Annotated in this window: 42 protein-coding genes (2 of these 42 running past the window's edge); 27 read left to right on the forward strand and 15 right to left on the reverse strand. The window is 68.2% G+C overall.

Features of this window, described 5'->3' with window-relative positions; all coding sequences use genetic code 11:
* Positions 1-1,338 carry the end of an ATP-binding sensor histidine kinase gene (locus QHF85_RS05740; RefSeq protein WP_281326040.1) on the forward strand. Its footprint begins 4,398 nt before the window's first position, so the window shows 1,338 of its 5,736 coding nt (coding positions 4,399-5,736); the start codon falls outside the window, past its left edge; its stop codon occupies positions 1,336-1,338.
* A 107-nt stretch (positions 1,339-1,445) separates the two neighbouring features.
* On the forward strand, positions 1,446-2,639 hold the full coding sequence (locus tag QHF85_RS05745; RefSeq protein ID WP_281326041.1) for a sialidase family protein: 1,194 nt from the start codon (positions 1,446-1,448) through the stop codon (positions 2,637-2,639).
* 17 nt (positions 2,640-2,656) lie between these two features.
* Here QHF85_RS05745 and QHF85_RS05750 read toward each other — a convergent pair whose 3' ends face one another.
* From QHF85_RS05750 to QHF85_RS05765, 4 genes are all read right to left on the reverse strand, one after another.
* Positions 2,657-4,450, reverse strand: a complete 1,794-nt coding sequence (locus QHF85_RS05750; protein WP_281326042.1) for an ATP-binding protein — start codon at positions 4,448-4,450, stop codon at positions 2,657-2,659.
* Positions 4,447-5,415, reverse strand: coding sequence for a PhnD/SsuA/transferrin family substrate-binding protein (locus QHF85_RS05755; RefSeq protein ID WP_281326043.1), 969 nt, complete (start codon positions 5,413-5,415; stop codon positions 4,447-4,449). Before QHF85_RS05755 ends, QHF85_RS05750 begins: the two co-directional genes overlap by 4 nt.
* 21 nt (positions 5,416-5,436) lie before the next feature.
* On the reverse strand, positions 5,437-6,606 hold the full coding sequence (locus QHF85_RS05760) for a response regulator (RefSeq protein ID WP_281326044.1): 1,170 nt from the start codon (positions 6,604-6,606) through the stop codon (positions 5,437-5,439).
* A 314-nt stretch (positions 6,607-6,920) separates the two neighbouring features.
* Positions 6,921-7,460, reverse strand: coding sequence for a dihydrofolate reductase family protein (locus QHF85_RS05765; RefSeq protein WP_281326045.1), 540 nt, complete (start codon positions 7,458-7,460; stop codon positions 6,921-6,923).
* Between the two features lie 63 nt (positions 7,461-7,523).
* Between QHF85_RS05765 and QHF85_RS05770 the strand changes: the two genes are divergently transcribed.
* The 4 genes from QHF85_RS05770 to QHF85_RS05785 are packed head-to-tail and all read left to right on the forward strand — an operon-like array spanning position 7,524 to position 10,197.
* The gene (locus QHF85_RS05770; RefSeq protein WP_281326046.1) at positions 7,524-8,519 is read left to right on the forward strand and encodes a WYL domain-containing protein; all 996 of its coding nucleotides are present in this window, start codon (positions 7,524-7,526) and stop codon (positions 8,517-8,519) included.
* On the forward strand, positions 8,516-9,256 hold the full coding sequence (locus tag QHF85_RS05775) for a hypothetical protein (RefSeq protein WP_281326047.1): 741 nt from the start codon (positions 8,516-8,518) through the stop codon (positions 9,254-9,256). Before QHF85_RS05770 ends, QHF85_RS05775 begins: the two co-directional genes overlap by 4 nt.
* 42 nt (positions 9,257-9,298) lie before the next feature.
* Positions 9,299-9,916 (forward strand): FMN-binding negative transcriptional regulator, encoded by a 618-nt coding sequence (locus QHF85_RS05780; RefSeq protein WP_281326048.1) that lies wholly within the window; start codon positions 9,299-9,301, stop codon positions 9,914-9,916.
* On the forward strand, positions 9,913-10,197 hold the full coding sequence (locus tag QHF85_RS05785; RefSeq protein ID WP_281326049.1) for a hypothetical protein: 285 nt from the start codon (positions 9,913-9,915) through the stop codon (positions 10,195-10,197). The genes QHF85_RS05780 and QHF85_RS05785 overlap by 4 nt, the downstream gene beginning before the upstream one ends.
* A gap of 12 nt (positions 10,198-10,209) precedes the next feature.
* On the opposite strand, the gene QHF85_RS05790 is transcribed toward QHF85_RS05785, so the two are convergent.
* On the reverse strand, positions 10,210-11,016 hold the full coding sequence (locus QHF85_RS05790; protein ID WP_281326050.1) for an arylamine N-acetyltransferase: 807 nt from the start codon (positions 11,014-11,016) through the stop codon (positions 10,210-10,212).
* Between the two features lie 192 nt (positions 11,017-11,208).
* Here QHF85_RS05790 and QHF85_RS05795 point away from each other — a divergent pair, with 192 nt between their 5' ends.
* From QHF85_RS05795 to QHF85_RS05830, 8 genes are all read left to right on the forward strand, one after another.
* Positions 11,209-12,276 (forward strand): polyprenyl synthetase family protein, encoded by a 1,068-nt coding sequence (locus QHF85_RS05795; protein WP_281326051.1) that lies wholly within the window; start codon positions 11,209-11,211, stop codon positions 12,274-12,276.
* A 14-nt stretch (positions 12,277-12,290) separates the two neighbouring features.
* The gene (locus QHF85_RS05800; protein ID WP_281326052.1) at positions 12,291-13,007 is read left to right on the forward strand and encodes a hypothetical protein; all 717 of its coding nucleotides are present in this window, start codon (positions 12,291-12,293) and stop codon (positions 13,005-13,007) included.
* Positions 13,004-13,399 carry a hypothetical protein gene (locus QHF85_RS05805; RefSeq protein ID WP_281326053.1) on the forward strand — a complete coding sequence of 132 codons (396 nt, stop codon included), beginning with the start codon at positions 13,004-13,006 and terminating at the stop codon, positions 13,397-13,399. The genes QHF85_RS05800 and QHF85_RS05805 overlap by 4 nt, the downstream gene beginning before the upstream one ends.
* Complete coding sequence (locus QHF85_RS05810; RefSeq protein WP_281326054.1) at positions 13,368-13,661, forward strand: hypothetical protein; 294 nt, start codon at positions 13,368-13,370, stop codon at positions 13,659-13,661. The genes QHF85_RS05805 and QHF85_RS05810 overlap by 32 nt, the downstream gene beginning before the upstream one ends.
* Positions 13,662-13,663: 2 nt before the next feature.
* Positions 13,664-14,680 (forward strand): hypothetical protein, encoded by a 1,017-nt coding sequence (locus QHF85_RS05815; protein ID WP_281326055.1) that lies wholly within the window; start codon positions 13,664-13,666, stop codon positions 14,678-14,680.
* Positions 14,652-15,098, forward strand: coding sequence for a hypothetical protein (locus QHF85_RS05820; RefSeq protein WP_281326056.1), 447 nt, complete (start codon positions 14,652-14,654; stop codon positions 15,096-15,098). The genes QHF85_RS05815 and QHF85_RS05820 overlap by 29 nt, the downstream gene beginning before the upstream one ends.
* Positions 15,099-15,115: 17 nt before the next feature.
* A complete protein-coding gene (locus QHF85_RS05825; RefSeq protein WP_281326057.1) occupies positions 15,116-17,515 on the forward strand; it encodes an NAD(P)-binding protein in 2,400 nt (799 codons plus the stop codon).
* A 232-nt stretch (positions 17,516-17,747) separates the two neighbouring features.
* A complete protein-coding gene (locus tag QHF85_RS05830) occupies positions 17,748-21,533 on the forward strand; it encodes a serine/threonine-protein kinase (protein WP_281326058.1) in 3,786 nt (1,261 codons plus the stop codon).
* 9 nt (positions 21,534-21,542) lie between these two features.
* On the opposite strand, the gene QHF85_RS05835 is transcribed toward QHF85_RS05830, so the two are convergent.
* From QHF85_RS05835 to QHF85_RS05845, 3 genes are all read right to left on the reverse strand, one after another.
* Entirely contained in the window at positions 21,543-22,010 is a 468-nt protein-coding gene (locus tag QHF85_RS05835; RefSeq protein ID WP_281326059.1) for a hypothetical protein, read from the reverse strand.
* A gap of 420 nt (positions 22,011-22,430) precedes the next feature.
* Positions 22,431-24,065, reverse strand: coding sequence for a lipase maturation factor family protein (locus QHF85_RS05840; RefSeq protein ID WP_281326060.1), 1,635 nt, complete (start codon positions 24,063-24,065; stop codon positions 22,431-22,433).
* A gap of 152 nt (positions 24,066-24,217) precedes the next feature.
* A complete protein-coding gene (locus tag QHF85_RS05845) occupies positions 24,218-25,240 on the reverse strand; it encodes a hypothetical protein (RefSeq protein WP_281326061.1) in 1,023 nt (340 codons plus the stop codon).
* A gap of 267 nt (positions 25,241-25,507) precedes the next feature.
* On the opposite strand from QHF85_RS05845, the gene QHF85_RS05850 reads away from it, so the two are divergent.
* The 4 genes from QHF85_RS05850 (at position 25,508) to QHF85_RS05865 (ending at position 32,447) form a co-directional block, all read left to right on the forward strand.
* Positions 25,508-26,362 carry a sterol desaturase family protein gene (locus QHF85_RS05850; RefSeq protein WP_281326062.1) on the forward strand — a complete coding sequence of 285 codons (855 nt, stop codon included), beginning with the start codon at positions 25,508-25,510 and terminating at the stop codon, positions 26,360-26,362.
* 439 nt (positions 26,363-26,801) lie between these two features.
* Entirely contained in the window at positions 26,802-28,073 is a 1,272-nt protein-coding gene (locus QHF85_RS05855) for a TolC family protein (protein WP_281326063.1), read from the forward strand.
* A complete protein-coding gene (locus QHF85_RS05860) occupies positions 28,070-29,320 on the forward strand; it encodes an efflux RND transporter periplasmic adaptor subunit (protein WP_281326064.1) in 1,251 nt (416 codons plus the stop codon). Before QHF85_RS05855 ends, QHF85_RS05860 begins: the two co-directional genes overlap by 4 nt.
* Before the next feature lie 4 nt (positions 29,321-29,324).
* Positions 29,325-32,447, forward strand: coding sequence for a CusA/CzcA family heavy metal efflux RND transporter (locus QHF85_RS05865; protein WP_281326065.1), 3,123 nt, complete (start codon positions 29,325-29,327; stop codon positions 32,445-32,447).
* 25 nt (positions 32,448-32,472) lie between these two features.
* Here the strand turns inward: QHF85_RS05865 and QHF85_RS05870 are convergent, their stop codons facing one another.
* A complete protein-coding gene (locus QHF85_RS05870; RefSeq protein ID WP_281326066.1) occupies positions 32,473-33,660 on the reverse strand; it encodes a hypothetical protein in 1,188 nt (395 codons plus the stop codon).
* 115 nt (positions 33,661-33,775) lie between these two features.
* Here QHF85_RS05870 and QHF85_RS05875 point away from each other — a divergent pair, with 115 nt between their 5' ends.
* The 5 genes from QHF85_RS05875 (at position 33,776) to QHF85_RS05895 (ending at position 41,268) form a co-directional block, all read left to right on the forward strand.
* On the forward strand, positions 33,776-34,687 hold the full coding sequence (locus QHF85_RS05875; RefSeq protein ID WP_281326067.1) for a fibro-slime domain-containing protein: 912 nt from the start codon (positions 33,776-33,778) through the stop codon (positions 34,685-34,687).
* A gap of 149 nt (positions 34,688-34,836) precedes the next feature.
* Positions 34,837-36,210 carry a serine protease gene (locus QHF85_RS05880; RefSeq protein WP_281326068.1) on the forward strand — a complete coding sequence of 458 codons (1,374 nt, stop codon included), beginning with the start codon at positions 34,837-34,839 and terminating at the stop codon, positions 36,208-36,210.
* 105 nt (positions 36,211-36,315) lie between these two features.
* A complete protein-coding gene (locus QHF85_RS05885) occupies positions 36,316-39,171 on the forward strand; it encodes an AAA family ATPase (RefSeq protein WP_281326069.1) in 2,856 nt (951 codons plus the stop codon).
* Positions 39,172-39,398: 227 nt separating this feature from the next.
* The gene (locus QHF85_RS05890) at positions 39,399-40,031 is read left to right on the forward strand and encodes a hypothetical protein (protein ID WP_281326070.1); all 633 of its coding nucleotides are present in this window, start codon (positions 39,399-39,401) and stop codon (positions 40,029-40,031) included.
* Positions 40,032-40,425: 394 nt separating this feature from the next.
* On the forward strand, positions 40,426-41,268 hold the full coding sequence (locus QHF85_RS05895; RefSeq protein ID WP_281326071.1) for a hypothetical protein: 843 nt from the start codon (positions 40,426-40,428) through the stop codon (positions 41,266-41,268).
* A gap of 13 nt (positions 41,269-41,281) precedes the next feature.
* On the opposite strand, the gene htpX is transcribed toward QHF85_RS05895, so the two are convergent.
* The 5 genes from htpX to QHF85_RS05920 form a co-directional block, all read right to left on the reverse strand.
* Entirely contained in the window at positions 41,282-42,241 is a 960-nt protein-coding gene (htpX, locus tag QHF85_RS05900; RefSeq protein WP_281326072.1) for a protease HtpX, read from the reverse strand.
* 168 nt (positions 42,242-42,409) lie between these two features.
* Entirely contained in the window at positions 42,410-43,249 is an 840-nt protein-coding gene (locus tag QHF85_RS05905) for a CBS domain-containing protein (RefSeq protein WP_281326073.1), read from the reverse strand.
* Positions 43,250-43,381: 132 nt separating this feature from the next.
* Positions 43,382-45,760 (reverse strand): nitric-oxide reductase large subunit, encoded by a 2,379-nt coding sequence (locus QHF85_RS05910; protein ID WP_281326074.1) that lies wholly within the window; start codon positions 45,758-45,760, stop codon positions 43,382-43,384.
* Between the two features lie 273 nt (positions 45,761-46,033).
* Positions 46,034-46,834: a hypothetical protein gene (locus QHF85_RS05915; RefSeq protein ID WP_281326075.1), complete on the reverse strand. Its 801-nt coding sequence runs from the start codon at positions 46,832-46,834 to the stop codon at positions 46,034-46,036.
* Between the two features lie 173 nt (positions 46,835-47,007).
* Positions 47,008-48,102: a LuxR C-terminal-related transcriptional regulator gene (locus QHF85_RS05920; protein ID WP_281326076.1), complete on the reverse strand. Its 1,095-nt coding sequence runs from the start codon at positions 48,100-48,102 to the stop codon at positions 47,008-47,010.
* 281 nt (positions 48,103-48,383) lie between these two features.
* On the opposite strand from QHF85_RS05920, the gene QHF85_RS05925 reads away from it, so the two are divergent.
* Positions 48,384-50,786 carry a hypothetical protein gene (locus QHF85_RS05925; protein ID WP_281326077.1) on the forward strand — a complete coding sequence of 801 codons (2,403 nt, stop codon included), beginning with the start codon at positions 48,384-48,386 and terminating at the stop codon, positions 50,784-50,786.
* Between the two features lie 118 nt (positions 50,787-50,904).
* Here the strand turns inward: QHF85_RS05925 and QHF85_RS05930 are convergent, their stop codons facing one another.
* A complete protein-coding gene (locus QHF85_RS05930; RefSeq protein WP_281326078.1) occupies positions 50,905-51,447 on the reverse strand; it encodes a hypothetical protein in 543 nt (180 codons plus the stop codon).
* Positions 51,448-51,576: 129 nt separating this feature from the next.
* Between QHF85_RS05930 and tssI (QHF85_RS05935) the strand changes: the two genes are divergently transcribed.
* The 3 genes in view from tssI (QHF85_RS05935) to tssI (QHF85_RS05945) are tightly spaced (at most 6 nt apart) and all read left to right on the forward strand, a layout consistent with a single transcriptional unit that may run on beyond the window.
* Positions 51,577-53,784, forward strand: a complete 2,208-nt coding sequence (gene tssI / locus QHF85_RS05935) for a type VI secretion system tip protein TssI/VgrG (protein WP_281326079.1) — start codon at positions 51,577-51,579, stop codon at positions 53,782-53,784.
* A 6-nt stretch (positions 53,785-53,790) separates the two neighbouring features.
* The gene (gene tssI, locus QHF85_RS05940; RefSeq protein WP_281326080.1) at positions 53,791-56,025 is read left to right on the forward strand and encodes a type VI secretion system tip protein TssI/VgrG; all 2,235 of its coding nucleotides are present in this window, start codon (positions 53,791-53,793) and stop codon (positions 56,023-56,025) included.
* 3 nt (positions 56,026-56,028) lie between these two features.
* Positions 56,029-57,671 carry the 5' portion of a type VI secretion system tip protein TssI/VgrG gene (gene tssI / locus QHF85_RS05945; protein ID WP_281326081.1) on the forward strand. Its footprint extends 1,057 nt past the window's final position, so 1,643 of the gene's 2,700 nt are visible here — the first part of the coding sequence; it begins with the start codon at positions 56,029-56,031; its stop codon lies beyond the right edge, outside the window.

A 57,671-nucleotide genomic window follows, 5' to 3' on the forward strand; every position in this document is an offset into this window, starting at 1 on the left:
GCGGTCCAGGCTGCCATCTCCCTGCAAAATGCGCGGCTCCTGTCCGACGAGCAGGCAGCGCGGGCCGCGGCCGAGGAGGCGGAGCGACGCTCGGCGTTCGTAGCCGAGGCCGGGGAGCTGCTCTCGGAGTCGCTCGATTACGAGGATACGCTCGAACGCCTGGGTCGATTGTGCGTGCGATCCTTGGCCGACTGGTGCGTGATCGACACCGTGGAGGGGGACGAGCTCCGGCGCATCGCCGTGGTGCACAGAGACCCTGCGAAAACGCCGCTGCTCGACGAGCTTCAGCGGCGATATCCGCCCCGCAAGGATTCGTCCCACCCGGCCGCCAGGGCCCTCGCCACGGGGGAGCCGATCCTGCTGTCCGAGCTTTCCGACGAACGCCTCCAGAGCTATACCGAGGACGAGACACACGCGAGGATCATTCGAGCGCTCGGGCTCAAATCCATCCTCGCCGTGCCGCTCATTTCGCGTGGACAAACGCTCGGGGTGCTCTCCCTCGTCTTGTGCGCGCCGGGCCGCAGCTATGGAAGCGCCGACCTCGAGCTGGCGAAGGAAGTGGCGCGCCGGGCCGCGAGCGCGATCGACAATGCGCGGCTCTATCGGGCGACCCAGGAGGCCATCTGCGCGCGCGACGAGTTCCTGTCCATGGCGTCGCACGAGCTCAACACGCCGCTCACGTCGTTGATGCTCTCATTGCAATCGATGAGCCGAGCCAGCCAGTCGGGGCCCTCGAGCGACCCGCAGGTCATGACCAAGCTGACCGAGCGTGCCTTGCGTCAAGGCGCGCGCCTGCGCCGACTCAACGATGATCTCCTGAGCATCGCGCGGGTCCACACGGGTCAGCTCCCGCTCGAGCTCGCCGCCGTCGATCTCACGGCCCTCGTCCAGGACGTGGTCGAGCAATTCAGATTGCAGCTCTCGCAGGCCCGGTGCTCGGTGTCGATCCACGACTCCGTTCGGGTCGTGGGCCACTGGGATCCCGCCCGGATCGAGCAGATCGTCGTCAACCTGCTGTCGAACGCGACCAAATTCGGGGCCGGCAAACCCATCGAGATCTTCATCGACCGGGAGAACGGGATCGCGCGGCTCGCGATGAAGGATCACGGAATCGGCATCGACCCCGCGCAGCAGAGCCGCATTTTCGAACGCTTCGTGCGCGCCGTGCCAAGCAAGTCTTACGGCGGGCTGGGGCTCGGTCTTTACCTCAGCCGCAAGCTCGCCGAGGCGCATGGCGGCTCGATTCGCGTGCAGAGCGAGCCTTCCGCCGGAGCGACGTTCATCGTCGAGTTGCCTGTCGCCGGGCCACCCATCGCCACCGGCCGAGGCGAGGCGTAGGGCGAGCGAGAAGCGAAGGCATGCCCGTTGCACGGGTCCACGCTGGATGCGGCTTGCATATCGCTCGCGCATGAAGCGAGTGCGGCCCCACCCATGAGGACATGACCATGCTTGCAAAGACGAACCTTTTTCTTCTCTGCGCTTTTGCCACGGCAGGCGCGCTCTTGCTCGGCTGCGGAACCAGCGACCCTCCTCGAATCGATGGCACCGGTGGGAGCGGCGCAGGCGGCGCGGGCGGCGCGGGTGGCGCGGGTGGCGCGGGTGGCACAGGTGGCACAGGGGGAACGGGCGGCTCCACGCCCGGCTGGGTGCTCCCTGCATGCGAATCGGTGAGCGGGACATCCGCCGTGACCTTCACGCACGATGAAGGTGCAACCCTCGCAAACACCCCGGGAGAGCTCCAGGGAATCGGATACACCTACGGGCTCGCGGCGCTCGATACGCCGAACACGCTGCTCGCCGAGCACAAGGGCAAGGTCTTGCGCTCCGAGGACGCCGGCTGCACCTGGAAGGAAGTGGGCACGGTGGCGGGTAGCAATTACAGGATCACGGCCGCGAAGGGAGGGCTCGCGTATGCGTGGGCCGAGAACGGGCCCGGGTTCTATCGAATCGATGAGACGGGGCCTCACGCCTTTTCGACGCCCGCGCCGAACATCATCGGCCTCGGCGTCGATGCGGCCGACGGCAAACACCTGCGCATCGGCGACGCGAGCGGCAGCCTGCACGAATCGCACGACGGCGGTGAGACGTGGTCCAAGCAGGGCACCCCTCCCGCCACGGGCAGCGTCATCGGTTATCGTTTCGCCTTCGATCCCGCAAACCTCGATCACGTGCTCTGGGGCCAGTCCGTGGGCGGCAGCTCCGTCACGTTCGACGGCGGCGCGACGTGGTTCGAGAGCGAGGGCCTCGGCGCGAATGGTGCGAATGCGTTCTCCCTCGTCGTGTCTCCGGTGGACGGGGACGTCGTCTGGGCCGAGGCGCTGGAGATCGGCCCTGACATCCGCCACATCTATCGATCGACGGACGGCGGAAAGACCTTCGCCGTGGTCGTCACCGACTCGCCGGACGTCCAGCTCATCAATGGTACGCTGCTCGTCCCGCACGCGACGGACGCGGCCGTGCTCTATTTCGTCTTCGGCATGGAGTACCAGGATTACGGGACAGACCTCTTCCGGTACGACCACGCGACCGGCAAGGTCGAAAAGACGCACAACAGCTACGACGAAGTATCGGCCATCGTCGCCTCGCCCGCGGATCCGAAGCTGCTCTATCTGGGGCTGACGGTCGAGAACGGCGGCTAGGACGACCTATCGACAGCTCACGCCTCCGCGGGTCGGAATGGGAACTCCAGCGTGAACGCCGCCCCGCGACCCGGGCCCTCGCTCTCCGCGGCGAGGGTCCCGCCCATGGCGCGGGCCACGAGCGCCGAGGAATGCAATCCGAAGCCGTGGCCGCCTTTCCGCGTCGTGAATCCGTGCTGAAAGATCTTCGTCAGCAACGCGGAGTCGATCCCCACGCCATTGTCGATGACCTGGATACGCACCCGGTCCTCTGCCGGTCGCGCGAGCCGTACCGAGAGGCGCTTGCCCTCTCCCCCCCGCTCGTCGAGCGCCCATTTCGCATTGGCGAGGAGGTTCAGGACGATCTGGAGCAGCTTGTGCTTGTCACAGAGCGCCCGCGGCAGCGGCGAAAGCGCCCGATCGACGACCACCCCGCCGCGGCCGCCGCTCGCCATCGCCATGCGGAGCGCGTCTTCCAGGACCGCCGTCAGATCCACCGGCTCATCGAGGTTCGTCACCGTGGCATAGCTCTGCTGGAAATCGACGATCGCGCGGATGTGCGTCACGTGCTCCTCGAGCGCGCCCACCAGGGAGAGAAGCTCCGTCCGCTCGGCGGCGAGGTTCTGGCCGAGCTTGCCGAAATACTCCGGCAGCCTTCGCCCGCGCTCGTCTTTCAGGAAAAACCCGGCCAGGTCCGCCTTTTGCGCGTCGAGCATCTCCGCCGCCTTGAGGATGGGCTCGACCCGCAGTGCGCGCAGCCGCTCGGAGAGCATCGCGCTCGACGTGTTCACGTGGTTCAGCACGTTGCCCACGTTGTGCAGCACGTTGGACGCGATCTCCGTCATGCCCGCCTGCCGCGCCAGCTCGAGCGAGCGTTGCTGCGCCTCCCGCAGCTCCGCCGTGCGCTCCTCCACGCGCCGCTCGAGCTCCTCGTTGGAGCGCCGCAGCGCCTCTTCCTGCCGCTCGAGCGCGGCGTTGGCCCGGACGAGCTCCTCGCGTTGCGCCTCGAGCTCGTGATTCGCGCGAGCGAGTTTTTCGCGCTCTCCCACGAGCTCGCCGTTCGCCGCGGAGAGCTCTGCCGTACGCTCCTCCACCCGCCGTTCGAGCTCGTCGCGCGCCACGCGCAGCGCGCCCTCGCTCCGCGCAAGGTCCTTCATGGATTCGTCGAAGGGCAGGAGGATGCGGCGGAAGACGAATGCGCCGAGCAGGAGCATCAGGGCCACGGTCCCGACGGGCAGCGCCCGTTGTACCTGCCCGAGCCAGCGCAGATCGGACCCGGCGCGCTTGCTGATGTCCGCGTCGAGGGTGACGAGTGCCTCCGCGAGTCGCTGCGTCGCCGCCTGGAATCGCTCGAGATCGGGGTTGTTCCTGAGCGATTGATGGTCCGAGCGGAGCACGCGCACGGCGCTCTTCTGCACCTCGCCCCAGAGGGGCTCCGTGGCGGCGAGCCGCTCCTTCGTCGCAGGATCGTCCTCGGCCAGGAGCGAGACCTCCGCACCGCCGATATGCGCCTTTCCCCCGAGCTGGAGCGCCGCGAGGTTCTGCGCGAGCTCTCCCTCGAATTGCTTTGCGAGCTTTCGTTGCCGGAGCAAAAGGTCCCAGTCGGACGTGGAGAGCCCCACGACGGCGAGGTACGTGGTGCTCTCATAACGATCGAGCAGCTCGCGCGTGGCGTCGGACGCCGAAGCCAGGAGGCGTCGTTGCTCGGTGCGGAGGCTGATCTCGCGCACCGCCATCAGCGAGGCGAGCTGCAAGGCCACGCTCGCCGCGACGAGCACCACGAAGGACCGGACGAGGCCGCGTGTGCCCGCGCGTGGCGGCGGTGCGTTCATCGGATCGCCACGGTCCCCGCCTCTTCGGCGGCGTTCTTCATGGATCGGTGTCCATCGTATTGGGCGTCCTCGACGGGCACGAATCGCTCGATGAGCGCCGCGTCGAGCAGGCGCTTTCCGTCCGGATCCTGGTGCATGCCGAGGAGCGTCCGTCGGAGCGCGGCGCGGAGCTCCGCCGGCAGATCCGGCGAGACCACGAGCGGGCTCACGGTCATGGGACCGATGCTCTCGAGGACCCGCATCTCGCCCGCGCGTCCGAGGTGCTTTTCGCGATCGTAATCGAGCACCAGGCTGTCCACCCAGCTCGCATCCGCCTCGCCCGCGGCCACCATGCGGATCGACTCCTCGTGCGAGCCGGAGCGTACGATCTTGCCGAAAAAGCCGCTCGCGAAGCCATGTTCCATCAGGTGGTGGCGGGGCGCGTTGTACCCCGTATGCGATCGCTCGTCATTGTAGACGAGGGTGCGGCCCCGGAGATCCTCCAGCGAATGATAGGAGCTCCCGCTCCGCACCACGAGATCCGCGAAGTACACGGGCCGCCCCCCGTAACGAGGGTACTTCATGATGGGCCCGGCGAGCAGCTCGACGCGCGGGGTGGGCATGTCGCGCAGCACGGTATAGGGCAATCCGCAGATGAAACCGAGCTGCACGGCGCCCGTCTCGAACATGCTGTTGATGGTGCTGTAGGCGAGGCCCGTCGTGACCTCGATCGTGATCCCATTTTTTCGGGCCACGTAATGCGCGATGCTCTCGTAGAGATTGATGCCGGACTCCGAGACGAACGCCCCGCTCATCACCATGCGCACGGGGCGCGCGGCCGCCGCGGGCGTCTCTCCGGTCACGAGCTCGGAGGGGTCGGCTACGCGCTCGTCCTTGGGCCCAGCCCAAAGGACGCCGATCGTCGTGGCCGCGACGAGGCCCCCCAGAAAGCCCCAGATCCCCAGTGATTTCAGGCCCGCCCCCATTCCCCACCCCTCCCTCCCGCGCTAGCGGCGCCCCATGGCGAATGCGATGCCGCTTTGCAGCGTCCGTTGCGTCGATAGCCCGGAAAAACCCTGGCCCAAGGCCACCAGCGTCCGCGCCACCTCGGGCCGGATTCCCGTGAGCATGACGTCCGCGCCGAGCAGGCGCGCGCTCTGCGCGATACGCACGATCTCGTCGGCAATTTCAGGCGTGACGCGAGGCACGCCGGTCACGTCGAGGATGGCCACGCGCGCCCCGCGCGCCACGATGCCCTGCAGGAGCGTCTCTTGCGCCTGCTGCATCCGCGAGGGCTCGAGCTCGCCGACGAGGGGCATCACCACGATATCGTCGGTGATGGGGATGAGCGGCGTGGAGATCGAGAGCAGCGTCTCGGTCTGCGCGCGCATGGCGTCCTCCCGCGCGCGCTGCAGCTTCATCGCCTCGTCGCGTCGCCGCTCCTCGGTGACGTCGCGCAGGAGCACGAGGGATTCCTCGGCGTCGATGCCCGCGACGCGCGCCTCGAAATGGCGGGAGCCGGTCTCCTCCTCGCGCCGGAGCTCGAAGAGCTGCGCGTGCCCGGTGTCGATGGCGAGCCCGACGTGTTCGGCCATCTGCGCGCCGAGCTCCGTCCCGAACACCGCGGAAATGGGCTCACCCGGCCGGAACGCGAGCACCGACGCGGCGGCGCCGCGCGCGGGCTTGAAATCGCGGCAGACGCCATCCCGCGACACGACGAGCAGCGCGTCGGGCAGGGCCTCGAGGATCCCGCGGTTCTTTGCTTCGCTGCGCCGGAGATCGGCCTCGGCGTGGGCCGAGCGCTCGGCCTGGTTCCATTTCTCGGTGAGCGCGCAGGCGATCTGGCGGACCTCCACCGGATCGAAGGGCTTCTTCAAGATCAAGAAGCGATCGGTCACCCCGAGCTTCGCGGTGATCTCGGCCCAGGAATGGTCCGAATAAGCCGAGCAAATGACGGCCTGCAAGGTCGGATCCTCGGCCCAGAGGTGCGTCAGCGTCTCCAGCCCGTCCCAGCCCGGGGGCATGCGCATATCGACGAAGGCGAGCGCATAAGGAGCGGCGACGTCGCGGGCTTGCCGCACCTTCTCCAGCGCCTCGGCGCCCTGCGAGGCGAAGCTGAGCTCGAAACCCAGCACGGGGAGCGTGGCGGTGTGACCCCCGAAGATCGATGCCTCCATGGCGTCGAGGTCGTATGTGTCCAAACGACATTTCAGTATGTCTTGAAAGTCGCGATGAATGGAGTCGCTGTCGTCCACGACCAGGATGCGTCGATTTTTGGACAGGTTGGCTTCCATGGTTGCCTGGAACCCAAGGTCTCATGGAAACAAGCGCGCGTCTATCGGACAGACGCTGGAATCGTGCGCCGTCGATACGGACACGAACAACCTGAAGACGACATCGAGGAGGCGTGCATTTGCTGCGCGCGACTTAATTCAATGCGGACGTTCCGGCGCCGTCGCCCCGCGAGCCTTCACGGTGCCGGCGTCGATACTCAGCGGGGGATCTTGTATCGCAATTCGACGAGCCCACGGCCGAATCGGGTGATGCCCTCGAGCTCGAGCGGGCCCGGAATCGAGGCCGGCAGGAGCGGCGCCCCGCTGCCGAGCACCACGGGAGCCACGGCGAGCAGGATCTCGTCGAGCAGCCCTCTCCGCGCGAACTGCGCGACGAGGTTGCCACCGCCCATCAGCCATATGTGCTTTCCCTCGGCCGCGCGCACCATCTGCTCGTGCACGGCGCCCACGTCCTCGGTGGTGAACCGGATGTCCGCGCCCGCGAAGGTCGGCAGCGCGCGATGGGTGAACACCCAGGTCGGCAGACCCGCATATGGCCACGTTTGCAGGCCTTCGGCGAGGAGGAACTCGTAGGTCGCGGCGCCCATGGCCAGCGCGCCCACGCCTGCGATGAAGGCCTTGTAGTGCGCGTCCACGCCCTCGGCGTCGTTGAACTGAAAGAGCCAGCCAAGGCGGCCGTCGGCGTCGGCGATGTACCCGTCGATGCTGGCCGCCACGTAGTATTGCGTTCGTGTCATGGTCGAAAGCTACCCGAGGATTCCTGACACCTTCTGTCAGTGTTTTTCTGGCATGATGGGGACGTGCGATCCAGCCGGCTTCTCGCGCTCCTTCTCATGCTCCAGCGGCGTCGACACGCCACGGCGACCGAGCTCGCCGACGAGCTTTCGGTCTCGGTCCGCACACTCTACCGGGACATCGCGGCGCTCTTGGCGGCCGGGGTTCCGCTCTGGACCGAGTCGGGTCCGGGCGGCGGGATCCGGTTGGCTCCGGGCTGGCGTACGCACCTCGATGGCCTGACCGCCGAGGAGGCGAGCGCGCTGTTTTTGTCCGGGGCGCCGCAGGCGGTCGCGGATCTCGGATTGGCCACGGTCGCGGTGACGGCCCGCGCCAAGGTCGACGCGACGCTGCCGGCGGAGCTGCGCGGTCGTGCCGGGCGGATCCGGGAGCGATTTCTGCTCGATGCGCCGGGGTGGTTTTCGCGTCGGGAAAACCTCGATGCGCTGCCCGCCGTTGCCGAGGCCGTCTGGGAAGGTCGTCGGCTCGATCTGCGCCACGGGGAGAGGGCGGCTCGCCGTCGCGTGGACCCGCTCGGGCTCGTCCTCAAGGCGGGCACGTGGTATCTGATCGCGCGGCATCGGCGGGCGATCAAGACCTACCGGGTCAGCCGGATCCACCGCGCCGAGACGAGGAAGGAAACGTTTGTCCGACCAGATGATTTCGATCTCGCGGCATGGTGGGCCGAGTCCTCGGCGGCGTTCGACAGGTCGCTCTTGACGTACCCTTGCCGCGTTCGCCTCTCGTCCCGCGCGCAGAGGCGCCTCCCCGACGTCGTCCCGCACGACGCCGTGCGACGGATGCTGGAGGAGGCGGGGCCACCGGACGCGGAGGGGTTTCGGACGGTGAATTTGCTTCTGGAGAGTGAGGACGTGGCCACGGACCAGCTCGCGGGCCTGGGCGACGGCATCGAGGTGCTGGAGCCTTCGGCCTTGCGCCATCGTCTGTATCGGGTGGGCATGGGGATGGCGCTGCGAAATGGTCCGGGGTCATGCGACGACGCGCGTGAGGGCTCGACATGACCGACGCGAATGCCAATGCAATCCGGGCCCTGGAGGCGCTGTATCGCACCTTCGCACGTTACCCGCTGCGCGCGCGGATCGTAGGCTGCCCGCACTGCGTGGGACAGAAAGACGACGCGCCGCTCCATCGCGCACCGCTCCGGGCGCTCCGGGCCGCCGACCTCGGGTCCTACGCATTCAAGGCCATGACCACCTGGGGAGACGTCGACGACTACCGGCATTTCCTCCCGCGCATCCTCGATCTCTCGCTCGATCGGCCGCCCGAGCCCGGCCTCGAACCCGCGCAGATCGCCGACAAGCTCCGATATGCCGGATGGTCCACCTGGCCGGAGGACGAGCAAAAGGCCATCACGGAGTTCGTCATGGCCACATTTCAGGCCGCCCTCGCGTGGCACCCCGACATCCGCGCGGAGAGTTCTCCACGGCCGTGCTGGGAGGTCTGGGATGCGCTCGAATTCGCCGCGACCGCCCACGGCGACGTCTCGATGCTGCTCGCCGCGTGGCCCATGCAAGGAAACGCGAGCCTTCTGCACTTTGCCGATCTGGTGCTACGCTGGGCAGAGCAATCGCATGAGCTCGAAAGGGTCGCGGGCCTGAAGCTCCGACGATTCCTGCTCGACGCCACGAAAATATCCATCCTCGAAGCCGTCTTCGCCGCGTATTTCGACGAGCCCTGGAGCTGTCGGATCGCCGAGGCGGTGGACGTCCTCGTCGCGCTCGGCCCCGCGCCCCCGTGACCCCTCGACCTCGGGAGGCACGGTCCGCTATGCTGCGTCCGCGTGTACCTCCCGAAAACGTTTCAAGCGACCGACCCTGCCGAGATCCACGGCTTCATCGAGGCCCATTCGTTCGGCGCCCTCCTCGTCCCCCACGGCGACGGCTCCCTGGAGATCGCACATCTGCCCTTCCTCCTCGATCGCAACGCGGGCCCGCATGGCAGCTTGCGCGCCCACGTCGCCCGAGCGAACCCCATCTGGAAGCTCGCGGGCCGGCCTGCGACGGTCGTCTTTTCGGGTCCCCATGGCTATGTCTCCGCCCGCTGGTACGAACACCCGCGCGAGCAGGTGCCGACCTGGAACTACATGGTCGTGCACGCGCACGGGCGCCTCGAAGCCCCCACGGATCGAGCGAGCCTCGCGGCCGTGCTCGACGATCTCTCCTCGTTCCACGAGCGCGGCGCGAGCGAGCCATGGCGCATAGAAGACCTCGAAAGCGGCGTACGCGAAGACCTGCTCGACGCAATCGTGGGCCTCACGCTCCCCATCGAGCGCCTGGAGGCGAAGTTCAAATTGAGTCAGAATCGGTCCCCGGAGGACAGGGCGCGGGTGATCCGCGCTCTCCGGGAGCGCGGGGGGCCCGACGATCTCGCGATGCTCGAATGGATGGAACAACGATGACGTCGTGGCATGACGAGCTCGCTCGGCGGATGGCGGGGCCGCAGCGGCATCGGCTGCTGCAGGGGGATCCGATGCTGCCGCTGATGCGCCCTGCGGTGGAGGCGCCTCCAAGCCGGTGGCCGAGGGATTCCCGCCGCGCCGACGGCAAGATTTCGAGTGGGAGTCTCCACGAGCCCCCGTGGGTCGAGCTCGAGGCGCTGCGCGCGGACGGCGCAGGGCGGCGGACGCGGGACCTCCTGCACGACGAGGAGCGAATACGATTCCAGGATCACATGGGCTGAGCCATGCGCCCATCACGTCAGCCGCTCGAAGGCGGCATCGAGCTCGGGCGCGTCGGGCACGGCGATCAGAAAATCGCGCTCCAGGGTCTCTCGCAAGTCTCGGCCGCTCTCCAGCACGCGGCGCTCGCTCGGGCCGCCGAGGTGGTGGACGGTGAATTGCCGGTTTCGAAGCGTGTAGCGGCGATCGGGGATGGAGCGGGCCACCATCAATCCGGTCCGAAAATGCGAGCGCGGATGCGTGTACAGGTAGTAGTTGGACACCTCGAAGTCGACCGGATACTGTGGTTTGAGGTCAAACCAGTAGGTGCTCCTCCAGGCATCACCGATCTTCGACTGCATTAGAAAATCGCCTTCTTTCTCGAGCAGCCGAAAGGGTTCGTGAGGGGTCGCCTGTTCGGTGCCTAGCTCGAGGCGCAAGGGACCGGTGAGGACCTGCCCCCCGAAGCCAACGTCGGCGATGTACGGCTCGTCGTCCAGGTCGATGCGCAAGAGCATGTGACTGCGCGGCGTGATCGCGTCGTCGGTGGTATTCCAGAGGACACGCGCCGCGAGGTCGGTCGTACGAAAACCAAGGGCAGCGAGCGCCGCCTGGAAGAGGCGGTTTTGTTCGAAGCAGTAGCCCCCGCGCCGGCCCTTGACGAGCTTTTCCTCCAAGGCCGGGAGGTCGAGCAGCACCGGCCAGCCGAGGAACGGGTTCAGGTTCTCGAACGGAATGGTTTCCGTGTGACGGAGGATGAGCTCGCGCAGGGATTCGAGCGTCGCCGCCCGCGGACCCGTGTAACCGACACGTCGAAGGTATGCGTCGAGGTCGATGGTCATCTCGTCTCGGGAGGTTACGTCACGGCGTCGCCGTGGGCCCAACTTGCAGGGGTTGTCCTGTCTCGGCTGGACACGATCCGACGCGGGCGGGCGCGGCCGGTTCGTCTCGTACAGAGTCCACGAATCTCGAGCGTGGCGGCCGCTCCGCCTCGACCTTGCGGCGCGCGGCGTTACACTCTCACCCATAACTTCGTGAGAGCTTCCGATCTCGTCGATTACCTGCACGAGTGCCGCGCGCTCACCCTGGCCGAGCTCGAGGCCATGATCTCGCGGGAGACCGCGTGCCGCGGCGTCCTGTACGAGCGCATGCTCGAATACCCGATGCGCAGCGCGAAGGCGCTCCGGCCGGCGATCTGCATCGCGACCTGCCGCGCGCTCGGAGGGCGGCTCGAGGCGGCATTGCCGTCCGCGGCGGTGCTCGAGCTCTACCATAACGCATTCCTCATCCATGACGACGTCGAGGACGGCTCCGAGCGGCGGCGCGACAAGCCCACGCTGCATGGGGTCTATGGCGTCCCCATCGCGGTGAACGTCGGAGACGCCATGCTCGCGTTCGCGCTCGGGCCGCTGCTCGACAACACCCGGACGCTCGGGGTGGGCAAGGCGCTCCGCATCCTCGAAGTCGTCCACCGTATGGCCAAGGAGTCCGCCGAGGGACAGGCGATCGAGCTCGAATGGATCCGCGAAGGCGCTTTCGACCTCGACGACGCCGATTACGTACGCATGGTCGAGAAGAAGACCGGCCATTACAGCTTCATCGCGCCCGTGCAGATCGGCGGGATCATCGCCGGCGGACAGGCCGCGCGCCTGGATGCGCTGGCCCGCTTCGCCGCGGCGCTCGGCGTCGCGTTCCAGATTCAGGACGACGTTCTGAACCTGACCGCGGACGAGGGACGCTACGGGAAGGAGATTGGCGGCGATCTCTGGGAGGGCAAGCACACGCTCATCCTCATGCACGCGATGCGCTCGGCGCCCGAAGAGGAGCGCGCACGCGCACGGGCCATTCTGCGCAAGAAGAGGCCGCCGTACGCGGGGGCCTCGCCGTGGCCGTCCGAGGCATTGAAGAGCGAGGACGATGTTGCGTTCCTCCTCGCGCTGATCCGCCGCCACGGCAGCGTCGCCCACGCCCAGGGCGAGGCGCGGCGGAGAGCGGGCGAGGCGGTCACGGCGCTCGCCGCGGCGCAGAGCGGGCTCGGGCCCTCGGTGCATCTCGATTTCTTGTCCGGCCTCGTTGATTACGTGATCGATCGGGATCGATAGGGGAGGGAAGGGACATGAACAAGGGACCGCGGATCGACGAATCCGAGAGAGCCAACCCGGGACGGGAGCAATCCGAGCGCCTCAAGGACGCGCGGACCGCGGTGCTCGAAGGGCTCGCGGAGGCGCTCGGGAACCTGCACCGGCTGAGGGAGATCACGGACGAACGTGGCGGCCCCGAGCTGCCGCGCGTCCCCGTCGGGGAGGGCGGGACCGACGGCGATCTTTTGATCGAGCTCATGCGATTGCACCTCGACATCATGAACCGCGTGCTCGCGTTCGGCCGGGACCACGCCGACCTCTTCATGCGCCGGCTGGAGAAGGCACGCGCGCCCCGCGCGGGCGCTCCGCTGCGGGCGCTCCGCATCTCCGGCCACCCCGGCGGGGAGGCCGTGGGCCAGTTTGTCCTGGAAAACGCAAGCCGGAGCGAGGTGGCCATCTCGGTGCATGCCTCGGCGCTCACCAGCTCCGATTGCAGCGAGCCGTTCGAGGGATCCATTCGCGTCACCCCGGCGGAGGCGCGCCTCGGTCCGGGGCAGGAGGCGCTCGTGGACGTGCGGGTCACGCTCGAACGAGCGCGGTTTTCCTCCAGGCAGCATTATCGCGGCATGATCGAGGTGTCCTCGCCGCAATCCCCTCGGCGCGACGTCCCGCTCTGGATCGACGTGCTCGATATGCCCGCGCCCGCCGAGCCGCCCGCGTCCGCGGACGAAACGGGCAGGACGACGCCATGACGAACGGAGAGGATTTGCCGCGTGTGGTCCTCGGCCATCCCGAGGATGAGCTCTCCGCGATCCTCGACGAGCTGCGGGCCGCCATGATGGCGCACCCGCTCGCCGCGGAGGCATTCTTTCGCGCGTTCGTCGCCGAGGGGCGCCGGTTTGCCCTGACGCCGGAGGGGCGGCGTTATCGGGCGGAGCTCGCGGGCTCGGAGCTGATACGTCGCGGCCGCATCCTCTGGGATACCTGTGCCATGAGCCTCGGCGACGGCGACGCGGCCGCGCCCTTCTCGGTCTTCGACGCGCTGGTCCTCGCGACGCAAGTCGAGGCATTGGAGCCCATGCTCTCCAGATTCTTCGCGCTGGGAGGCGACGATGCCGAGCCGGATCCTCGATCGCAGGGCTGACGCGCTGGACGACCACGAGCCGGTGCTCGATCTCGTCTTGGGCATCATTGCCGCAGGCAAGAAGCTCGACGTCGCGCTCGCCCATCGTGGCGAGCGCGCGCAGGGAGGTGGGGGGGAGGAGGACGAGGTGCTCCATTTCGTCCTCGGCCTGATCTCATTCCGGATCCATGCACTCTCGGTCCTCGAGGCCGCGCGTGTGCCCTTGCCGGCGGAGCGGGAGCGCGCTGGGCAAAGCCCGCCCCTCGGGGGGCTTTTGCGCTGACCATGCTGCCCTTCTCTTTGCTCGCGCGCCTCGACGCGTTTCGTTTTCCGTATGCCGCGCGCGTGGACCGCGTGGCCCACAAGGAATGGTTGCATTTCTGCGTCCATGGCCCGGGCGTCGATGCGATCGTGAACTTCAGCGTCACGGGCAGCTCCGAGGGCGCTGCGCGCGCGCAGGTGACGGCGCTCGTGCGTGAGGAGCAATGGGACGGCGATGTGGAGGCGTATGCCGAGGAGGACGTCGTGTTCCGCCGCGATCGGCTCGGGGCCACCTTCGGGAAGAACCGCCTCGAGCTCTCCGGCGAGCGGTATGAGATCGCGGTGACGCTTGCGGAGCGTCCGATTTCGATGTCCCTTTCCCTGCGGCCGACGACGTTACCGCTCTCCAAGCGACAATTCGCGCTCGGCAGCGCCGGATCGCTGCACTGGCTCCTCGTCCCACGGCTGGTCGCCGCGGGGACGATCGTCGTCTCCGGTCGCACGCACCGCTTCGAGGGCGCGCCAGCGTACCACGATCACAACTGGGGCCGGTTTGCCTGGGGCGGCGATTTTGCGTGGGAATGGGGCTACGGTCTACCCGCTTCGGCCGGCGCGCCGTGGAGCGTCGTTTTTTCGCGCCTCGCCGATCGCGGCCACCACGAGATGCGCACGCAGGCGCTCCTGCTCTGGAGGGGCGCGAAGCTCCACCGCGTGCTGGCCAGCCGCGATATCGTGGTCCAGCAGGAGGGATACCTCCGGCCGCGGCGCGTCCTCAAGGTGCCCCGGGTGATGGCCCTCCTCGCGCCCGAGACCGCGACGGACGTGCCGCGGCGCATCGATATCCACGCGGCCGCCGAGGGCGACGAGCTCCACCTTCGTTTCGAGGCCGAGGAGGTCGCGCAGATCATCCTGCCGAACGACCACGACCTCGGGATCACCATCATCAACGAGATCCGTGGTTTTTTGCGATTGAACGGAGTGGTCCGCGGCGAGCGGGTCTTCATGGAGGGTCATGCGATCTTCGAGCGCGTCAGCGCCTGAGGCCTCGTTCGCCGCGTTCCTCGCGGAGTCGCTCGCGGCGCTGCGGCGCGATGGGCCCTGGATCTTCGCGCGCCTGTGCGAGCGGCTCGCGCGCCGCGAGTTATGCATCGAGGTGGACGGCGAGGCGCTCGGCCTGCGCTGCGAGATTCACGATATCCACCTCGTCGAGGCCCCGCGCTCGCCTGATATCCTCCTGCGTACGGACCGGCGGACGATCCTGGATCTGGTCGACGCGCGGAGCACCTTGCTGGAGGCGCTGCTCGAGGAGCGGCTCGTGGTGCTGGCGCGCTTCGAGGACGTGAGCACCCTGCACGACGCGGTCCAGATCTACCTGCACGGAGCGGTCCGCGCTCGGGCATTTCCGGCCATGCTGCGACGGTTCCGGCAATCGGCGGCGAGGGCGGATGGGGCGGCTTGATACGGAGGGAGGGGGAAATGGCAGCGCCGAAGGAGCCCAAGATCGTGACCATTTTCGGGGGAGGTATCGCCGGTCTCACGGCCGCGCACGAGCTCTCCGAGCGCGGGTTTCAGGTGTTTGTCTGGGAAAAGGAAGGCGGCGAGCCGACCATCCCCGGGCGCTCCGAAATCGGCGGCATGGCGCGGACCCAGTGGACGCGCGTCAACTGGCCCGCGTGGCTCGAGGAGCCCGAGAAGCGGATGCAGAGCACGGAGCCGATCCTCCGCCTCGACGAGGAGATCCATTTCAAGCCGGGGGAGGCGGTACCGGTCGATCCCGCGGAGGCCGCGCGGGTTCTTGCTGCGGTGGCCGAGAAGCTCAACCGATATCCGTCCCTGCGCGAGGTCGATATCGAGGGTTTCGCGGATGTACCGGACGAGGCGCTCTCCCTTTCGCGCGCGAATTACGTCAAGGAGCAGCTCGTCACTGTGTTTGGTGTGCAGGATCCCCCGAGCATGAGCCCGCATCCCGCGCTGCCCAAGACGTCGCGCCTGGATACCTGGGGGCTCGGGGATGCGCACGAACCAGAACGACCGGCCGACCAACGGAATTACGTGGGATTCTTCGTGCGGGAGTCGATTCTGCCGGGGGAACATGGGTTCCGCTTCTTTCCGGCGTTTTACTGGCACCTCTTCGACACGATGCGGCGCACGCCCATCCTCGAGGACGTGCCGGTCTCCCGCGTACGAGCAGCGCGCACACGGGCGGCCCTCGAGAGATTCCATGCCTTGCGCGATATGCGCTACTGGATTGACACCTACCCCACGGAGACGACGCGCACGGTCTACGAGAACCTCGTCTCGACGACCACCCAGGCCGTCATGACCGAGCGCGAGGGCGCCCCCGCGCTCGTCCCGCGCCGCGTGATGCGGTCGTTCGAGGAGATCTGGAGGAACCTCCACGCCTTGCTCGTGACCATGCAATTCACACTCGAGGACATGCAGCAATTCGAGCTCAAGCTGTTCAAGTACCTCACCTCGTCGAGCGCGCGCCGAGCCAAGGAATACGAGCAGATCTCGTGGTGGGATTTCCTGGACGGCGACCGCCTGAACCCCGCGCTCCAGGCGTCGCTCGACGCCTGGCCGCAGGCACTCGTGGCCATGTCGGCGCGGGAGGGGGACGCGCGGACGCAGGGCAATGTCACGGTGCAGCTCCTGCTCGACCAGCTCGCTGACACGAAATACCTGGACGGGGTCCTGAACGGTCCCTCCAGCGAGGCCTGGTTCGCACACTGGCGCCATTACCTCGAAGCACAGGGCGTCAGGTTCGTCCACGGAGAGCTCCGGGGCATCCGGCTCCGGGACGGCGAGATCCGGCTCGACGTACACCGCGCCGACGGAAAACGCGCGCTTTATGCCATGGGGTATTTCCTGCTCGCGCTCCCCGCCCAGGAGGTGAAGCGCCTCGTCACCGAGGAGCTCGTGGAGGCGCACGAGCGCGCGCACCCTGTGGGGCCCGACGGAGGACCGCGGGACGATACGCTCCGCCGGATTCGCGAGCTCTCCACCGGCGGCGTGGAGAAAGCGCACCCCGAGGGAGCCCTCCAGCACCTCAGCGGAATCCAATATTATTTTGCGGAGGACATTCAATGGGTCCACGGCCACACCTACTTCCCGGACTCGGACTGGGGGCTCTCGTCGATCTCGCAGGCGATCTTCTGGAGGGAAAAACCTCGCCTGAACCACGGATACCGGGGCACCCTCTCCGTGTGCATCGCGAACTGGTACAAGAAGAGCCGGAACACGGGGAAGTGCGCGTGGGAATCGTCGCGTGACGAGATCGCGCGCGAGGTCTGGCGGCAGATCGTACAGGGCCTCGAGAAGCGCAGCCACGGGCGCGCTGCGACGCGCGACGGCGAGCCGGAGCTTCTCTTCTGGCCCCCCCCCGAGCCGCTTTTTTATCACCTGGACGACGGAATCCGGTTCAAGGAAGACGGCAGCGGCGTCCTCACCAACGACGCGCCGCTCCTCATCAACCGCCCCGGTGAATGGGCGTCGCGGCCCGGGGAGGTGGGCAACTATGGGGTCTATTTCGATAGCCTCGTGTTCGCCGGGACCTACATGAAGACCCATACCCGGCTGACCACGATGGAGGCGGCCAACGAGTCGGCGCGGCACGCGGTGAACGCGATCCTGACGCACGCCGAGCATCACCATCCCACCGGTCGTCTCGGCAATCTCTGCGCGATCTGGCCGCCCGAGGAGCGCGAGCTCGAGGATCTTCGCTTCCTGAGGGATCTCGACGAAAAGCTCGTGGAGCGGGGGCTGCCGCATTTCCTGGACATCGTCGGCGCCGAGGGGGTGGCGTCCGCGCTTTCGATCGGGGTCCCATCCGGCGGGCGAGCAGAGGAGCCGTCGCCGCGGGTCCCAGGGCGATGAGCATGCACGAAGCCGTGCCTCGGCCCAGCGCCGTTCTGCTTGCTTCGTAGGCCCGCGCGGCCTCGTGGTCGCGCCCGCCGTCGTCGAAGAGATTCCCTGGACGTCGTGGCGCTCGGGACCGGCTGCGCGGGTGTGCCGATTGCGATGGCGCCCCCCGCGCTCGATATATGGGTGCCACCCGACCCGGCCGGCCGGGCCGGCAGGCGCTGCGAAGCGGAGAAAACTTCATCCCATGGTCGCGTGGACCCCTCCTGGCGTCTCGGATCGTCCGTTCAAAGGGACCCCTCGTTTTCGCCCCATCGAGCTCATCGGGCGAGGGGGGATGGGTTCGGTCTACCGCGTCCACGACGAGGAGATGGGGCGCGACGTCGCCCTGAAGACGCTGGAATCCCTCGACTCCAATCTGCTCTACTACCTCAAAGAAGAGTTCCGCTCGCTCGCCGGCATCACGCACCCGAACCTCGTCGAGCTCTACGAGCTGGTCGCCCAGGGTGAGGATTGTTTCTTCACGATGGAGCTGCTCGACGGCGTCGATTTCATCGAGCACGTACGCGGCGTCCAGGAAAGCGATCCGCTCGTCACCGAGCCGATGAGCCGGGTGCGCCCCGTGCTCCTCGAGGACCGCGACATCCCCTTCCCGGAGGAAGTCCTCTCCGCGGACCTGACGCCCGCGGCGCTCGAGCGCCTCGCGCGGGCGCTGCCGCAGCTCGTCCACGGCCTCGCGGCGCTCCACGCCGGCGGCAAGATTCACCGCGACATCAAGCCCTCGAACGTCGTGGTGACCCGCGAGGGCCGCGTGGTCATCCTCGATTTCGGTCTGACCATCCCCTACCGAAAGCAGAGCCAATGGTCGCCTGACAAAGAGATTGTCGGGACAATTCCCTACATGGCGCCGGAGCAGATGCGCGGCGGGAGGCTCTCGCCTGCGGCCGATTGGTACAGCGTCGGCGTGATGCTCTATCAGGTGCTCACCGGGGTCCTGCCCTTCACCGGCTCGGTGGCGGACGTGCTCCGGCACAAACAGCACGCGAACGCGCGGCCGCCGCGGGAGCTCGCGCCCGCTACGCCTCCCGCGCTCGATGCGCTGGTGATGGCCCTGCTCCATCCCGATCCCGCGCGTCGCGCCGGAGGCCATACGATCCTCGAGGCCCTCGGCAGCGCGAGCGAGCCCTCCGAGGTCACCCTCCCGGCAAAGGAGGCCCCTTTCGTCGGCCGTGCGGAGGAGCTCGCGGCGCTGCACGCTGCCTTCGAGGACGTGAAGAGCGGACAAGCCGTGCTCGTGCGCGTGGAGGGCGCCTCGGGAATGGGAAAAACCGAGCTCGTGCAGCGATTCCTCTCCTCCCTCGAAGCCGAGCTCGACCTGGTCGCGTTCCGGGGCCGCTGCCACCCGCAGGAGTCCGTTCCCTACAAGGCATTCGATTCGCTCGTCGACGAGCTGAGTCGGTATCTCGTTGGGCTCCATCCCTACCACATCGACGTGATTGCACCGGCGCACGGGGCCGCGCTGATGCGGCTCTTTCCGGTGCTCGGGAGGGTCCCGGCGCTCGCCACCTCGCGCGGGCACACGGCGCTCGCTCAGGATCCCCAGGAGCTCCGGCACCGCGGCTTCGAGGCAATGCGCGAGCTCGCCGCGAACCTCGCGCTGCTCCGGCTCCTCGTGTTCTGGATCGATGATCTGCAATGGGGCGACGCCGACAGCGCCCTGCTCCTGCGCGAGCTCTTGCGCCCCGAGGACGCCCCGCCGATGCTCGTGATCCTTTCGTATCGTAGCGAGGATGTCGAGCGCAGCCCGATCCTGGAGGCGGTCGCCTCCATGGCCCGTGAGCTGCCCAAGGGCGCCGCGCGGTCGATCGTCCTCGCGCCGCTCGACGAGGCGCGCTCGCGTGAGCTTTTGTCGATGCTGCTCGCCTCGGAAGGGGCCGCGTTCGAACCGTTCGCCGCGCGCATGGTGGCAGAGTCGGCCGGCTCCCCCTTCTTCATCGGGGAGCTCGCCCGTCATCTCCGCGCCGCGCCCGGCGCTGCGCTCGATCTGCGCCTTTCCCGGGTCATCCAGGCCAGGGTCGAGCATCTCACCGGGCGCGAGCGCTGCCTGCTCGATATCGTCTCGGTCGCGGGCGGGCCCATCGATCGTGGTGTCGCCTTGCGAGCGTCGGGGCTCGGGGAGACGGGCCGCCCGGATGTCGCCCGCCTCGGCCAGCTCTCGCTCCTGCGATTCACCGAGCTCAATGGCCAGCTGGCGGTCGAGACGTACCACGATCGGATTCGCGAGGCGCTCGTCGCCGACCTCCCCGCCGAGGAACTCCGCACCTGTCACCGCCGATTGGCCGAGGCACTCCTCTCCTTGCCCTCGCCCGATCCGGAGGCGCTCGTCGAGCATTACCTCGGCGCCGGCGACACGCGCGAGGCCAGCCATTATGCGCTGCTGGCGGCCGACCGCGCCGCCGCGTCGCTCGCCTTCGATCGTGCTGCGGCGCTGTATCGCGAGGCGCTGACGCTGGACAACCAGGGCGAGGAGCGCTGGAAGCTCCAACGAAAGCTCGGCGAGACGCTGACCAACGCGGGGCGCGGTGGGGAGGCGGCAGAGGCCTTCATGGCCGCAGCGGCCGCGCGCGCGGCACAGGCGCACGACGACATGCAGATCCTCACGCTGGAGCGCTGCGCGGCGGAGCAATACCTGCACAGCGGGCGCATCGACGAGGGAATGCGCCTTCTTCGCTCGGTCCTCGTGCGCGTCGGTGTGCGCATGCCCGACAGCTCGCGACGGGCGTTCTGGTCGGCGCTCTTCTTACGCCAGTGGTTCCTCGTGCACGGCGTCCACGTCAAGCGGCGCAGCCCCGATCAGGTCTCCGCGCAGGCGCTCGCGCGCCTCGATACCCTTTGGGGTGTATCGACGAGCCTGTCCCTGATCAATTTCGCGACCGCCGACGCGCTCGGCGTCAAGCAGCTCAGCGCCGCGCTCCAGCTTGGCGAGCGCTCCCGGGTGGCGCGGGCGCTCGGCTACGAGGCGTCGGTGGAGGCGTGCTTTCGGTGGCCGCTGCTCCGCCGCCATAGCGAGCGTCTGCTTCGCCTCTCCGAAGAGCTGGCCCGCGAGACCGGTGACCCCTACGACCGCGCCTGGGCGCTCGCGTCCCGCGCCGCGTGCTCGTGGCTTTCCGCGTCGTGGGCGGAGTCGGTGCGCTTCTGTGACGAGGCGGCGGCCCTTTTACGAGAGCGTTGCCAGGGCATCGCCTGGGAGCTCGCGATGCTCGACGCATTCGCGCTCTCCGCGCTCGCGCAGCTCGGCCGGGTGCGGGAGCTCGGCGAGCGGCTCGCTCGTTCGATGCGCGACGCGGAGCGGCGGGGCGATCTCTTCGCGATGAACAGCTGCCGGCTCGGCCAGCCGTGTTTGTCCTGGCTCGCCGCGGATCGCGCCACGGAGTACGGCGCGTCGCTACGGTCGGGGTCCGTCGAGCAGGAGTGGCAGATCAATCCGACGCAGCAATATCATCGGGTGATCAGCGTCGTGCAGACATGCCTCTACATGGGCGACGCCGAGTGCGCATGGGCGTACATCGAGGCTGCGTGGCCGCACGTTCGAGGAGCCAACCTGCTCTGGGTCGAGTGCATTTGCGTCGAGCTCTGCCACCTCCGGGCGCGCGCTGCCATTGCAGCGGCTGCGCGCGGCCCGGTCCACGAACCCCGCTCGCGCGCGGCGCGGCTCGTCCGCACGGCCCTTACCGAGGCCCGCCGCATCGAGCGCGCCGCGCTGCCGCATGCGGCGCCGCTCGCCGCGCTGATCCGGGCCGCTGTGGCGCGGCTCGAGGGGGATCGGGACCGCGCCGCGCGCGCTCTCACCGCGGCCATGGAGGGCTTTGCTCGGACGGAAATGGCGCTTTATCGGGAAGCCGCGCGCGCGCGCCTGGGCGCGCTCCGAGGCGGCGCCGAGGGCCTCGCGCTCGTCGAGGAGAGCCGGCGCTGGATGGCCGCGGAGGGCATCCGTGACCCGGCGGCCATGATCGCGATGCTCGCCCCGGGGTGAGCCTTTTCGTTACGGCGACGACAACCCACATTCGCAGCATGCGAGGTCATAGTCCTCGTAATTGGGGGTGCACTCCCCGGCAGGGGGCCCCCCCGAGGACGCGACTTGGGCTGCCGTCGAGATCTCCAGGCTCGGCAGAACCACCTGCCCTTCCTGAATAAGTTTGATATCGAGGTTCGCCTGCGCTCCGAGCGCAGGCTGGGCATTCTTGTCTCGTAAAATCCTCGTCTGCATGCGTTGCTGGAACTGGGCCCCGTCGCACAGCGGGAGCTCCGCGCAGCTCGCCCTCTTCTGTGCCTGCGCTGGGCTCTCGAATTTGTCGAACTGCGGCGCCGGTTCTTCCAGGTCCGTTCCCTGTGTCTCGACGATCTCGTCCTCCCCGCTCATTTCCTGCACGCATCCTGCCGCCACGAAAGACAGAACGAGACAAACCGCTCCGCCGCCACGCGCGTACCGCCCGATTCTTTTCTGCTTCATTGCCTGGTCCCCCCCTTTCGGCGCTCTCGCCACGATGCGCTGATCCGTCCGAGACATCGCCGACCAGGGAGGTCGCAAGCGCTATGCCTGGCTTCGTCGGCTTGGTATGCGCAGGGAATCGAGGTGCTCGCGGTCACCCGCGAGGCGTTGACGAGCGTATCGCGCGCACCTGCAAAAAATCACCCATTTCTTCGGTTGGCACTTCTTCTCCACCTTTCGGGCTGCCGGCTTTCCTTTGCTGCATCGCATCCGGTCCCCTCGTGGCATTCGCTCACGGAGCGCCGAGCGGGACGGCGAGCACCTGCGATGGGCGGGGGGACTCGCCGGGCTTCGGGCGGCCCTGGTCGTCGCGAGGACAGCTCCGATGCTTCGCGAGGCGAGGTGGTTCTTCGGATCGAGCCCCGTCGCGATCCTGCGTGGTCAGGCTGCAGCGGCTTCGTCTTTCGCGAGCGATATCGGCGGGAAATAGAGTCCCAGCCTCTCCCGTTCCCACCACATGCCCGTGCGGCGTCGCGTCGCGACGTCGGTCATCCGGTATTCGTAAAGGACGGCGCGCACGTAGCGCGGGGGTCGATCCGGGAACGGACAGCGCTGGAGCAGCGCCAGCACCTCGGGTGATCCCGCGAGCAGACGGGCCAAGAACCCGACGAACCAGCGTGGCGGCGGCTCGAGCGCGGCGAACCACATTTGCCAATCGAGGCGTGGTTGATGCGGCGCGACCCAGGGCGGGGGCCGGCGCGGATCCGTGGGCTTGTACCGGAACTCGTATTCGAGCCAGCGGCCTCCGTCGTCGGACCCCTCGATCACGATCTCGGGCCTTCGCACCGTCATGACGCTGAAGAGACCGTACGCATTGACCGAGCGCAGCGGCAGGAGCGAGTCGAGGAGGCGCGAGAGAAAGCGTGGTGCGTTGCGATGGCCGTACCGGTCGAGGTGCGCGCCGAGGGAGAGCGCGAAGAGGAGGCTCGCCGCCGCTCCCATCGCGAAGCGCCGGACGCCCCGCATCGGCCGCGCGGGCCCCGTGGCGCGAAAGAGGGTTTTTCCGAGCAGCGGCTCGTCGTCGAGGAGCCATACCCCGAGCACGACCGTCAGCAAATTGAAGAATCCATAGTTCCCCGTGGCCGCGATGCCCGCCTGCAATCCGGAGAGCGGCCAGAAGGCGAGCCGCCGGAGGCGCCGGGGCGCGAACGCCAGAAAGGGAAGGACGTACTCGCAAAAGAGCGCGAGCGTGGTCGACAGCCGCTGAACGGGGCGGGGGAGCAGATGCGCGTACCACCCGATCGGCGTCGGGAGCGGCTGCGTCTCGTAATGGTAGCCGAGCGCGGTGCGGTCCTTCCACGTGGTGTCGCCGGACTGGAGCTTCGCGAGGCCCGATTCGTAGTAGAGCCGGAAGGCGTGCCAGCGCAGGAGCAGCACCACTTGCCACGGAGGGTCCTCCCGGCCGAAGCCCGGACGGAGGCCACGCGGCGCGACCAGAAGCCCGTGCAGGCTGCTCTCGAGGAGGAGCGCGTCCCATTGATACGAGAGGAAGGTGCCGCCGGCCGAGACGAACGAGAGATAGAGCGCCCAGAGCAGCGAGAGCACGGGCCGAGGAGCGACATTGAGGACGAGCAGCGCCGCGAGGAGCTGGCCTGCGCGGCAGGCTCGAACGAGCGTGGCGTCGGACGCGTCGACCCAGAAGATCGACGGCATGGCCCGATAGCCCCTCGGTCCGAGGACGTATTGGGCGCGCTCGAGCCGGTCTCGCATGGGGAGGATGCCACGGCGGCCATAAAGACCGAGCACCTGCGAACCGAGCGAGGTGAACGCGAGATAATGGACCACGCCGAGCGCGCGCAGAAACAGCCATCGAACGACGCGGCTCCGGGGCGGCGAGGCGGAGGGACCGAAGGGCCATCGGTCCCCGAGAGCGGCGAGGCCGCGGCGGCGCGCAAACCGCCGGTGGACCCATGCAGCGACCGAACGGACGATGGGCAAGCGCGCGAGCCACCCGAGCGGCGCAAGGGCGGGCGCTCGACCGAGACCCTCGTGGATGAGCACGGGCCTTCGCGACATGCCGAAACCCCGAAGCGGAACCTACGGCCCGCCATTCCATCCCGCGAGGGGCGTCCGCGTGCGCGGAGCCTCGAACATCGGGGGAGCTCAGCGTCTAGCCGGACGCGCCCGTGCCGTCGCGGAACAGGGCGAACCCGCAACCACCCGCCCCATTAAAGTCGCGGACGGAGACCGGCGTCTTGCCACGGCGTGGCCGTCCACAAGACGATCCCCCCGTCGAACACATCGGCGCCGATGAGGTCCCTGCCTTCGTCGTCGAGCGTCGTGATCGTCTCGACCTCGTCTCGCTCGGGGCTCCAGCGCTGCACCTGGTTGCCACGCGTGACGATGAGGCCGGGCGAGGCCTGAAGGAAGCGCATCGCGACGATCGGAGCGTCGACCCCGGCGAGCGTGCGCTTCTCGCCGTTCTTGCGCCATACCGCGCGGTCGCGGCTGCCCCACGCGAGCGCCGTGCCGTCGCGCGAGAACCAGATCGAGTGCACGTTCTCCTCGGTCGGGCCGGCCAGCGTGACCGGTCCCGCGCCTTCGATCACATAAAGCCCGCGGCCGGGCGTGAAGGCGACGGTGCGTCCGTCGGGCGACATCTCGGCGTTCTGCACGATGCCTCCCTCCACACGCCCGATCTTCTCGGGCTCCGCGCCCGGGCGCTCGATGGCGTAGATGTCGCCCCGGTGGAAATAGACGATCCGGTTGCCCGCCTTGGCGACGGTGAACCGGGACAAACCCCACGTCACCTGCGCGAGGCGCTGCGGGGCGCCGCTCCAGGGGAGCAGCGTGAGGCACGAGTCGCCCCCGAGCTGCTCGCTGTGCAGGACGACGAGCCCATCCGCGCAGAACTCGATCCAGGAAGGGTTTGGGAGCTCGGCCCAGGTGCTCGCCTCGAAGCTTTGCAGGTCGACGCGCGTGATGATCGGCAAGCCCTGCACCCAGCGCCCCGCGGCGAGAACCTTGCCGTCCGGCGAGATGCGTATGTCTTGCTCGCCCACGTGCGCGATCGTCGCAACGCGGCCGTCGCGCCGGACGAGCTCGAGCGCCTGCGTGTCGGGCCTCGTGTACGCGAGGATGCGCGCGTCGGGCGAGACCTGGAAGCGCCGCTGCGAGGGCAACGAGTCGACCCAGCGATCGTCGCGCAGCCGGACGATCTCCCGGTCCGGCGCGTCCATTCTTCGGAGCACCAACGATTCGTCGCGCACCCGGCGCGGCACGGGGATCCCTCAGGCGTAGCCAGAACGGGGGCGGGCGGTCAGGGCGGTGGCGGCGAAGGGCAGGGCGGCGAGCGAGTGCAGGAAGGCGCGGCGTTGCATGCGAAGACCTTGGACGCGCGAACGGAGGAAAGGTTCAGGGGGAGTGCACGAAATACCGCAGGACGCCTTGCTGCTGGGAATTGATGGGCCGCGGCGAGCTGTGATACGTCCTCGGACGGATTCCATCGGAGGTATACCATGCGAGCCCCGTCTCCAGCGCATGCTGGGCGCTGGACGATTCACGAGATCATCGACGCGGCCGTCCTCGTCGCCCTGACGGCGGCTGGGCTCCTTCACCGCGAGAGCCCGGGGACCTGGTATTCGAGCCTCGTCGTTTCGTTTGCCGTCCTCGCCGTGCCCGTGCTCTCGGGCGCGGCGATCGTGACATGGCTCTCGGGCCGGTTCGGGACGCGCATCCAGGGACAACGCAGCAAGCCGGCGCCCATGGCGCGGGAAGCCTTCGAGTCGGCGCGCGCGATGTACGTCGCGGCCTGCCTCGCGGCCTGGCCCCTCACGGCATGGCGATTGGGGCATCCGACGGGGCTCGTCTGGGACCTCGATGGACATGGCGTGAGTATGACGCGGGTCGTCGTGCAGACCCTCGTCGGCGTCGTCGTGATCGACGCGTGGCTTTACTGGAAACACCGGCTCTTGCACACGCGGCTCTTGTTCGGATTCCACAAGTCTCACCACGTCTTTCGCGATCCCACCGCCTTTGCCGGCTTCGCGGTGGCCCCGGTCGAGGCGCTGCTCACCTTCTGGCCGATTCTTTTTCTGTGCATGCCCGAGGCGCTGCACTGGGCCCCGCTTTATTTCGGGCTCGTCGTGGGATTCGTGAACCTCAACTTCTATCTCCACTGCGGCGTGACCCTTTCGTGGGTGGAGAAGACGTTGCCGAGGGTCTTCCTCAACACCTCGGCCTTCCACAACGTGCATCACGCCAGGGCGAACACGCATTTCGGCGAGGCGCTCTACCTGTGGGACGTCCTCTGCGGTACGCGGATCACGGGGCAACCCGCCCAGGAGACGGCCGCGGAATCCGCGCCCGTGTGACGTAGGATCCGCGCGTCTGGAAATGAAATACGCCGTGGCAAACGTCGCTGCATTGCAAGGATGTAGACCGACGAGCGGCGCCTGATCCGGCGCACGGCGTCTCGGGCTGGTCTCGTTTGTCCTCCCGGCCGGCAGGCCTGGAATCGTCTCGTCACGGGTCGGCGCTTACAGACGGACAACCCTCTCCGAGGAGGGAAGGCGTCGTCGGGCGAGCGGGAATAATTCGAAGGCGCCGCGACTCGACAGCACGGGACAGTCCGGACAGGACATGTTGGGCGCGGTACCGCGCGCAGATCGTTTGGAGTCAAACAGGTTCGCTCGCGGTAAAAAGATGCCTTGACGCTGCCTGAACCGGCACTACATCAATCGAACGTTTTCGTTTGTCCTCAAACGTGTTTGGGGTCCTACGATGCCTATCGTTCGCACGTGGTGTCGACGTATGCCCATTTATTTGGTGGCGATTCTGGTGATGCTCGTCGCCAGCGTCGCAATCGCCGAAGAGCGCCGAAAAGAGGCTCCTGCCCGAGCGGACGCCCATCCGCCCGCAGCCGAGCCATTCCCTGCGCTCGAACGCGCCATGGAGCTCGCGCGCGAGCGCGCCCCGGGCGTGGTGAGCGCGCGGGGAGCCGTGGGCGTCGCGGAGGCCTCGTACGCAGGCGCGCGGCTCCACGCGCTCGATAACCCCTATCTGGAGGTCTTCGTCGATCGCGGCCTGCAGGGCGTGACGAAAGACGCGACCGTTCAGGCGAATCTGTGGCTTCCGCTCGAAGTGTCCGGGCAGCGAGCCCGCAGGATGGACGAGGCAGACGCGCTCGTCGCCTGGCAAAAGGCGCTGTTCGAAGCGACGCAGCTCTCGGCCGAGGGGGAGGCCGTGCGCGCCTACGGAGCCGCGCTCGTCGCGGCCGCGCGGGTACGCACGATCGAAGGGCTCGTGAGCGACGCGGGCGCCGAGGCGGAGGTGTACAGGCAGCGGCTCGCCGCCGGCGACGCGACGCTGCAGGAGGAGAAGCTCGCGAGCATGGAGCACGCGCGGTACGCGGTGATGCTCGAAGAGAGCCGCGCCGATCTCACGCGCGCGCTCGTCGATCTCGCACGCGCGACGGGCCGCATGTTCTCGCCGCCCGACGGCGCATCCGCGATGCCGCCCACGCCGGACGAGACGTACGGTGAAGCCGGCGCTGCGCGGGTCGCGGGCGCGTCCGCCCACGTGACCGCCGTGACGCGCGAGGCGAGCTTTTACGCGCGGGCACGCGAGCGCGCGGCGATCGAGGCCCACCCGCCGGTGAACCTCATCGTCACGGCCGGCCGCGGCGATCTCGGCGAGCCGCGCTTCGGCGGAGGTTTGTCGTGGACCTTCCCGGTCGCGCGGCGCAAGCAAGCCGAGGTGGCCCGCGCCGACGCCGAGCGGACGCGCGCGCTGGCCGAGGCCGAGGTGAAGCGGCGCCTCGTCGCGCAAGGGCTCTCGGGCCTCGAAATCGAGCGCGCCAAAGTGCGCCGCGCCCGCGAGGTGATCGACGCGACCGCCCTGCCCGCAGCGCTCGCCGCAGCGGAAGCGGCAGTCGCAATGAAGACGGCGGGCAAGGGGGAGATGTTGCTCGTGCTCACCGCGCGCCGTGACCTCGCGCTCCTGCGATTGCGGCGCCTGGAGCTCATCGCGCGGGAGTGGGCCATCGTCGGCGACATCGTCGCATTGACCGGAGATCTGCCGTGACGGACGAAACGAACCCGATCGACGAGGGGCCCTCGGGCCCGCGCACCACGGACGAGGGCCTCGCCGAGGAGGAGACCCCGCCGCGCGCCCCGCCGCGGGAGCCGAGGCCGCGGTGGGCGCGCTGGGGCGTCGCCGCGGGCCTTTCTGCGCTCACCGCCGCGGGCCTGTTCGTCCTGCTGCGCGGGGGCGGCGCGGAGACGGACGTGCCCGTGACCAAGGCCGACGTCCCGCACGTCGAGGGCAAGGCCATCGTGTTCTCGAAATCGTTTCGCGACCGCGCCGGCGTCGAGACCGAGCCCGTGCGCCTCGCGCCGCTCGTGCCGCGCCTCAAGGTCGTCGGCACCGTCGATTTCGACCCGGCGCACGTGGCCGCGGTCGGGACGCGGATCCCCGGGCTCGTTCGCTCGCTGGCGAAGGTCGAGGGCGACAGGGTGAAGACGGGCGACGTGCTCGCCGAGATCGAGAGCGCCGAGCTCGGAGAAGCGCAGGCCGGCGTGGCCGTCGCAAGCGCGCACCGCAAGGCGGCCTCGATCAACGAGAAACGCGAGCGCGAGCTCGCCGAGCGAGGTTTGTCCACGGCGCGCGAGCACGAGGTCGCGACGGCGACACACGAGGAGCAACGCGCGCTCTTCGAAGCCGCGCGGCAACGCGTGGTGGCCATGAGCGGCGCCCCCGGCAGCGCGTTCGGCGTCTACATGCTGCGCGCGCCGCTCGAAGGGACCGTGGTCGAGCGGCACATCTTCGCGGGCCAATCCGTCGACGCCCACCTCGTCGCCTTTCGCGTCGCGAACCTCGACCACCTCTGGGTCGATCTCTCGGTCTTCGAAAGCAGCCTCGACGCGATCCACAAGGACGATCCGGTGGAGATCACGCGCGTCGGAGGCGAGCCCATCCCCGGTCGCATCGCCCACGTCGGCGAGGTCGTGGATCCCGTGACACGCACGGCGGAGGTACGCATCGCGGTTTCGAACAAAGAACGCAAGCTCCGGCCGGGGCAATCCGTGACCGCGATCATCCAGGCCTCGGGCCCTTCGCGCACCATGCTCACCGTGCCGATGACGGCCGTCACGTACATCGACGGGCGTCCGACGGTGTTCCTCGCCGAGAGCGCCGATCGCGTCGTGCCCACGACGATCGAGCTCGGCCCGAACGACGGCACGAACCAGGGCGTCACCTCGGGCCTGTCCGAGGGGCAGCTCGTGGTGAGCCGCGGCGTGTTTGCATTGAAGAGCGAGCTTTACCGGTAAAACCATGCTGTCACGTATCGTCCTTGCCTCGATTCGCCTGCGGGCGCTGATGCTCGTCCTCTTCGCGCTCCTCCTCGGCGCGGGGGCCGTGGCCGTGCGCGCGCTCCCCATCGACGCGATGCCGGACGTCTCGACGATCCAGGTCTCGGTGCTCACGAGCGCCTCGGGCCTCTCCGCCGTCGAGGTGGAGCGGACCGTGACCGTTCCGATCGAGAATGCGCTCAATGGCGTCCCGGGCGGCGCCGAGCTGCGCAGCGTCTCGCGCGGGGGTTTGTCGGCCGTGACGGTGGTGTTCGCCGACGGAACCGACGTGTGGTTCGCGCGGCAGCTCGTGCTCGAGCGGCTGCGCACGGTGGAGCGAGAGCTGCCGGCCTCGGCGGGCACGCCCGAGCTCGCACCGGTGTCCTCGGGGCTCGGCGAGATCTTTCAATTCGTCGTTCGGAGCTCGCAGCATTCGCCGATGCAGCTCCGGACGCTGCTCGACTGGGAGATCGTACCGAAGCTCCGCAGCGTGCCCGGCGTGATCGAGGTCAACACGATGGGCGGGGAGCTCAAGCAGTTCCAGGTCGTCGTGGATCGCGCGCGCCTGCAGGCCCAGCACATGACGGTGGAGGACGTGCTCGATGCGCTCCGCACCGCCAACGTCAACGTGGGCGGCGGCTACGTCGAGCGGCGCGAGGAATCGTTCACCGTGCGCGGGCAAGGCATGCTGCGCGACGAGCAGGACATCGCCAACGTGGTCTTGCGCGCGGACGCCGAGGGCGCGCCGGTGCTCGTCAAACACGTGGCGGACGTGCAGATCGGCGCGGCGCTGCGTTACGGCGTGATCACCCACGGGGGCGAGCGCGAGGCGGTCACGGGCATCGTGATGATGCTCCTCGGCGGCAACAGCCGCGAGGTCGTGGCCGCGGTCGGCGAGCGGGTGAAGGAAATCGAGGCGGAGCTGCCGCCCGGCGCGACCATCGAGGTGGTCTACGACCGCGCCGATTTCGTGGGTCGCACCATCGGCACCGTGCTGAAGAACCTGGCCGAGGGCGTGGTCGTCGTGACGATCGTGCTCGCGCTGTTCCTCGGTACGATTCGTGGCGCGCTGGTGGTCGTCCTCGGGATCCCCGCGGCCATGACGGTGGCCTTGTTCGGGATGCACCTCTTCGGCGTGACGGGTGATCTCATGTCACTCGGCGCCATCGATTTCGGGTTTCTGGTGGACGGGCCGATCGTGATGCTCGAAGCGGTCATCGCGGCGGTGGCGGGCCAAAAGCTCGCGGGGAACGCGAAGGCGCGGGCATATGCGGAAGCCGCGCAGGGCGTGGCGCGCCCGGTCGCCTTCGCCGTGGCCATCATCATGCTCGTCTATCTGCCGCTTTTGTTCCTCGAGGGCATCGAGGGCAAGATGTTCCGGCCGATGGCGCTCACCATGGCCTGCGCCCTCTTCGGCGCGTTGATCTATTCGGTCGTATTTTTCCCGGCGCTTCTCGTCACGCTCGTGCCGCCCGCGGCGGGCCACGGTCCGCGCTGGATGGAGTGGATCACCGAACGGTACGCGCGGCTCGTCGGTCGGGCCGTCGCGCTCCGGTGGCCGCTCCTCGGCGCCTCGGCGGTGTCGTTCGTCGTGACAATCTTTTTCTTCTCCCGCGCCGGCGCGGAGTTCGTCCCCCGCATCTTCGAGGGTGACGCGGTCGTGACCATCCGCCGCGCGCCGAGCATCTCCCTCGAAGAGGCGCGACGGCTCGATTTCGAGACCGAGAAGGTGCTGCACGGTTTTCCCGAGGTGGTGAGCACGCTCGGGATGACAGGGCGCGCGGAGGTCGCCGTCGATCCGGTCGGCAACGACAACACCGACATCCTCGTGCGGCTGCGCCCGCCCGCAGAGTGGAAGACGGCGCGTGATTTCGACGGACTCTCCGAGGCGTTCAAGAATACGATCGAGGCCCGCGTGCCGGGGACGTTCGTCTCCGTCTCGCAGCCGATCGAGGACAAGACGAACGAGCTCATCAGCGGATCGCGCGCCGATGTCTCGATCAAGGTCGTCGGGACCGACATCCACGAGCTCGCCGCGGTCGCCGACCGGATCGGCGAGCGCGTGAAGGCGATCCGGGGCGCCGGCGACGTGCGCGTCGAGCGGCTCCTCGGCCAGCCCGTCATCAGCGCCGTCGCGGATCGAGCGAAGATGGCGCGTCACGGGGTGAAGGTCGAGGACGCTTTTACCGTGATCGCCGCGGCGCGCGAGGGCGTACGCGTGGGCGACATCTACGAGGATCAACGCAAGTTCGATCTTCGCGTGTTGAACCCTCCAGCCGAGCCCTCGGCGGCGGCGCTCGGCGAGCTCTTCGTGGAGACTTCGAACGGGCGTAGCGTCCCGCTTCGCGAGGTGGTCACGCTCGCCGAGGGAGATGGGCCGACCTCGATCCGAAGGCAGGATCGCGAACGCACGGTGCGCGTCGACGTGAACCTGCGAGGTCGCGATCTCGTCTCCTGGGTCGACGAGGCCAAGGCGGCCGTCGAGCGCGACGTGCCGCTCGCGAGCGGCTACCAGGTCGCGTGGGGCGGGCAATTCGAGAATTTCGAGCGGGCGCAGAAGCGGCTCGCGCTGCTGGTGCCGGCCGTCGTGGTGATCATCTTCGGCATGCTGCTCTGGATGTTCCAGAACGTGCGGCTCGCCGCGGCCGTCTTCATGATGGTGCCGCTCTCGCTCGTGGGCGGCATGCTGGGCCTGCTCGCGCGAGGCCTGCCCTTCAGCCTGTCGGCGGCAGTCGGATTCATCGCGCTGGGCGGCGTGGCCGTGCTGAACGGGGTGGTGATCGCGACCGAGGTGCGCAGGCGCCTCGCCGCGCGTGAGCCGCTCGACGAGGCGATCCAGCGCGGCGCGACGGCCGTCGTGCGCGCCGTGCTCACGACCGCGGCCGTCGCGGCGCTCGGCTTTTTGCCGATGGCGCTCGCGCAGAGCGCCGGCGCCGAGGTGCAGCGCCCGCTCGCGACGGTGGTCATCTTCGGGATGTTTTTCGGGACGATCACCACGCTCGTGGTCCTGCCCGGCGCGCTGCGGGCGACGCTCTCGGGTCAACGATTCGAGGCGCGGGCCGTGGAGGAGGCGTCGATCGATGCGTGCGCGCCGGCAGCCCATTGAAAGGGGCGGCCCGGGGAGGGACGCCCTATCCGGGCGCCGACGAATCCGTCGCCGCGGGCGCGTCCATGTCGAGCAGCGCGGCCGCTGCCCGCGCTGCCCGCTGCTCCTTCGCCTGGGGGAGCGCGGCGAGCGAATCGAGAATCGGCCTGGCATAATCGCCGTGCGCGCGGAGCCAGGTCGCGGCGGCCGTCTTTCCCGTCCGCACCGTCGCGACGTGCGCGATGAGGCGGACGACGCCCGGATCACGGACCAGCAAGAGCTCTTGCGCGATTCGATGCAACCAGGGCACCGCGATGGTGAGCTTGCCGGCGAAGATGTCCGTCCCGACCAACCATGCAATGCGCGCCGGATACCAGAGCAGCGTGTAACCAAGGCTCGCGCCGCGAGCGACCTCGTCGGCGTCGCCGGCGCAGAGGGCCAGCTCGTAACGCAGTGCCTTCGCCGAATCGTGGAGCGGCGCTGACGGGTTCGCGAGGGCGTGCAGCAGGGCGAAGAATGCGCGCGGCTCCTCGTCGGAGACGTCTTCGGGTTTTCGCACGGTCGCGAGCTCGGCGCGGAGCGCGGCGGCCACCGCGGCGGGCAAACGGAGGAGGAGCCACGGCAGAACGAGGGCGAGGTGATGCATCGCCGCATTGGTGCGGTTCGGAATCTTCAAGAGGTCGGGCCAGGGGGACGCGCGCTTTGCTTCGCCGACGAGGTGCTCGGTGAGCGTGCGGGCCACGGGCTCGGTACCGAGGAACGCCTCGTACAGGAAGAGAACCTCCCGGAAGCGCCAAGCGCGATACGTATCGCCCATTCCTCGTGCGTGCGGGGCTCGCAGCGTCGTTCGCAGGAGCTCGAGATCCACCACGGGCGGCGCCGCCACCGCCGCGTCGCGCGCCTCCCTCCGTTGCGCGTTCTCGGCGGGGTAGTCTGGATGGACGAACAGGTTGGGCCCGTGCGAATATCCGACGAGGTATCGTGCTGCGACGGCGCGTGGCATGACGAGAGGCAGCATGTGTTCAATGGCGTCGAGCGCCTTCGAGGCGAGCCGGACGGCCGCCTTTCCCTTGACCGGCTCGTCGGTGATCACGCGCATTTCGGGCCAACCGCGCGCGAGGCGCTCGTCGTCCTCCGCCGTGAAGCCGAGACCGGGCCCTGGCGCGCTCGGAAAGCCATGCGGCGCGAGCGCGGCGGCGATGGGGCTCTGTTTCTTTCTGGGTCCACGCGACATGCGCCGAAGAGCATGCACCCGGCCAGGAGGGGCGTAAAGGGGAAGCGTTTCGATGCGGTCGTGCGGCGCACGGCATGAGCTTCCGCGCCGTCCGGCCCCATGGTATCCTCCAGCAATGCGCACCACGATCCTTTCGCTGCTTGGCATGCTGCTCGTCCTCGGTTGTTCGTCCGGTGGGGGCACGGGGTCCCCGACGGGTACATCGACTGCATCCTCGGGTTCGGCGGGTGGAGGAAGCGGCGGCGCCGGGGGCGGGGCCGGCGGCGTGGGCGGCGAAGGCGGCCTCAATCTCACGACGTCCAGCGGCACCGGCGGCGATACCGGCGAGGATTGCTTGAGCACCCTGACCATGCGGGTGCGCGATTTCTCCGAGAGCCACCCCGACTTCCAGTGGAGCGGCCACGCCAATTTCGGCCAGCTCACGGGGGTTCGTCCGGGCATCCTGGCCGCCGAGCTGGCCAAACAGCCCGACGGCAGCTTCAAGCCGGTGTACGTCGCCACGAACGAGGTCAGCCCGGATGGCCCGAGTTACGCGCCTTTCACCGGCGCCGCCCATTTCGATGCGTGGTACCGGGACACCCCCGACGTCAATTTCGCCACGAACGTGCAGATCCCGCTCACGGGCAATGGCTCGACGCTCGTGTACGACGACGCCAATTTTCATCCGATCGACGCATCCTTCGGCTTCGGCAACGAAGGTTTCGAGCTGAATGGCATGCCGAACAACTGGCACTTCACCACCGAGGCGCTCGTCTCCTTCCGTTACAAGGGCGGGGAGGTGTTCACGTTCCGCGGCGACGACGACATCTGGGTGTTCATCAATCACCGCCTCGCCATCGACCTCGGCGGCATCCACGGCCCCGAGCTGGGCACCGTCGATCTCGATCAGAGCGCCGAGCAGCTCGGCCTGGTCCTCGGCGGTGTGTACGATCTGCAAGTCTTCCACGCGGAGCGGAACTACTCGGGCTCGAATTACCGATTCGAGACGAGCAACTTCTGCTTCTTGCCGGTGGACCCGCCCAAGTAGCGCTCGGGCGCCGGGATCTCTTCGCCGTCGTTTTCTCGTGCGGCGTGAACGATTAAATATCGTTAATGTGCAATCTCCGCGTCGGGTCCTAGGATCTTCGGTACGCCCCGGATCCTTCCCCGGGGTCGCTCTTGCCGGAGACGAACGACATGCGGACCCCCACCCGAGAACGCACCCACGATACCTCCCCCGCGACGCGCCTCGCGAGGTCCTCGGCCGTCGCCTTGGCCGCGGCCTTTCTCGCGTTTCCCGTGGCTGCCCGCGCGCAGACCCAGGGCGGGGACGTCGTGACCGATCCTGCCCCTCCGCCTCCCGCGCCGATGCTGGCCGTCGCGTCTTCGCCGCCCGCAGCGGTCCTCTCCACGCCCGCGGCGCCCGCCGATTCCTCGGAGAGCGGCACGTGCGGCAAGGCGGGGCTCGAGCGCGTCGCGGAAGCTGCGCGGCGCGGTACGGTCCGCATCACCACGCATACGAACTGGGGTGGAGGTTTCTTGCTGGACGACACGCACGTCGTGACCCATCTCGGCGTCGTGGCGAGGCCGTTTCAGCTGCGCGTCCATGCCCGCGACGGCCTCTCGATTGGCGCGAAGGTCGTCTTCGTCGACGCATTCGAACGCATCGCCATCCTGGAGCTCGAAGCGCCCATCCCTGGAAAGGGGCTCGAGCTCGCGGCCTCGGCACCCGTGATCGGCAGCGAGGTCGTCGCGATCGGCGTTTTCGTCGACTTCGGCGAGCGTGAAGAGCGCTTCCCGGCCTACCGCCGGGGCATCGTCAGCGACCGCGACGACGATCTGATGTCGACCGACGCCCTCGTCGGGACAAACCACATCGGCGGCCCGCTCCTCGACTGTCAGGGCCAGGTGGTCGGCATGATCATTCCCCCTCCCTCCTTGCTGGTCTCGGGGGAGGCTCCGATCGGTCACGCGGTCCCGGTCGGAAAAATACGCGAGGCACGCGCGAACGTGGGAAAGAAGCCGTACGAAAGCCGACCTGGCGTCATCCTCGGGTTCGCGACCGCGTTCGCTGCTCAATTCGAGCGTGACAAGGGATTCGTCGGCGCAACGCTGGGCATTCCGATGCTCTTCGCCGATCAATGGGAATTCTTGCCCCGCTTCGGCGGCTTCGCGCAGGTCCCTGCGCAGGGCGACGTGGAGCTGCCCCTCGGGCGGACGGACACGGCGCGGCTCACTTGGGACGTGCGCTTCGGGTATCGCATTCCGCTCGTTTCGTCGCCCGCGTCGGTCTCGCTCGTTCCATCGCTCGGCGCCGGCTTTCACTGGGATTATACGAAGGAGAAAACCTACAGTCTCGTGCTCGAGGATCCGACGTGCATGAGCCAGACGGCGCCGTGCTCCTTTCGAATGAACGAGCACGAGCAGGCGTCCTGGAAACGTGGTGACGTCTTTTTCGCGGGCCTGGGCGTTTCTGTGAATCTCATGACGTTCGGATACGAGCTGCGCGTGGTGCCGTCGCCGGACGTGAAGTTCATCCATCAGGTCTCGCTGGGGATTTCGACCTTCTGAACGCGCGCCCCCACCCTGCAGGACCGCCGCCCGCCGCGCGACCCCTTAACGATTTTTAAACGCCCGTTGCGCCGGCGTCGGCCCGTGGTGGTAGCCTGTCCGCCCGTGACGACCCTGCTGCCCGGTACGTCGGCGCGCGGCGCCTTCATCGGGCGCGCGCGGGAGCTCCACGCGCTCGGGGAGCGCATCGACGAAGGCGCCCGGCTCGTCACGATCACCGGCGCCGCAGGCATCGGCAAGACGCGCCTCGCCCTCGAGTGGGCCGCGTCGGCGTCGGTCCTTTCCGCGTGTGGCGGGTCGCGGCTCTTGTTCTGCGATCTCAGCGAGGCGAAGGGGATCGACGACGCGTGCGCGGTCCTCGCCCGCGCGCTCGACGTGCCCCTCTCCGCAGGCGGCACCGCCGACGAGGTGGTGGCGCAGCTCGGGCGCGCCCTCGCCGAACCGCCGCGGAGCGTGGTCATCCTCGACAACCTGGAGCAGCTCGTCGACATCGCCCCGCAGATGCTGGGCCCCTGGCTCTCGTTCGCGCCTCGCGCGCAGTTCGTCGTGACCTCGCGCGAGCGTCTGCGGCTCGATGGTGAAGCGTGTCTCGGGCTCGAGCCGCTCGGCGTGCCGCCCGCGGAGGAGCGATCGCTGCGGGCGATCGCCTCATCGGACGCCGTCGAGCTCTTCGTGGCGCGGGCGCGGGCCGTGCGCTTCGGCTTCGAGCTCACCGAGGCCGAAGCCGAGAGCGTCGCCGCGATCGTTCGGCGCGTCGACGGCATCCCGCTGGCGATCGAGCTCTGCGCGGCGCGGGTGGGCGTCCTCGCGCCGGGGCAGATCCTCGATCGGCTCGCGCGCCGCTTCGAGTTGCTCGTGACGGGCGCTCGCGGCGCGCCCGCGCGCAAGGCGACGCTGCGCGGCGCGATCGACTCGTCGTGGGAACTCCTTACGCCGTGGGAGAAGGACGCGCTCGCGCAAGGCTCGGTGTTCGCCGGTGGCTTCTCGCTCGAAGCCGCGGAGGCGGTGCTCGATCTCGGCGGCGGAAGGGAAGGGGGGACGCCGCCGGTCCTCGACGTGCTCCAATCGTTGCACGACAAATCATTGCTCCGGGCGTTCGATCTTCATGCGCCGGGCTCCGCGGGCGAGCGCCGCTACGGCATGCTGGAGAGCCTGCGCGAATATGCCGAGGAAAGGCTCGACGAGCTCGGCGGCAAGGAGGCCGCCGCCCGGCGCCACGCGGCGTATTTCCTCGGCATGGCGGGCCCGAGGGAGGCCGCCTTGCCGAGGGTGATCGACGTGCGCCGCGCCTCGCTGGAGGCGAGCAACCTGATCGCCGTGTGCACGCGCGCGCTCGCACGGCAGCCTCTCACGCCCGAGGACGCGGAGGCCGCCCTGCGCGGGCTCCTGCTGCTCGAACCCGTGCTCCTCCTGTGCGCCAAGGGCCGCCTGGAGCCGTATGTGGCGATGCTCGATGCCGCGCTCGACGCCGCGCCGGCCCCGCCGGCCGTACGCACGCGGGCGCTCTACACGCGCGCGCTCGCGGACCTGCTTCGGGGACGGGTGCTCGACAGCTTCCTCGGCTTTCAGCGGGCGCTCGACGAGGCGCGCGCGGCGGGCTCGCGCGCCGACGAAGGGCTCGCCCTCACCAAGCTCGGGCTGATGTTCGATCAGGCAGAGCGCCCGGACGACGCGCGCTCCTGCTTCGATCGAGCGCGGGCGATCGCCCTCGATCTCAATGAAACATCGCTCCACGCCGACTGGATGCTCACCTACGGCGGCGCGCTCAACTGGCGAGGGCGAGCCACGGAGGCCCTCGGGTACGTGGAGCAGGCGGCCTCTGGCTTCGAGGCTGCTCGGGATCCGAGGGGACAATCCCTGGCCCTCGCGCAGGTCGCCCTGGCGCGCCTGAGCCTCGGCCGGGTCGACGATGCCGAGCTCGCCGGAAGCCAGGTCCTCGCCCTGCTCCGGGAAGACCGGCGCACCGAGGGGTACGTGCTCGGCATCCTCGGGCGCGTCCAGCAGGCGAGGGGCCGGTTCGTCGAGGCGCGCGAAAAGCTCGGGGCGGCGCTCGCGATCCACCGCGCCGTGGGTGATCGATGGTCGGAGGGCGTGCTCCACGGCTACCTGGGCGACGTCGCGTTCGAGGAGGGCCTGCTCGGCGACGCGCGGACCGCGTACGGCGAAGCGCTCGCGCGGCTCCACGGCACCGGGGAGCGGCACTATTCGATGGTTTTTCTGGCCGCGCTCGGGGCCGTCGAGGCTGGGCTCGGCCACGCGGACGTCGCGACGCGCCACTTCGAGGCCGCCGCCGCGAGGCTCGGCGGCGGGCGCGTGCTCACGACGAGGATCGCGGTGGCGCTGCACTCCGCCCACGCGGACGCGTGGCGCGCGCGCGACGCCGCGGCGGCGGGCGACGGGACGGCCGCGGAGCGATATCGCCTCGCCGCTGCTGCGCCGATCGCCATGGCCCAGGCGCCGGCGCCCGACGGCACCTGCGCGCCGGCGGGTTGTTCGGAGGACGTTCGCCTCGCCGTGCGCCTGCTCGAGCGCGCGATCGCCTTGCCTGCGGCCTCGGCGCGAGAACCTGGCGAGCCGCTCGCGCCTGCGATCGCGAGGCTCATCGTGGGCCCGGAGGCTCGCTGGTTTCGCGTTCAGAATGGCCCCCCGGTGCCTTTCTTGAAGGCGAAGGCGGCGCGCCTCGTGCTGGTTTGTCTCGTGCGCGCGCGCATCGATGCGCCGGGGCGCGGCCTCTCGCTCGCGGAGCTCTTCGAGGCCGGGTGGCCCGGGGAGAGGATCCCGCCCAAGGCGGCGGCGAACCGCGTCTACGTCACGCTCACCAAGCTCCGAAAGCTCGGCCTTGGAGGCCTCTTGCAGAGCCGCGATGACGGCTTCTTGCTCGATCCCACGGCGGTCGTCCTCGAGTCGCTCGACCCCGAGTCGCCGCCGAGCGGTCTCCCGATCGGGCCGGGCGGCTCGTAGATCTTGCGCGGCCAAAGGCGCCGGTCATCCCGCGCGCCGGGGTTCCTTCGCGACAAACGGGCGACGGGCCCGCTGCCGGCGGAGCCGCTTAAAACTTTTTAATTCGATACAGACGCGCCGGTCGTGCCGTTCCGGGCGGCTCGAAATGAGGTAGAACGTCGGGAAATCCAGGGTGAGCGTGGCCCTGTCTCGTCCCGCGTCGACCCCATTCATCCCGTCGAGGTATCATGCGTACTTGGCCGATTGTCGCAGCAATGGTCTCTCTTGGCACGGTTCTCGTGGCCGCGCCCGCGCCCGCGGTCGCCGACGTCCTCGTCCCCGACGCTCCCGACACGAACGGCATCCGCGCGATCGGGAAGGGCATCAAGGAGATCGGGGCCGAGAGCCTCCTCGTGCTCAACTACGCCAAGGAGGGCGACACCTCCTCGATCCGGACCACGAACATCACCGGGCTCTCGTTCCGCTATTTCATCGTCAAGAACCTCAACCTGGAGGCGAACGTCAGCTACTTCTACAAGGGCGACAACGCCGCCGCGCGGCAGGGCGGAATCTTCACGCTCGGGGGGAATTACCTCATCAACATTGGAAAAGGGTTGTTCCTCAATCCCGGCATCGCGGGCGGCGGCTTCTACGGCAAGCAGCCCATCAAGGGCGCGCCGCCAGGCACGCCGTCGCTGACGCTGGTGGGCGGCACCGCGCGGCTCGGCTTCGGGCTCTCGTTTTATGCGAGCCCGAAGTTCAACCTGTTCGCGAGGCCCGAGGCCGTCGTCTTCGTCGGGACGGTGGGCGATGGGACCACCTCGGCCTCGCTCCTCAACGTCGACGGCGGCTTCAATGTCGGGATGAATTACGTGTTTTGAGCCGGGGAAGGTAGCGCGCGGGCGCACCCGAACACCCCTCCTCGGGATGCATTCGCTCGACGTTCCGGCCGGAACGTGGCTTTTTCCGGTCCGTATCGGCCCGACGGACCATTCCGAAGGAGCCCGACTCTCGTGCGACGCGGCGTATCGCGTAGCGTTTCCGTTTGGGCCCATCGTGCGGCCGAGGGAGGGGAAAGTGATGCGTGCAGGGAGCGCGGCCCGCGTACTCGTGGCCATGGTTCCGCTGGTACTCTTGTCCGCGTGCCAGGCGGCGCGGGTCTCCCCCGCACAGGATGCGCGGACGCCGCCGACGACGGAACATCGTCATGGCGCGTTGCCCGCGGCCTCCGCAGAGCGACCATGTCCGCTCCCGTCCGGCGACCCGCTCTGCCCTATGAACAGCGTCTTCCGCGACGCATACGCCGAGCGCCGCACTGCCATGCTCGCGGCCTCCGGACCGGTGATCGTGCAGAACGGCGATGGGCTCGTGTTCCTGCATCGTGGCGAGCGGCTCGAGCGGCCCGCCACGAATGGACGTTATCACGAGCTCAAGGCCGTGGCGCACGTGCCTTTTGCCCTCTATTTGCTGCTCTCCGGGGTGGACGGCCCGATCGACGAGGCGCTGCGCGGCAAGCTCGTTTCCTACGAAGCCCTCCTCAGGGCGGTGCTCTCCACGATCGACGGCAGGTTCTCCGATGCGGCCCAGCGCGAGCGGCAGCGGCGCATCATGACCCGCTCGCTCGCGCTGATCGAGCAGGCCACCCGTGAACGACGCCTGGCGCCGACCACGCTCGGCGCGTTCGTTCGCTCGCAGCGCGCCGACGTCGTGGAGAACGTGAGGGACGCCGCCTACCAGAATGTAATGACCCTGCACGCGCAGGTGACGGCATGGGCGGCGCGCATGACGCCCGAGGAGCGCGCGCGGCTGCGGGTGGTGATCGGAACGGCGCACATGGCGCGCCCCGGCAACCTGGCGTTCCAATACTTCGCGGCCTGGCTCGGGGAGCCCTCCGCCGGTCGCGCCGCCGACGAGCGCATCGCCGAAGGGGCGCGCATCATCGTGGCCGAGAACATCTTCGACGCGGACCGCTCGATCGCGCTCTTCGGGACGCACCTCGTCGATCGAGCGGCCGCCGCGGCATTCTTCGACGAACCTTTGCGCCTCGACCGGGATCTCCTATCGGACGCGGCCGAGGAGGCCGTTCGCACGCTCTTCGGCGGCGCACCTACGCAGTGATGGCGCGACCCCTTCACACGACGCGCGATCGCCGTCCGTAGGACCTTTGCTGCTCGCTGCCGCGGGCGCGTCCCTCGGAGAGCAGCCTTTCGATGCGGTCTTCGAGGGGCGGGTGGCTCGAGAAGAGGGCCATCATGCGGCCGCCGCGGATGCCGAAGGCCTGCATGCTCGCGGGCAATGCGCTCGGCTCGCCTTGTTGCATGCGGAGCCTGTCCAGGGCGCGGGCCATGGCCTGCTTGCCGACGAGCTCGGCGCCGCCGTCATCCGCACGGAACTCGCGACGCCGGCTGAACCAGGCGACGATCAAGCTCGCGAGGATGCCGAAGACGATCTGCAGGACGATGTTGCTCACGAAATAGGCGATGCCCGGACCTCGCTCTTCGCCGTCCTCGGAGCGGCTCAAGAACCGATCGATGAGGAAACCCACGACGCGGCTCAGGAAGATGACGAACGTGTTCAGCACGCCCTGCAAGAGGGTGAGCGTGACCATGTCGCCGTTGGCGACGTGCGCGATCTCGTGACCGAGCACGGCCTCGACCTCGTCGCGCCGCATGTTCCGCGCGAGGCCCGTGGAGACGGCCACGAGGGCCTTGTCACGCCGCGCGCCCGTGGCGAAGGCGTTCATCTCGGGGCTGTCGTAGATGGCGACCTCGGGCATCCCGATGCCAGCCTCACGCGCGAGCCTCTCCACGGTCTGCACCAGCCACGCCTCCTCGGCGGTCCGGGGGACGTCGATGACGTGCGCGCCGGTGCTCCATTTGGCCATCGTCTTCGACAGGAAGAGCGAGATCAGCGAGCCGCCGAAGCCGATCACCGCCGCCGTGACGAGCAGCCCCGGCAGGTTGATGCGCACCCCTTGCTGCACGAGGAAACGTTCGAGGCCGAAAACCTGCGCGAGGAGGGCGAGCATGGCCACGACGGCCAGGTTGGTCAGCACGAACAAAGCGATCCGGCTGATGAATTTTCCTTTCATTCGTAATCTCCACAATCCGAGCAGACTGGCACGGTAAACCTGTGTCGTCTCCGTCCGGGTGCAAGCTGCAAACCGGCGAAGCGTGCCGAAGCTTCCGCGAACCAGACATCGGAAAAGCCGTGGTGACGTGGCCGGTGCGGCCATCCACCGCAGCTCGGGAGAGGTGTCCTAGGCCTTGCGGCCCACGAGCACCGCGAGGACGTCGACGTAGGTGACGATCCCGACGATTCGCTCGGACGCGTCCAGGACGCAGATCGCCGTCTGCCGCTCGTCGAGGATCTTGTCGGCGATCTCGAGCACCGAAGCATCCTGAGGGACGGTCACGACGCCGGCCCGCATGACGGCGCCGACGGTTTTTCCTTCCAGATCGTCTCCGTCGCCTCCGTTCAGCATCGTCGCCGCGTCGCCCACCGAGGCGCGCAGCTCTCGGCTGCTGAACATTCCGACGGCGCGCCCGGCCGCATTGACGACGGGCAGATATCGCAGCTCCGATCGTACGAGCATCTGAATGGCCTCCCGGAGCGCGAGGTCCGTGCTGATGGTCATCACGCGGCGATGCATGATGTCGCGCGCGAGCGGGATGCCACACGAGCCCGCCGTGCCCTTGTGCGCGAGGCGTCCGCGCTCGGCGAGGATGTCCATGCTCGTCAGGATGCCGACGAGACGTTCGCCCTCGTCGAGGACGGGCAGGCAATCGATCCGGCGAGCCACCATGCGGGCGCTCGCCTCTTCCACGCTCGCCTCCGGGCGCGTCGTCTCGACCGGGGAGGTCATCACGTCGCGTACGGCCATGTCGAGCAGGGGCCCGTCCTTCAATCCGAGGATGTCTCGATCGCTCAGGATGCCGACGAGCACCGCGCCGCGCATCACGGGCAGGTGCCGAACGCTCCCCTGGTACATGAGCTGTGCCGCGACGGCCACGCTTTCGCCCTCCTCAACCGTCAGCAGCGCGCGCGTCATCAACTCCTGCACGGGTTTGCCTGCGAATCGCTTCGCTCGTGGCTGCATCGTCACATCGTTCATGGTGCTCGCGGAATTGCAAGGTTCGCACCCGCCGCGATCTCTCGACAGGATCGCGGCGGGCTCACGGTCACCGATGCACGAAATGCGTCCTTCGCGCAGAGCTTGCGCCGCGGTTCGTCACTTCTCTCCCCGCAGCGTGAGCGGCGGCAGGGAAGCGGGCGCGGGGAGCGCTTCTTCGGGGTTCGGCGGAGGGGGCGGCAAGGTCGTGGTGGGGGTCGTGGTCTCTTGCGGCGATAGCGACCAGCCGGTCCGGAGGCCGATCAAGAAATACGCGAGGGCCAGGATTCCCGCGGCGAAGATCGTGTCGCCGAGGACGCGCGACCAGCGGAAGGCGTCCATGAGGGGCGTCTGGAGAAACTCGGCCGATCGCGCGTACCACATGCCCTTCTCCACGCTGGCGATGGCCTGCATGATTCCCACGGGCAAGAGGCTCACGAAGGCCATCGCGGCGAGCCCGATGTTGATGGCCCAGAAAGCGAAGGAGAGGGCGCCCGTCTTCCAGGCGAAACGCGCCGAGACGCCGCGCAGGCAGAACAGCATGAGCCCGAATCCGAGCATGCCGTACACGCCGAACATCGCGGTATGACCGTGCACGGGCGTCGTGTTCAGGCCCTGCATGTAATACAGCGCGATCGGCGGGTTGATCAGGAAGCCGAAGAGGCCTGCGCCGACGAGGTTCCAGAACGCCACGGCCACGAAGAAGTAAATGGGCCATTTGTAGCTCGAGACCCAGGGACGGAGGCCGACCAGGCGGAGGTTGCCGTACGCCTCGAATCCAATGAGCGAGAGCGGCACGACCTCGAGCGCGCTGAACACGGCGCCGAGCGCGAGGACGGGCATGGGCGTGCCCGTGAAATAGAGGTGGTGGAACGTCCCGATCACGCCGCCGCTGAGGAAAATGATCGTCGAGAACAGCGTCGCGCGGCTCGCGGAGCGCGGCCGGAGCAGGCCGAGGCGGACGAGGAGGAAGGCGATGATGACGGTCGCGAAGACCTCGAAGAAGCCCTCGACCCAGAGGTGCACCACCCACCAGCGCCAGTATTCGACCATCGAGAGGTGGGTATGTCGGCCCCACATGAGCCCCGCGGCATAAAACAACGCGATGCCGAGGGACGAGAGCAGGAACAACCCGACCAGGTTCCGCTGGTCGTCACGCCGCGCGAGCGCCGGACGCAGGGCGCGGACCATGAGCACGAGCCAGAGGATGAGCCCGACGAAGAGGAAGATCTGCCAGAACCGGCCGATGTCCGTGTATTCGAGGCCCTGATGCCCGAACCAGAAGCTCGTTTCGAGCCCCATGCGCTGGCGGGTCGAATACCACGTCCCGAAGAGCGAGCCGACGACGATGATGAGGAGGCAGGTGAAGAGGAAATTCACGCCCGCGCGTTGCAGCCGCGGCTCCTCACCGCCCACGGCCGGCGCCATGAAGAGCCCGGTCGCGAGCCAGGTCGTGGCGATCCAGAAGATGGCGAGCTGGACGTGCCACGTCCGCGTGACGGAGTAGGGCAGGATCTCGGCGAGCGGGATGCCATAAAAGCCGGATCCCTCCACGCCATAATGCGCGCTCACGGCGCCGAGCCCGACCTGCGCCACGCACAGCGCCGCAGCGACCCAGAAGAACTTGATGGTGGCCTTCATGGAAGGCGTCGGCTCGAGCTGGAGGAGGGGATCTTTGCGGGGGAGGAGCGACGGGGGCGCTTCCTCCTCGTGCCCCTTCGCGGCAAAGTACCAGGACAAACCGCCGATGCCCGCGAGGAGCAGGACGAAGCTCACGATCGACCAGACCACGATCGGCGCGGTCACGCGGTTGCCCACGAGCTCGTCCGGGGGCCAGTTGTTCGTGTAGGAGACGTGCTCGTCGGCGCGCTCGGTCACGCAGGACCAGGAGGCCCAGAAGAAGAACGCGGTCATCATGCGCCGGCGCTCGGGATCGGGCACGCTGCGAATCGGGATCGCGTAGGCCTCGCGCAGGGAACCGAGCGTCGGGTCGTCGCCGAAGAGGCCATTGTAATGGCTCGCCGTGGCCCGGATGGCTTCGGCGCGGCGGGACGAGACGCGTAGATCGCCGGTCACGGCATCGTACGTGTTCTTTCGAATCTCGGCCTGTACGAGCGCCTCGGCGGCCGCCCGCTTCGGGACGTCGAGCGCTTCGAAGCCTTGGCCGTACTCCGCGCGGGCGATGGCCTCGGCCAGGTAGGTGCCCTCGCGATGAAGCCAATCCGCGGACCAATCGGGGGCCACATACCCGCCGTGCCCCCAGATCGAGCCCACCTGCTGGCCGCCCATCGATTGCCAGACGTTCTTGCCGTCCTGGATGTCGTCGTGCGTGAAGAGCACGACGCCATCGTCGGTGACGACGCGCTGCGGCAAAGGTGGAGCCTTCTGATGAATCTGCCACCCAAAGAATCCGAGGACCGCGAACGACGCCACGATGACGACCGTGAGCGAGATCCACAACCCTCGGAAGGTGCCCTTCGTACTTTTTCCTGTTCCCATGCCCGCTCGTTGCCCTCTCCCCTCCCCACCGGATTGAATGGTGCAACTCGCAGAGCAAGGACCATGCTCACGCGTCGGAAGCTCGGGGCCGCTCCTGCAAATCATGCGTCCGCGCGCAGGAGCGTAGGGGCCCATCCCGTCCAAAGGACCTGGCGTTCGCGTGCGTCGCGCACCGTTTGCACGTGCGCGGCAGGACTTGCGGGATCCGCTCGCCGCGGGGAAGGGCGTCCTCAGGTGACTTCGCCACCTCGGACCGGCGAGACGCTTTCCGGGTCAGGGTATGGGCGGGGGAAGGATGCCGACGGCGTCGATCTCGTTCCAGAGGTCGACCTTCTCGGACGCGAGGTCGATGCGCACGGCGGAGATCGGCGCGCAGGTCTGGGTCGGCGCGGCGAGGACGTGCGCGCAGCTCCCAATGGCGCTCGGGTTCGGGTTCTCGTAAATCACTTTGTCACCTTCGCTCGTGGTGATGGTGATCTTCGAGATGGCGCCCGGGTTGTATGTCTCGTAAACCCAGACTGCTTCGCCGATCACGGGCGTCTTGAAGCCCACGGTCAAAAACTCGTCGGGGTTGTCCAGCCCGAACGTCGCCCAGGCCTTTTTCGCATCGACGCCAGCAGGATAGACGTCCGGCGCCCCGAGGGCCTGCTTGCTCGACCAGTCCACCGGTTGGTACTCGGACGAAACCTCGACCACCTCGTCGGCCCAGACCATCTTGTCAGGCTTCGGGATGGCATTGACAACCTGATTGCCCATGGGCGCGTCTTTGCAGCGCTTCGAAGCGTCGGGCTCATCGACGACCATGCCGTTGTTGCAATTGAGGACGCCGCCCGTGCCGCTGCTACTGCTGCTGCCATTGCTGCTGCTGCTGCTGCTCGTGCCTCCCGTGCCTGCTCCCCCCATGCCTCCCATGCCCCCCATGCCACCGGAGGCGCCGCTGCCGCCGCTGCCGCCGCTGCCGCCGCCGCCGCTGCTGCCGTTGCTGTCAGGCTCGGGGCCTCCGCATCCTGCGAAGCACGCGAGCATCACGAGAAAGGGGGCCACCATCGAGAGCCGTCGCTCATGAATGTTCATTCGATTCGCTCCTTTTCAGATGCCGCTTGTCATGGGCGGGCGGGTGGACCGGTCAATGGTCCCAGCCGACGTGAGGCTTCAAAGACACGTACGCCCGCTGGCTCGCCGCAGCCATACGAAGATGTGCGTACGTGTGAATCGACGGAGCTCCGTCTTTCAGAGGCCCCGTCGTATCAACGAAACAGCGCCACCAGCTCGGGCCGAGAGTGCACGTTGGCCCGCCGATAAATGTTCTCGGCGTGCTTCCGCATCGTCCCTTCCTCGATGCCTAGCCGCAGCGCAATTTCCTTGTAGGACAAACCGGTCTCCACGAGGAACCGCACAATCTCCCGTTGCCGTGCCGTCAGCCTGACATTCTCCAGGGGGTTCGTCCGTCGCGGCCGGGGCGCCTCCTGCAACATCAAGAGGACCAGATCCTCGCCGAGCCGATGGGTCTCCTTCGCGAGCCAATGCGCGGACACCTCGAGATCGTCGCCGCTTTCGTGTGCGATGTGCCACGCGCCTCGCCCGTGCATCTCGGCAATGGCGCGCTCCGCGAACCGCGAAACGATGGCTCGATTTCCGTCGATGCGAGCGCCGGATCGATACCTGGTCACGAGCTCGTGCGCGCGCTGGTTCAGCTCCACGCACCGCCCGCTCCGCGTGACGCAAATGAACCCGAGGCGGCGCTCCTCGACGATCTGCGTCAGGATCGATTGCGAGGGGACGAGGGGGAGCCGCAGGCGATCCAGAGAGGCCTGGATCTCCGCGCGGAGCGCCTTGAGCATCGAGCGATCTCGGTCGGTGAACGTTCGATCTCGCTCCAGCGCGAACGTCAAAAAACGCAGCTCGCCGGCAAGACCGGGGCTCACGCCATTCACCTTGTACCCCGCGGCTTCTCCGAGGCCACAGGAATGCAGAACGTCGATGAGCTCGATCTGCTCGCGGAGAGGGCCGCGGATCGCTTGCGTGTCGGAGATGAGCTGTCCCGGGGCCGCCGGGACGAGCGGCGCGAGCATGAGGGAGAGCTGCTCCACGGGCGCGCTCGCCCAGCCTTCGAGCACGTCGTCGGGGAGGCGCACGGCGTGGCTCACGATCGCGCCGGCGCCGCTCGCGCGCATGCTGCCAATGAGGCCTCCGGCGATCGGCATGCAGACGCGGAGCGCATCGAACACGGCCGCCGGCGCGCCCTGGGCCGGGATTTGCCGCAATGTGCCCGCGACCCCTTCGACCAGGCGACGATCCTCGGCATTCAGAGATTCGACCGCGTCCGCCCTCTGCGCGCCCATGCTCGAGTTCCCTCGCTTGGCAGGAGCGTACGAGAAACGTCGCATCGACTTCAAGGGGGCTCGTGGGCCATGATCTGGATCCCGGGGAGGCTCGCTCGGCGGGGCCCTTCGTCCCGCCCAACTTCCCCAAACTTGCCCGAAGTTGGGGCACAGGCCAGGCGGGATGGTTCGTAAGTCCTCGAAAGGACTTCGTGATCGCGCGGCACGAACCCTGCGGAAGGGGTGCGCGGATCGCGGGCGGACGACAGCTGCGCCGCCGGCTCGAGCCTTCGAGGTGAATCATGGGCATCGCTCGACGTGTCTTCGCTTTCGTGTTGCCACCGCTCGTCACCCTCGCCGACGAGCTCGTCCTTCTCGCGCTCATGGACGGAAGCGGCCGCGCCAAGAGCGCTTGCGGCCGCGGATATGGCGCGGGCGGCGAGAAGCTCATCGAGCTCGCCCGGCACCTGCGCGACGATCGTCGTGTGGCGCGCGTCGTGGCATGTGTCCTCTCCCAGGACAACGTCTCGAAGCGCTCCCAGGGCTTTTTTCGCGAGCTGCACGAGGCGCTCGTCCATTTCGGCGCGGCGGTCACGGGAGGCGCCATGCAGGGCGTCCGGATCGAGCTCGCGGGGCGCCTCTCACGATTGCGAGCGGCGGGCGGGTACGCCGCTGCGTGCGCAGACGATTTCGAGGCCATCGAACGGGCGACCGCACACGAGAATCAGCCGACCCTACGCCTGACGCTGGCCGTCGATTACGACAGCGACATCGCCATCCGCGAGAAGGCAGACATCATCCTCCGGACGGGCATGCAGGACGAGGGCGTGGTGCGGACGAGCGGGATCGACACCTCGCCCTCCCAGTTTTGCCATGGGACGAGCACGTTATGGCCCGAGCTCACGATGACGGAGATCGATCGAATGCTCGCGCGCGCGCTCGAGCGGCGGGTCTCCGCGTTCACGCTCGGGCATGACGCCTTCGCGCTCGCGCGCCTCGTCGAGGAGCTCGCCGGCGCTGCGTTGCCCGCGATGGACCTGACGCTCCAGACTGCATCGAGCCCCGCGGAGGTTTGCGCCCTGCTCGACCGCCTCTTCGCGCCCGGCACGGGGCCGCGCCAGAAAGCCTCCGCCGTGTATACAGGCCCCAAAGGACAGCCGCCCCGGCGCTTCGGCTTGCGCCGGAGCGATCGACACGTCGTGCGAATCGTCCACCACGACCGATGCGCGGAGAGCCCTGCGCCTGCGGGGTTCGATGTGATCGTCGCGCCGGGGCAAACACCAGATGGCCTCACGCTCCCCACGTTTCCCCGACTCGGATACGCGAGCGTCTGGCCTTGCGGGATCGACGCATCGACCGTGGTCACCACGATCGCGCGAGCGGCGCGTGATTTTCTGGACAGCGCGCCCCTCCTCGGGGCCGAGCGCAACCCTGCCCCGCCCGGCCGCGGCCCTGCGTCCGAGGAGGATTGGCTCGATCCGCCCGATGCATTGGGTCGTCTGATCGCACAGGAGCCGGAGGCTCGCCCTGTGGAGCTCGCCGCGAGGATTCCGGATGCGCAGCGGTTGGCATGTTCGCCAGAGGAGATCCCCGAGCGCCTGTTCGTCGCCAAGCTCGCGCGATGGGCGAAGGGAGCCGGTTTGCCGATCGACGACGCGGGTTGTCCGGGCGCAACGAGTTACCTGCGCACGGCGTACCGCCTGTTCCCCGATTGCCAGAGGGCCGAGGTGGTCGCGAAATACATGATCCTGGTCGCCGTGGGTGACGTCCTGTTCGACACGATGCCGGAGAGAGAAACCCCCGAGAACGCGGCACGGAGGCGCGCTGCGTATGCGACGTATTTGCGGGAGGCCCTTCGTGGCGGTTGCGTCCCGCGGGAGGCGCCGGGGTTCGACGGCGCAGCCGTGCTGCAGGCGATCGCCCGGCAATGGGTCGAGATGTACACGCATCTCCGGGATCGTGCCTCCGGCGCCCTGCTCCGCAGGTGGTGCGGCGCGCTCAGTGACCATTACGCCGCGAGCGTCCGCGAATACGAGCAGCCGGTCACGGACAACCCGATGGTCGGGAAGCTCGTCGCGGCCGGGGAAGATTCCCTGCGAGCTGCCCGGGCCATCCTCGGTCATTATGCCCCCCTCGCGTCGCCGGTCATGGCCGATCGCCTGGCCCGGCTCGTGCGAATCTGCTCGGATGAGCCGACCCGCGCCGCCGAGGCGGCACGCGAGCTGCGCGTCCTGCTTTACCTGCTCGACGTGAACACGATCGGCGCGGGCCTCGCGTTCCGAACCGCAGCGCTCACCGTCCCTCGCGACGAGGTCCCGCTCCCGGGCATCTTCGCGCTCGACGCGACCCTCCCACTCCTCGATTTCCGGGTGCGCCTCGCGAATGATCGCTCGGGGTTCGTCGCCGCGTTCGGGCAGGATCGTGATCGTGGGAAAAAAAGCGCCTGCTCGCTGCTCGTCCCCGAGGCGGCCGAGGCCGTCGACCGGGCCGAGGCGCTGATGCGCGCCGTCGAGACGATCGAGCTCGTCTGCCGATGGCTCGACGCGGCGCTCGACGAGACGATCGACGCGCTCGCCGCGGCCTGGCCCGAGATGGGGGCGGCCGTGCGCCGCGGGCGCAAGATCGGCGTGAAGGCGTACGAGGTCGGGCATTACACCTCGCTCTCGGCCGATCAAATGTCCGCGGTGCTCGCGACGCCCGCTTGAGCGCCCGGGCCCTCGCGCGCGTCGCGCTCACATACAGGACTACGGCTCGGGGGGCCGCACCCTTTCTACGCAGAATTGCGTACGCTCGTCCGATTCCTGGCAGCGAACGTTCGGAACGTCAGTTGAGCCGCAAGATGCGTCCCACGAGCCGAAAGAGCCCCCGCGACGCGGCGCTGATGCGGCTCCCCACGAGCTCGACGTCCCCGTCTTCGCGGAGCCGCAGGGCCGCGCGTCCCGCGCGTAGCACGAGCTCTTCGGCCGCGTCGATCGAGACCTTGTCCGCGGAAATGTGTATCTCGCGCGGAAGACGCGTCTGCAGCACGCCGACGATGACCGGGCTGCCCTCGTCGCCGACCTCCACGAGCACGCCGTCACGATTTCGCAGGGCGAGGACGAGCAACTCTTCTTCGACCTCGGGCGCAACGTGGGCCTCGACCGGCTCCGTGGTTCCTCGCCACGTGACGGTCGCGCGACGCCCTTCCAGCGAGACGAGGCGAGCCGAGCACAAAAACGGCGGCCGGTTGCGCGACGTCTGCACAGGCGAGGAGCCGGGCAAGAGCTCCTCGAGCGAAAGTCGCGGGCTTTCCGGCGCGTGCGCCGGCGCCTCCACGGCTTCCTCCACGAACTGCGCGGCCTCTTCTGTCTCCCTGCGACCGGCCATCGGTGCCTCCGCCGCTGCTTCGCGGCTCGCGTCAGCCTAAAACAGCGCGACGCTTTGCGGAAGAGCCCTTGCTGGTCCGCCTCTCCTCTGGTTAGCTTCCACGCGGGTTCTTCGAACCGGGAGACCAGCATGCGGGAGGGCGCCCTCGGTCAAATCATCCTCGCCGCTGAGCATTTGCCCAGCGACGTGCAGGTCCAGTCCTACGACGCGCACGAGGCCATCTCGCTGCCCTATGCCGTCAATGTGGAGTTTTCGACCCGGGATCCAGCCTTTCGCGTGGACGCGTGCTTGCAGCGCCGCGTCCTCCTTCAGGTCGTGGATGGGCGCGGCGGGATCCGCTACTACGACGGCCTCCCGGACCGCGCGGGGCTCCTCGCGTACCGCGGCGGCGACTTCCTCTTCCATCTCCGGCTGCGTCCGGCGCTGGCGGCCCTCGAGCACCGCGAAGGCTCGCGCATCTTCCAGGACAAGAGCCCGGTGGACGTCGTCAAGGCCATCCTGAGCGAGGCGGGCGTCGACGAGCAAGTGGAATGGCGGCTGCGGCAGACCTACGCACCACGCGAGTTCCTTTGTCAATACCACGAAAGGGAGATGGACTTCGTTCATCGCCTCCTGGAGGAGGAGGGCATCTTTTACTTCTTCTCGCACGGGGCCGAGGGGCACAAGCTCGTCTTCGCGGACGATCCGGAGGCATTCGTGGGGGAGGACGGGGCGGAGCCGGTGCTCCTCTCGCGCCGCAAGGGCCTTGGCCCGGGCGCCCAGCCGCTCGTCGCGCTCCAGCGCAAGAAGACGCTGCGAGCGACGGAGATCGAGCTGCGTGACTACGACTTCGAGAAGCCAGATGTGTTCCCGACTGCGAAGGTCCCCGCGCCGGGGCCCATCCCGCTCCGGCATTTCGAATATCCGGGTGGTTTCGTCGCGGGCGCCGAGGGATCACGGAAGGCGAATCGAAGGCTGAGCGCGCTACGGGGCGACCTCGACGTTTGTCAGGGCAAAAGTCGCGCGGCAGGGCTCGTGTGTGGCGCGCCGATGGTGGTCGAGGGGGCGCGCGAGCCGTTCCTCAATGGCGCGTTCGTCGTGACCGAGCTCCGCGCGCGCGGAAAGCAGGGCGGGGATGCCTCGGAGAACGAGTTTTCCGCGATCCCCAAGGGCGCGCCGTTCGCCGCGCCGAGGCGCGCGAAAAAGCCTCGGATCCGCGGCGTGCAGACGGCGATCGTGACCGGCCCGTCGAACGAGGCGCAAGGCGTCCACGTCGACAAGTATGGCCGCGTCAAGGTACGTTTCCTCTGGGATCGCTCGGGCAAACAGGACGATTCGTCGAGCGTGTGGCTGCGCGCATCGCAGCTCGGCCTCGGCGGATCGATGGTCCTGCCGCGTGTGGGCTGGGAGGTCTCCGTGGCATTCGTCGACGGAGACCCGGATCGCCCCCTCGTGCTCGGACGCGCGTACAATGCCGAGAATACGCCGCCGTATGCGCTGCCCGGCGCCGCGGCCGACAGCTCCCTCAAGAGCATGTCCACGCCGGGAGGCGCCGGCCACAACGAGATCAAGATGAGCGACACGGCGGGCGGCCAGGGGATGTCGATCGCCGCGAAGAAGGATCTCAACGTCACGACCGGCCATGACAAGAACGAGACCGTCGGCGTGGACGAGACGCACAGCGTCGGCAGCAACCTCGCGGTCTCGGTGGGCGCGAACGAGAGGACCTCGGTGGGCGCGAATCAGTCGATCGACGTGGGCAACGCGCTCCAGGTCAAGGTGAAAGGCGCGCAGAGCACGTCGGTCGGCGGCAATGACCAGTTTCACGCCAAGGCTGATTTTGTCGAAAAGGTCGGCGGGACACGCGACTCCACCGTGGGCGGGAACCAGATCACCATCTCGTGCGGCGTGCGCCAGCAGATCACGGGCGCATTCACGCGCGAGGTCGGCTCCGTCCAGGCGAACCTCTCGCTCGCTTCGATCGACGACAACATGCTCTCGACCTACGACGAGAAGGCGGGCCTCGCCATCGTGCAGCTCGTCGGCGGCACGAGCGTCGAGACCGTCACGGCGAGCAAGGACCACACGAACCTGGCCGCCGAGCTGCACATGGTCCAGGCCCTCTCCACCGAGGCCAAGGGCGTCAAGAACTTCATTGGCGGAGTCCACCTGCGCAACGTGGCTGGCGATTACATCGTGAAAGCGCCGACGATCGTCCTCGGCGGCGGCGTGGGGAAATTCAACGGCGGCGGGAGCTCGATCAAGTTGAACGGCGGTCCGGTCACGCTGAAGGGCTCCCAGATCTCGATCAAGGCCGTGGGCATCGTGAAGCAGGCGGCGAGCCTGAAGATCGGGTGAGGAGCCATGGCAAACCCTGTCGAGCTCGAACATTCTCTCACGATCGACGGCGCTCCGTTCGACCTGCTCGCGCTCTCCGCGCGCGAGGCGCTCGACGAGATCGGCACGCTCCGGTGCGAGATCACGGATCACGCGGGAGGGCCGGATCCGGCGACGCTCGTGGGAAAACCGCTTCTCCTGACGCTGTCGCGCCGCGGGGGCGACGAGGAGCGGAAATTCGCAGGGTATGTCGTCGAGGCCGAGAGCACGACGACGCGAGGCGACGAGGAGGCAGGGACGCGTCTCGTCGCGCGCCACCACCTCTTTCGCCTCACCCAGCGGGCCGATTGCCGCACGTTCCAGGACATGTCGGCCCCCGACATCGTGAAAGAGGTCCTCACGGGCGCGGGGATTCCGGCGAAGGAGCAGCGCTGGAAGCTCGGAGGCGCGTATCCGAAGCGGGTCTACACGACGCAATACCGCGAGACGGATCACGATTTCGTGCGGCGGATCCTCTCCGAGGAGGGCATCGCCTTTTTCGTGGATTCGAGCAGCGGGACCGACGTGGTGGTCTTTTTCGACGGCGATCCCGAGGCCGTCGAGGGCGACACCGAGATCGTCTTTCGCCCGGCGGAGGGGCTGGCCGCGACCGGCGACGCGATCACGACGCTCTCGCATGAAAGATCGACCGTGCCCGGGCGCGTGCACCTGCGCGACTACGATTTCGAGCGGCCTCGATTGAAGCTCGACGGGAAGGCGGAAGGCGACGACGAGGCCGAGAAGGCGCTGGAGGTGTACGTCCATCCCGGCCGGTTCACCGAGCCCTCCGTGGCGGACCGGCGTGCCAAGGTGCTCCTCGAATCGCTGCGCGCGCGGCGGGAGGTGGTGACGGGGACGACGAACGCGCTGCGTGTCCTCCCGGGGCGGACGTTCGAGCTCTCCGAGCATCCGTACGAGCCGCTCAACCAGGAATATCTCGTCATCGGGCTCGATATCGAGCTCGAGGCGCGCCGAGGGACGAACCGGCGTGGGCAAGGGCAGGGGGAACGGCTCACGTTTCGCGCGATCCCCACTCAAAAAACGACGTACAGGCCGCCGCGTGTGCCGCGCGCAGCGTCGGTCGCGGGAGCGCAATTGGCCGTCACGACGGGGCCGCCTGGCAAGGAGATTCACCCGGACAAACATGGGCGGGTGAAGGTCCTGTTCCCCTGGGATCGGCGGGGCAAGGCGGACGATTCGTCGAGCCTGTGGATCCGCACGACGCAGGTCCCCCTCGGCGGGGGAATGCTGACGCCGCGCGTGGGCTGGGAGGTTTGCGTCGCGTGCGTCGAGGGCGATCCGGACCAGCCCTTCATCGGCGGGCGATTGTACAATGCGAGCACGCCGCCTCCTTATCCTTTGCCGGCGAACAAGACGCGGATGGCGCTGCAGACCGCGACGACGCCGGGCGGCGGATCCTCGAATGAGATCCGCATGGACGACCGCGCAGGCAACGAGGAGATGTTCATGAATGCGTCCCGCGATGGCTCGGTCTCCGCGGGCAACAATGCGACCGAGAGCGTGGGGAACAACGAGACGCGCTCCGTCGGATCGAACCATGCGCTGGCGGTCACCGACAGCATGTCCGCCCATATCGGCGCAAACCAGGACCTCGCCGTGGGCGGCAACCAGACGGTCCACGTCTCGACCTACATGGTCGACGAGGTGGGCAGCCACGCGCTCACCGTCGGGGGAAATCGCGATTTGAAGGCGGGCGGGGATCACAAGCGTACGGTCACCGGCGCCTCGACGCTCTCGATTGGCGGCATGCAGGTCGACCTCGTGGCAGGCTCGGTCGACGAGGAGACCATGGCCACGATGCAGGACAAGGTCGGCGCCGTGCTGGTCGAAATGACAGCCTCCGATCGTACGGTCACCGTGAAGGGGAGCAGGACGGAGACCGCGGGATTGGCGAAGCTCGTCATCTCCAGCGGCGGCCGCGCGGTGGAGGTGGGCGCGGGCCTCAGCCAGAAGGTGATCGGCGCCATCATCAACAAGGTATCCGGGGACCGCGAGGACCAGAGCAAAGGTGATTTCCTGGAGGTCGCCGGGGGCGCGCAGATCATCAAGGCGACGAACGTCAAGTTCGAGGCCGAGAACCTGCTCAGCGTGGTCATGGGCGCCTCGACCCTGACCCTCACGCCGGCTTCGGTATCGATCGCAGGAACGAAGATCACGCTCGACGGCGATTGCGACGAGCTTGGCCTCATCAAGGACAATTGAGCCATGGCCACGCGCACGTTGACCACGTTTTTCCAGGCAGAGCCCCTCGAGACGTCCGACGTCGTGAGCTTTCGCGTCGTGCGCCGGCTCGGCGTCGTGACCGAGGCGGAAATCGAGGTTCGCCACGGCGAGTATGTGGAGCCGGACGAGCTGCTCGGCCGCCCGGCGTATCTCGCGTTTGGTCGAGGAGGGCCGGAGCACGAGGTCTCGGGCGTCGTGACGGACGTGGAGATGGACGGCACGCCGGAGGACGACGACGAGCGGAGCATGCTCTACCGCATTCGCGTCACGTCGTGGATGGCGCTCCTCGCGCGCGAGGTCGATTGCCGCATCTTCCAGGACAAGGACGTGAAGGAGATCGCCTCCGAGGTCCTGCGTGGCGCGGGTATCGAGGACAAACACCAGGCGTGGCGCCTCGCGGCCACGTACCCGAAGCGGACGTATTGCGTGCAGTACAACGAGAGCTCGCTCGCGTTCGTGTCGCGGCTCCTCGAAGAGGAGGGCATTTTCTTCCACGCCGAGGCGGGCGAGGACGGCGAGGTCCTCGTCTTTTCGGACGACAGCACGGCGAGTGATCCGATCGAAGGCGACAAGGAGGTGCCCTACCGGTTCGGCGCCGGGCTCGCGGGAATCGAGGACGCGATCGGCGTGATCACGCGCCGATATCGGACCACGACGGGCAAGGTCGTCCTGCGTGATTACGATTTCGAGAAGCCGAAGGCGGATCTCACGGCGAGCGCGACGGCAGGCGCGGACCCGGACCTCGAGGTCTACGATTATCCCGGGCTCTACAAGGACAAAAGCGAGGGCGAGCGCCTCGCGCGGGTGCGGCTCGAGGCGCTGCAGTGCGAGCGCGCGGTGATCGAGCTCGAATCGGGGTGTCCGCGGCTCATGGCCGGGCGATGGCTCTCGCTCGTCGACGCGCCTGACGACCTCGACGGTGAGTATTTCATCAGCAGCGTGGTGCACACGCTGCGCGACGGGGTTTACCTCGCCCGCGCGACGACGCTCCCGAAGAACGTGAAATACCGCAGCCCGAGGCGCACGCCCGCGCCGATCATCGAGGGCCCGCAGACGGCCGTGGTGGTGGCGCCGGAGGGCGCGCCGGCGCAGGAGATCCATACGGACGAACATGGCCGCTGCAAGGTGAAGTTCCACTGGGATCGGTACGGGAAAAACGACGATACGGCCTCGTGCTGGATTCGCGTCACGCAGCCACAAACGAGCGGCGCGATCCTCCTGCCCCGCGTCGACTGGGAGGTCATCGTCGAGTTCCAGGAAGGAAACCCCGATCGGCCTCTCGTGACCGGCCGCGTCTTCAATGGGAAGTTGATGCCGCCGTATGCCCTCCCCGAGGGGAAATCACGCACGGCGCTGCAGACGAGCTCGTCGCCGGGGGGCGGCGGCAGGAACGAGATTCGCCTGGAAGACAAGGCCGGGAGCGAGGAGATCAGCATCCGGTCGCAGAAAAACACGACCGTGGCGACGGCGAACAACAAGAAACGATCCACGGCGGTCAATGAGACGAAAAACGTCAAGGTCGACGCGAAGCTCACGGTCGGCGCGGATCAGAAGATCCAGGTGACGAACGGCTATCTGAACACGGTCGACGGCGCCCAGACGGCGAGCGTCGGGGGAAACCGGAC

The sequence above is a fragment of the Polyangium sp. 6x1 genome (assembly GCF_029946515.1).
Lineage (GTDB): Bacteria > Myxococcota_A > Polyangia > Polyangiales > Polyangiaceae > Polyangium.

Coding starts and splice junctions, on each gene's coding strand:
- QHF85_RS05915 (WP_281326075.1), bottom strand. CDS start 46,834: ATGAACATTCATGAGCGACGGCTCTCGATGGTGGCCCCCTTTCTCGTG.
- htpX (WP_281326072.1), bottom strand. CDS start 42,241: ATGAAAGGAAAATTCATCAGCCGGATCGCTTTGTTCGTGCTGACCAAC.
- tssI (WP_281326080.1), top strand. CDS start 53,791: ATGGCAAACCCTGTCGAGCTCGAACATTCTCTCACGATCGACGGCGCT.
- QHF85_RS05765 (WP_281326045.1), bottom strand. CDS start 7,460: ATGACACGAACGCAATACTACGTGGCGGCCAGCATCGACGGGTACATC.
- QHF85_RS05745 (WP_281326041.1), top strand. CDS start 1,446: ATGCTTGCAAAGACGAACCTTTTTCTTCTCTGCGCTTTTGCCACGGCA.
- QHF85_RS05820 (WP_281326056.1), top strand. CDS start 14,652: ATGCGATCTTCGAGCGCGTCAGCGCCTGAGGCCTCGTTCGCCGCGTTC.
- QHF85_RS05850 (WP_281326062.1), top strand. CDS start 25,508: ATGCGAGCCCCGTCTCCAGCGCATGCTGGGCGCTGGACGATTCACGAG.
- QHF85_RS05760 (WP_281326044.1), bottom strand. CDS start 6,606: ATGGAGGCATCGATCTTCGGGGGTCACACCGCCACGCTCCCCGTGCTG.
- QHF85_RS05920 (WP_281326076.1), bottom strand. CDS start 48,102: ATGGGCGCGCAGAGGGCGGACGCGGTCGAATCTCTGAATGCCGAGGAT.
- QHF85_RS05870 (WP_281326066.1), bottom strand. CDS start 33,660: ATGTCGCGTGGACCCAGAAAGAAACAGAGCCCCATCGCCGCCGCGCTC.
- QHF85_RS05755 (WP_281326043.1), bottom strand. CDS start 5,415: ATGGGGGCGGGCCTGAAATCACTGGGGATCTGGGGCTTTCTGGGGGGC.
- QHF85_RS05890 (WP_281326070.1), top strand. CDS start 39,399: ATGCGTACTTGGCCGATTGTCGCAGCAATGGTCTCTCTTGGCACGGTT.
- QHF85_RS05750 (WP_281326042.1), bottom strand. CDS start 4,450: ATGAACGCACCGCCGCCACGCGCGGGCACACGCGGCCTCGTCCGGTCC.
- QHF85_RS05800 (WP_281326052.1), top strand. CDS start 12,291: ATGAACAAGGGACCGCGGATCGACGAATCCGAGAGAGCCAACCCGGGA.
- QHF85_RS05830 (WP_281326058.1), top strand. CDS start 17,748: ATGGTCGCGTGGACCCCTCCTGGCGTCTCGGATCGTCCGTTCAAAGGG.
- QHF85_RS05815 (WP_281326055.1), top strand. CDS start 13,664: ATGCTGCCCTTCTCTTTGCTCGCGCGCCTCGACGCGTTTCGTTTTCCG.
- QHF85_RS05810 (WP_281326054.1), top strand. CDS start 13,368: ATGCCGAGCCGGATCCTCGATCGCAGGGCTGACGCGCTGGACGACCAC.
- QHF85_RS05930 (WP_281326078.1), bottom strand. CDS start 51,447: ATGGCCGGTCGCAGGGAGACAGAAGAGGCCGCGCAGTTCGTGGAGGAA.
- QHF85_RS05790 (WP_281326050.1), bottom strand. CDS start 11,016: ATGACCATCGACCTCGACGCATACCTTCGACGTGTCGGTTACACGGGT.
- QHF85_RS05875 (WP_281326067.1), top strand. CDS start 33,776: ATGCGCACCACGATCCTTTCGCTGCTTGGCATGCTGCTCGTCCTCGGT.
- QHF85_RS05910 (WP_281326074.1), bottom strand. CDS start 45,760: ATGGGAACAGGAAAAAGTACGAAGGGCACCTTCCGAGGGTTGTGGATC.
- QHF85_RS05785 (WP_281326049.1), top strand. CDS start 9,913: ATGACGTCGTGGCATGACGAGCTCGCTCGGCGGATGGCGGGGCCGCAG.
- QHF85_RS05825 (WP_281326057.1), top strand. CDS start 15,116: ATGGCAGCGCCGAAGGAGCCCAAGATCGTGACCATTTTCGGGGGAGGT.
- QHF85_RS05895 (WP_281326071.1), top strand. CDS start 40,426: ATGAACAGCGTCTTCCGCGACGCATACGCCGAGCGCCGCACTGCCATG.
- QHF85_RS05775 (WP_281326047.1), top strand. CDS start 8,516: ATGACCGACGCGAATGCCAATGCAATCCGGGCCCTGGAGGCGCTGTAT.
- QHF85_RS05880 (WP_281326068.1), top strand. CDS start 34,837: ATGCGGACCCCCACCCGAGAACGCACCCACGATACCTCCCCCGCGACG.
- QHF85_RS05855 (WP_281326063.1), top strand. CDS start 26,802: ATGCCCATTTATTTGGTGGCGATTCTGGTGATGCTCGTCGCCAGCGTC.
- QHF85_RS05840 (WP_281326060.1), bottom strand. CDS start 24,065: ATGTCGCGAAGGCCCGTGCTCATCCACGAGGGTCTCGGTCGAGCGCCC.
- QHF85_RS05835 (WP_281326059.1), bottom strand. CDS start 22,010: ATGAAGCAGAAAAGAATCGGGCGGTACGCGCGTGGCGGCGGAGCGGTT.
- QHF85_RS05805 (WP_281326053.1), top strand. CDS start 13,004: ATGACGAACGGAGAGGATTTGCCGCGTGTGGTCCTCGGCCATCCCGAG.
- QHF85_RS05905 (WP_281326073.1), bottom strand. CDS start 43,249: ATGCAGCCACGAGCGAAGCGATTCGCAGGCAAACCCGTGCAGGAGTTG.
- QHF85_RS05865 (WP_281326065.1), top strand. CDS start 29,325: ATGCTGTCACGTATCGTCCTTGCCTCGATTCGCCTGCGGGCGCTGATG.
- QHF85_RS05925 (WP_281326077.1), top strand. CDS start 48,384: ATGGGCATCGCTCGACGTGTCTTCGCTTTCGTGTTGCCACCGCTCGTC.
- tssI (WP_281326079.1), top strand. CDS start 51,577: ATGCGGGAGGGCGCCCTCGGTCAAATCATCCTCGCCGCTGAGCATTTG.